Origin of the sequence: Paenibacillus sp. P2(2022), assembly GCF_029522175.1 — a bacterium.
Lineage (GTDB): Bacteria > Bacillota > Bacilli > Paenibacillales > Paenibacillaceae > Paenibacillus > Paenibacillus polymyxa.
The window spans coordinates 1,211,100-1,268,770 of record NZ_JAKWFI010000001.1 but is presented as its reverse complement, the minus strand read 5'-3'; the positions used below and the strand labels follow the sequence as shown (position 1 = coordinate 1,268,770).

General features: G+C 40.7%; 61 protein-coding genes, 4 pseudogenes and 1 riboswitch (1 of these 66 only partly in view). Of the genes and pseudogenes, 19 read left to right on the top strand and 46 right to left on the bottom strand.

The genetic code is table 11. From position 1 onward, the window contains the following. The 14 genes from MMB75_RS05780 to metH all read right to left on the bottom strand — a co-directional run. Positions 1 to 458: the beginning of an ATPase, T2SS/T4P/T4SS family gene (locus tag MMB75_RS05780; protein ID WP_045244491.1), read on the bottom strand. 1,378 nt of this gene lie to the left of the window's left edge; 458 of the gene's 1,836 nt are visible here — the first part of the coding sequence; it begins with the start codon at positions 456 to 458; the stop codon falls past the left edge of the window. Then, on the bottom strand, positions 458 to 1,315 hold the full coding sequence (locus MMB75_RS05775) for a hypothetical protein (RefSeq protein WP_031461588.1): 858 nt from the start codon (positions 1,313 to 1,315) through the stop codon (positions 458 to 460). Before MMB75_RS05775 ends, MMB75_RS05780 begins: the two co-directional genes overlap by 1 nt. Then, a complete protein-coding gene (locus MMB75_RS05770; protein WP_025365033.1) occupies positions 1,312 to 2,025 on the bottom strand; it encodes a hypothetical protein in 714 nt (237 codons plus the stop codon). Before MMB75_RS05770 ends, MMB75_RS05775 begins: the two co-directional genes overlap by 4 nt. Positions 2,026 to 2,047: 22 nt before the next feature. Further along, positions 2,048 to 3,025: an SAF domain-containing protein gene (locus MMB75_RS05765; RefSeq protein WP_045244490.1), complete on the bottom strand. Its 978-nt coding sequence runs from the start codon at positions 3,023 to 3,025 to the stop codon at positions 2,048 to 2,050. Between the two features lie 40 nt (positions 3,026 to 3,065). Next, positions 3,066 to 4,559, bottom strand: a complete 1,494-nt coding sequence (locus MMB75_RS05760; protein ID WP_045244489.1) for a serine/threonine protein kinase — start codon at positions 4,557 to 4,559, stop codon at positions 3,066 to 3,068. Between the two features lie 178 nt (positions 4,560 to 4,737). Continuing rightward, positions 4,738 to 5,796 (bottom strand): 23S rRNA (cytidine(2498)-2'-O)-methyltransferase RlmM, encoded by a 1,059-nt coding sequence (locus MMB75_RS05755; protein ID WP_016821938.1) that lies wholly within the window; start codon positions 5,794 to 5,796, stop codon positions 4,738 to 4,740. Between the two features lie 22 nt (positions 5,797 to 5,818). Continuing rightward, a complete protein-coding gene (locus tag MMB75_RS05750; protein ID WP_017427705.1) occupies positions 5,819 to 6,592 on the bottom strand; it encodes an ABC transporter ATP-binding protein in 774 nt (257 codons plus the stop codon). Continuing rightward, entirely contained in the window at positions 6,589 to 6,903 is a 315-nt protein-coding gene (locus MMB75_RS05745) for a thioredoxin family protein (protein WP_016821940.1), read from the bottom strand. Before MMB75_RS05745 ends, MMB75_RS05750 begins: the two co-directional genes overlap by 4 nt. Beyond that, entirely contained in the window at positions 6,900 to 7,238 is a 339-nt protein-coding gene (locus tag MMB75_RS05740) for a cyclic-phosphate processing receiver domain-containing protein (protein ID WP_016821941.1), read from the bottom strand. The genes MMB75_RS05745 and MMB75_RS05740 overlap by 4 nt, the downstream gene beginning before the upstream one ends. 75 nt (positions 7,239 to 7,313) lie before the next feature. Beyond that, on the bottom strand, positions 7,314 to 8,162 hold the full coding sequence (locus MMB75_RS05735) for a deoxyribonuclease IV (protein WP_185156693.1): 849 nt from the start codon (positions 8,160 to 8,162) through the stop codon (positions 7,314 to 7,316). Then, positions 8,152 to 8,970, bottom strand: a complete 819-nt coding sequence (locus MMB75_RS05730; RefSeq protein WP_026065468.1) for an Fpg/Nei family DNA glycosylase — start codon at positions 8,968 to 8,970, stop codon at positions 8,152 to 8,154. Before MMB75_RS05730 ends, MMB75_RS05735 begins: the two co-directional genes overlap by 11 nt. A 64-nt stretch (positions 8,971 to 9,034) precedes the next feature. Continuing rightward, positions 9,035 to 9,775, bottom strand: a complete 741-nt coding sequence (locus tag MMB75_RS05725) for an HAD-IIA family hydrolase (protein WP_045244487.1) — start codon at positions 9,773 to 9,775, stop codon at positions 9,035 to 9,037. Positions 9,776 to 10,345: 570 nt separating this feature from the next. After that, a complete protein-coding gene (rnz, locus tag MMB75_RS05720) occupies positions 10,346 to 11,278 on the bottom strand; it encodes a ribonuclease Z (protein WP_016821944.1) in 933 nt (310 codons plus the stop codon). A 79-nt stretch (positions 11,279 to 11,357) separates the two neighbouring features. Beyond that, positions 11,358 to 14,798 (bottom strand): methionine synthase, encoded by a 3,441-nt coding sequence (gene metH / locus MMB75_RS05715; protein ID WP_045244486.1) that lies wholly within the window; start codon positions 14,796 to 14,798, stop codon positions 11,358 to 11,360. 281 nt (positions 14,799 to 15,079) lie between these two features. Between metH and MMB75_RS05710 the strand changes: the two genes are divergently transcribed. Then, the gene (locus MMB75_RS05710) at positions 15,080 to 15,622 is read left to right on the top strand and encodes a cupin domain-containing protein (protein WP_045244485.1); all 543 of its coding nucleotides are present in this window, start codon (positions 15,080 to 15,082) and stop codon (positions 15,620 to 15,622) included. A gap of 97 nt (positions 15,623 to 15,719) precedes the next feature. Here the strand turns inward: MMB75_RS05710 and MMB75_RS05705 are convergent, their stop codons facing one another. The 4 genes from MMB75_RS05705 to MMB75_RS05690 form a co-directional block, all read right to left on the bottom strand. After that, entirely contained in the window at positions 15,720 to 16,514 is a 795-nt protein-coding gene (locus MMB75_RS05705; protein WP_180986866.1) for an HAD family hydrolase, read from the bottom strand. Between the two features lie 156 nt (positions 16,515 to 16,670). Then, positions 16,671 to 17,180 (bottom strand): hypothetical protein, encoded by a 510-nt coding sequence (locus MMB75_RS05700; RefSeq protein ID WP_045244484.1) that lies wholly within the window; start codon positions 17,178 to 17,180, stop codon positions 16,671 to 16,673. Between the two features lie 117 nt (positions 17,181 to 17,297). Continuing rightward, positions 17,298 to 17,504, bottom strand: a complete 207-nt coding sequence (locus tag MMB75_RS05695) for a DUF896 domain-containing protein (protein ID WP_016821948.1) — start codon at positions 17,502 to 17,504, stop codon at positions 17,298 to 17,300. 108 nt (positions 17,505 to 17,612) lie between these two features. Further along, a complete protein-coding gene (locus tag MMB75_RS05690; protein ID WP_045244483.1) occupies positions 17,613 to 17,981 on the bottom strand; it encodes a LysM peptidoglycan-binding domain-containing protein in 369 nt (122 codons plus the stop codon). A 189-nt stretch (positions 17,982 to 18,170) separates the two neighbouring features. On the opposite strand from MMB75_RS05690, the gene lexA reads away from it, so the two are divergent. The 3 genes from lexA (at position 18,171) to MMB75_RS05675 (ending at position 19,564) form a co-directional block, all read left to right on the top strand. Further along, positions 18,171 to 18,797 (top strand): transcriptional repressor LexA, encoded by a 627-nt coding sequence (gene lexA / locus MMB75_RS05685; protein ID WP_013310545.1) that lies wholly within the window; start codon positions 18,171 to 18,173, stop codon positions 18,795 to 18,797. 420 nt (positions 18,798 to 19,217) lie between these two features. Continuing rightward, entirely contained in the window at positions 19,218 to 19,382 is a 165-nt protein-coding gene (locus MMB75_RS05680) for a hypothetical protein (RefSeq protein ID WP_016821950.1), read from the top strand. Positions 19,383 to 19,423: 41 nt separating this feature from the next. Continuing rightward, positions 19,424 to 19,564, top strand: a complete 141-nt coding sequence (locus tag MMB75_RS05675) for a hypothetical protein (protein WP_162835279.1) — start codon at positions 19,424 to 19,426, stop codon at positions 19,562 to 19,564. A 186-nt stretch (positions 19,565 to 19,750) separates the two neighbouring features. Here MMB75_RS05675 and MMB75_RS05670 read toward each other — a convergent pair whose 3' ends face one another. The 3 genes from MMB75_RS05670 to MMB75_RS05660 all read right to left on the bottom strand — a co-directional run bounded on the left by MMB75_RS05670 (position 19,751) and on the right by MMB75_RS05660 (position 21,859). Beyond that, positions 19,751 to 20,251 (bottom strand): DUF2798 domain-containing protein, encoded by a 501-nt coding sequence (locus MMB75_RS05670; protein WP_016821952.1) that lies wholly within the window; start codon positions 20,249 to 20,251, stop codon positions 19,751 to 19,753. 437 nt (positions 20,252 to 20,688) lie between these two features. After that, positions 20,689 to 21,171 carry a hypothetical protein gene (locus tag MMB75_RS05665; protein WP_228552592.1) on the bottom strand — a complete coding sequence of 161 codons (483 nt, stop codon included), beginning with the start codon at positions 21,169 to 21,171 and terminating at the stop codon, positions 20,689 to 20,691. 214 nt (positions 21,172 to 21,385) lie between these two features. Next, positions 21,386 to 21,859, bottom strand: a complete 474-nt coding sequence (locus tag MMB75_RS05660; RefSeq protein ID WP_016821954.1) for a MarR family winged helix-turn-helix transcriptional regulator — start codon at positions 21,857 to 21,859, stop codon at positions 21,386 to 21,388. Between the two features lie 155 nt (positions 21,860 to 22,014). Between MMB75_RS05660 and MMB75_RS05655 the strand changes: the two genes are divergently transcribed. Further along, positions 22,015 to 22,893 (top strand): SDR family NAD(P)-dependent oxidoreductase, encoded by an 879-nt coding sequence (locus MMB75_RS05655; protein WP_045244482.1) that lies wholly within the window; start codon positions 22,015 to 22,017, stop codon positions 22,891 to 22,893. A 398-nt stretch (positions 22,894 to 23,291) separates the two neighbouring features. Here the strand turns inward: MMB75_RS05655 and MMB75_RS05650 are convergent, their stop codons facing one another. From MMB75_RS05650 to MMB75_RS05635, 4 genes are all read right to left on the bottom strand, one after another. Beyond that, positions 23,292 to 23,672 (bottom strand): hypothetical protein, encoded by a 381-nt coding sequence (locus MMB75_RS05650; protein ID WP_025365046.1) that lies wholly within the window; start codon positions 23,670 to 23,672, stop codon positions 23,292 to 23,294. 280 nt (positions 23,673 to 23,952) lie between these two features. Beyond that, the gene (locus MMB75_RS05645; protein ID WP_017427696.1) at positions 23,953 to 25,365 is read right to left on the bottom strand and encodes a helix-turn-helix transcriptional regulator; all 1,413 of its coding nucleotides are present in this window, start codon (positions 25,363 to 25,365) and stop codon (positions 23,953 to 23,955) included. Positions 25,366 to 25,682: 317 nt separating this feature from the next. Next, entirely contained in the window at positions 25,683 to 25,784 is a 102-nt protein-coding gene (locus MMB75_RS05640) for a hypothetical protein (RefSeq protein WP_016821957.1), read from the bottom strand. A 192-nt stretch (positions 25,785 to 25,976) separates the two neighbouring features. Next, entirely contained in the window at positions 25,977 to 26,858 is an 882-nt protein-coding gene (locus MMB75_RS05635) for a glycosyltransferase family 2 protein (protein WP_103042475.1), read from the bottom strand. A 412-nt stretch (positions 26,859 to 27,270) separates the two neighbouring features. Here MMB75_RS05635 and MMB75_RS05630 point away from each other — a divergent pair, with 412 nt between their 5' ends. Next, on the top strand, positions 27,271 to 28,740 hold the full coding sequence (locus MMB75_RS05630) for an FAD-binding protein (RefSeq protein WP_260846302.1): 1,470 nt from the start codon (positions 27,271 to 27,273) through the stop codon (positions 28,738 to 28,740). Between the two features lie 195 nt (positions 28,741 to 28,935). Here the strand turns inward: MMB75_RS05630 and MMB75_RS05625 are convergent, their stop codons facing one another. The 3 genes from MMB75_RS05625 to MMB75_RS05615 all read right to left on the bottom strand — a co-directional run bounded on the left by MMB75_RS05625 (position 28,936) and on the right by MMB75_RS05615 (position 29,753). Next, the gene (locus MMB75_RS05625) at positions 28,936 to 29,043 is read right to left on the bottom strand and encodes a hypothetical protein (protein ID WP_016821960.1); all 108 of its coding nucleotides are present in this window, start codon (positions 29,041 to 29,043) and stop codon (positions 28,936 to 28,938) included. 242 nt (positions 29,044 to 29,285) lie between these two features. Continuing rightward, positions 29,286 to 29,411, bottom strand: a complete 126-nt coding sequence (locus tag MMB75_RS05620; protein ID WP_257125939.1) for a hypothetical protein — start codon at positions 29,409 to 29,411, stop codon at positions 29,286 to 29,288. Positions 29,412 to 29,657: 246 nt separating this feature from the next. Beyond that, complete coding sequence (locus tag MMB75_RS05615; RefSeq protein WP_016821962.1) at positions 29,658 to 29,753, bottom strand: hypothetical protein; 96 nt, start codon at positions 29,751 to 29,753, stop codon at positions 29,658 to 29,660. Positions 29,754 to 29,975: 222 nt separating this feature from the next. Continuing rightward, positions 29,976 to 30,076, top strand: a riboswitch (guanidine-I (ykkC/yxkD leader). A gap of 88 nt (positions 30,077 to 30,164) precedes the next feature. Between MMB75_RS05615 and MMB75_RS05610 the strand changes: the two genes are divergently transcribed. From MMB75_RS05610 to MMB75_RS05600, 3 genes are all read left to right on the top strand, one after another. Next, on the top strand, positions 30,165 to 30,503 hold the full coding sequence (locus MMB75_RS05610; protein WP_103042477.1) for a DMT family transporter: 339 nt from the start codon (positions 30,165 to 30,167) through the stop codon (positions 30,501 to 30,503). Then, on the top strand, positions 30,500 to 30,814 hold the full coding sequence (locus MMB75_RS05605) for a DMT family transporter (RefSeq protein ID WP_103042478.1): 315 nt from the start codon (positions 30,500 to 30,502) through the stop codon (positions 30,812 to 30,814). The genes MMB75_RS05610 and MMB75_RS05605 overlap by 4 nt, the downstream gene beginning before the upstream one ends. Before the next feature lie 1,094 nt (positions 30,815 to 31,908). After that, positions 31,909 to 32,229 (top strand): hypothetical protein, encoded by a 321-nt coding sequence (locus MMB75_RS05600; protein ID WP_016821966.1) that lies wholly within the window; start codon positions 31,909 to 31,911, stop codon positions 32,227 to 32,229. 176 nt (positions 32,230 to 32,405) lie between these two features. On the opposite strand, the pseudogene MMB75_RS05595 reads toward MMB75_RS05600, so the two are convergent. Both MMB75_RS05595 and MMB75_RS05590 read right to left on the bottom strand, forming a co-directional pair. After that, positions 32,406 to 32,594, bottom strand: a pseudogene (locus MMB75_RS05595) (helix-turn-helix domain-containing protein); the annotation flags it as partial. 342 nt (positions 32,595 to 32,936) lie between these two features. After that, positions 32,937 to 33,482: a GNAT family N-acetyltransferase gene (locus MMB75_RS05590; RefSeq protein WP_017427691.1), complete on the bottom strand. Its 546-nt coding sequence runs from the start codon at positions 33,480 to 33,482 to the stop codon at positions 32,937 to 32,939. 449 nt (positions 33,483 to 33,931) lie between these two features. On the opposite strand from MMB75_RS05590, the gene MMB75_RS05585 reads away from it, so the two are divergent. Next, entirely contained in the window at positions 33,932 to 34,144 is a 213-nt protein-coding gene (locus MMB75_RS05585) for a hypothetical protein (protein ID WP_017427690.1), read from the top strand. 49 nt (positions 34,145 to 34,193) lie between these two features. Here MMB75_RS05585 and MMB75_RS05580 read toward each other — a convergent pair whose 3' ends face one another. The 3 genes from MMB75_RS05580 to MMB75_RS05570 all read right to left on the bottom strand — a co-directional run bounded on the left by MMB75_RS05580 (position 34,194) and on the right by MMB75_RS05570 (position 37,801). Next, complete coding sequence (locus MMB75_RS05580; RefSeq protein WP_045244480.1) at positions 34,194 to 34,997, bottom strand: discoidin domain-containing protein; 804 nt, start codon at positions 34,995 to 34,997, stop codon at positions 34,194 to 34,196. 791 nt (positions 34,998 to 35,788) lie between these two features. Then, on the bottom strand, positions 35,789 to 36,961 hold the full coding sequence (locus MMB75_RS05575) for an MFS transporter (RefSeq protein ID WP_045244479.1): 1,173 nt from the start codon (positions 36,959 to 36,961) through the stop codon (positions 35,789 to 35,791). Between the two features lie 21 nt (positions 36,962 to 36,982). Beyond that, the gene (locus MMB75_RS05570) at positions 36,983 to 37,801 is read right to left on the bottom strand and encodes a MerR family transcriptional regulator (protein WP_017427687.1); all 819 of its coding nucleotides are present in this window, start codon (positions 37,799 to 37,801) and stop codon (positions 36,983 to 36,985) included. Between the two features lie 256 nt (positions 37,802 to 38,057). Between MMB75_RS05570 and MMB75_RS05565 the strand changes: the two are divergent. Beyond that, positions 38,058 to 38,363, top strand: a pseudogene (locus tag MMB75_RS05565) (SPRY domain-containing protein); the annotation flags it as partial. A gap of 119 nt (positions 38,364 to 38,482) precedes the next feature. On the opposite strand, the gene MMB75_RS05560 reads toward MMB75_RS05565, so the two are convergent. Both MMB75_RS05560 and MMB75_RS05550 read right to left on the bottom strand, forming a co-directional pair. After that, positions 38,483 to 38,905, bottom strand: coding sequence for a hypothetical protein (locus MMB75_RS05560; RefSeq protein WP_044788171.1), 423 nt, complete (start codon positions 38,903 to 38,905; stop codon positions 38,483 to 38,485). A gap of 444 nt (positions 38,906 to 39,349) precedes the next feature. Continuing rightward, complete coding sequence (locus MMB75_RS05550; protein WP_019687440.1) at positions 39,350 to 40,765, bottom strand: helix-turn-helix transcriptional regulator; 1,416 nt, start codon at positions 40,763 to 40,765, stop codon at positions 39,350 to 39,352. A gap of 242 nt (positions 40,766 to 41,007) precedes the next feature. On the opposite strand from MMB75_RS05550, the gene MMB75_RS05545 reads away from it, so the two are divergent. Beyond that, a complete protein-coding gene (locus MMB75_RS05545) occupies positions 41,008 to 41,460 on the top strand; it encodes a hypothetical protein (RefSeq protein ID WP_017427683.1) in 453 nt (150 codons plus the stop codon). Positions 41,461 to 41,578: 118 nt separating this feature from the next. On the opposite strand, the pseudogene MMB75_RS05540 reads toward MMB75_RS05545, so the two are convergent. The 6 genes and pseudogenes from MMB75_RS05540 to MMB75_RS05515 form a co-directional block, all read right to left on the bottom strand. Then, a pseudogene (locus tag MMB75_RS05540) lies at positions 41,579 to 42,049 on the bottom strand (NucA/NucB deoxyribonuclease domain-containing protein). Positions 42,050 to 42,152: 103 nt separating this feature from the next. After that, the gene (locus MMB75_RS05535) at positions 42,153 to 42,461 is read right to left on the bottom strand and encodes a DUF2500 family protein (protein WP_045244478.1); all 309 of its coding nucleotides are present in this window, start codon (positions 42,459 to 42,461) and stop codon (positions 42,153 to 42,155) included. 243 nt (positions 42,462 to 42,704) lie between these two features. Next, a complete protein-coding gene (locus MMB75_RS05530; protein WP_145958753.1) occupies positions 42,705 to 43,244 on the bottom strand; it encodes a hypothetical protein in 540 nt (179 codons plus the stop codon). A 420-nt stretch (positions 43,245 to 43,664) separates the two neighbouring features. After that, positions 43,665 to 44,363, bottom strand: a complete 699-nt coding sequence (locus tag MMB75_RS05525; protein WP_045244477.1) for a hypothetical protein — start codon at positions 44,361 to 44,363, stop codon at positions 43,665 to 43,667. Beyond that, entirely contained in the window at positions 44,360 to 44,878 is a 519-nt protein-coding gene (locus tag MMB75_RS05520) for a hypothetical protein (RefSeq protein ID WP_019687446.1), read from the bottom strand. The genes MMB75_RS05525 and MMB75_RS05520 overlap by 4 nt, the downstream gene beginning before the upstream one ends. A 600-nt stretch (positions 44,879 to 45,478) precedes the next feature. After that, on the bottom strand, positions 45,479 to 45,751 hold the full coding sequence (locus tag MMB75_RS05515; RefSeq protein ID WP_045244603.1) for a phage holin family protein: 273 nt from the start codon (positions 45,749 to 45,751) through the stop codon (positions 45,479 to 45,481). 534 nt (positions 45,752 to 46,285) lie between these two features. Between MMB75_RS05515 and abc-f the strand changes: the two genes are divergently transcribed. Continuing rightward, a complete protein-coding gene (abc-f, locus tag MMB75_RS05510) occupies positions 46,286 to 47,773 on the top strand; it encodes a ribosomal protection-like ABC-F family protein (RefSeq protein ID WP_019687448.1) in 1,488 nt (495 codons plus the stop codon). A gap of 300 nt (positions 47,774 to 48,073) precedes the next feature. On the opposite strand, the gene MMB75_RS05505 is transcribed toward abc-f, so the two are convergent. Beyond that, the gene (locus MMB75_RS05505; RefSeq protein WP_045244476.1) at positions 48,074 to 48,754 is read right to left on the bottom strand and encodes an SDR family NAD(P)-dependent oxidoreductase; all 681 of its coding nucleotides are present in this window, start codon (positions 48,752 to 48,754) and stop codon (positions 48,074 to 48,076) included. A gap of 144 nt (positions 48,755 to 48,898) precedes the next feature. Between MMB75_RS05505 and MMB75_RS05500 the strand changes: the two genes are divergently transcribed. Then, positions 48,899 to 49,471 carry a TetR/AcrR family transcriptional regulator gene (locus tag MMB75_RS05500; protein WP_230681880.1) on the top strand — a complete coding sequence of 191 codons (573 nt, stop codon included), beginning with the start codon at positions 48,899 to 48,901 and terminating at the stop codon, positions 49,469 to 49,471. Positions 49,472 to 49,817: 346 nt separating this feature from the next. Here MMB75_RS05500 and MMB75_RS05495 read toward each other — a convergent pair whose 3' ends face one another. The 4 genes and pseudogenes from MMB75_RS05495 to MMB75_RS26125 form a co-directional block, all read right to left on the bottom strand. Further along, the gene (locus MMB75_RS05495) at positions 49,818 to 51,485 is read right to left on the bottom strand and encodes an AraC family transcriptional regulator (RefSeq protein WP_045244474.1); all 1,668 of its coding nucleotides are present in this window, start codon (positions 51,483 to 51,485) and stop codon (positions 49,818 to 49,820) included. 160 nt (positions 51,486 to 51,645) lie between these two features. Then, positions 51,646 to 52,608, bottom strand: a complete 963-nt coding sequence (locus MMB75_RS05490; protein ID WP_080942676.1) for an ABC transporter substrate-binding protein — start codon at positions 52,606 to 52,608, stop codon at positions 51,646 to 51,648. A 339-nt stretch (positions 52,609 to 52,947) separates the two neighbouring features. Then, complete coding sequence (locus tag MMB75_RS05485; protein WP_045244473.1) at positions 52,948 to 53,865, bottom strand: prenyltransferase/squalene oxidase repeat-containing protein; 918 nt, start codon at positions 53,863 to 53,865, stop codon at positions 52,948 to 52,950. 214 nt (positions 53,866 to 54,079) lie between these two features. Next, positions 54,080 to 54,425, bottom strand: a pseudogene (locus tag MMB75_RS26125) (hypothetical protein); the annotation flags it as partial. A 144-nt stretch (positions 54,426 to 54,569) separates the two neighbouring features. Here MMB75_RS26125 and MMB75_RS05480 point away from each other — a divergent pair. The 5 genes from MMB75_RS05480 (at position 54,570) to MMB75_RS05460 (ending at position 57,506) form a co-directional block, all read left to right on the top strand. Next, complete coding sequence (locus MMB75_RS05480; RefSeq protein WP_016821986.1) at positions 54,570 to 54,896, top strand: hypothetical protein; 327 nt, start codon at positions 54,570 to 54,572, stop codon at positions 54,894 to 54,896. 673 nt (positions 54,897 to 55,569) lie between these two features. Continuing rightward, complete coding sequence (locus MMB75_RS05475) at positions 55,570 to 55,692, top strand: hypothetical protein (protein ID WP_016821988.1); 123 nt, start codon at positions 55,570 to 55,572, stop codon at positions 55,690 to 55,692. Positions 55,693 to 55,798: 106 nt separating this feature from the next. Next, positions 55,799 to 56,233 (top strand): hypothetical protein, encoded by a 435-nt coding sequence (locus tag MMB75_RS05470; RefSeq protein ID WP_016821989.1) that lies wholly within the window; start codon positions 55,799 to 55,801, stop codon positions 56,231 to 56,233. A gap of 117 nt (positions 56,234 to 56,350) precedes the next feature. Next, entirely contained in the window at positions 56,351 to 56,572 is a 222-nt protein-coding gene (locus tag MMB75_RS05465) for a DUF6199 family natural product biosynthesis protein (RefSeq protein WP_016821990.1), read from the top strand. A gap of 721 nt (positions 56,573 to 57,293) precedes the next feature. Further along, complete coding sequence (locus tag MMB75_RS05460; protein ID WP_016821992.1) at positions 57,294 to 57,506, top strand: helix-turn-helix domain-containing protein; 213 nt, start codon at positions 57,294 to 57,296, stop codon at positions 57,504 to 57,506. The last annotated feature ends 165 nt before the right edge of the window (positions 57,507 to 57,671 follow it).

The following is a 57,671-nucleotide window of genomic DNA, read 5'->3' as shown; positions in this document are numbered from 1 at the left end:
TTCTGCTGATATTGGTAAAAAATAATTTCGAATTGATCTTGTGTGCTAAACAACTCAGGTCTGGAGAATGGCATAACAGTATCGGCGATTTTCTCGTTCAATCCGTAACCGTTAATCAGAAGCTCACTCATCAGATTTTTAACAAAACGTTTATCTCCACTGCTGCCATTGGCACAGTCCTTTAACGCCCTTCGTAGTTCTGCCCTTTGATGGATACGCCGCCTATATTCCTCTTCATGTAATCCGGCATCCGCCATCTGGCTATGACTTAGTTCATGAAGCGCATTTTTGATATACTCTATCAATGTTTCGAATGTGGCATCTTCGCTCTTTGGTTCTACCCGAAGAGCTGAATGTTGCGAGTGAAGATTTCCTCGATATTTAAAAATAATCAGTACGATGCACAGTAGCACAATGCAGGTAATAATTAATCCGTTGATCATATGAGCGGACAGCATTAAGCGCCCCTCTCCAAAGCCTTGAGCCGAAGATCGGACTCTGCCGCCTCCAGAATAGCTTTGCTAATCTGCCGTATGCTCTGCGCCCATCCTACAGACATAAAAGGCTTACGTTGCTGCTCTTTTCCACTTCGCACCTCGCGTTGCACATGACCAATCACATCCCTGCGGTTCCATGCATCCATAAAGTCGGTGCTGTAAGGGACTGTAAGCAAAGTACCCTTGTAGCCATATCTCCTGCGGATATTCGCTTCATTCGCTTGTGAATGCACATCATATTTTCCAAGGACAACTATTATGGGTAATGACGAATATGTGGATAATGGAGACACAGATTCAAAATAAGCGTCCAACTCACGCATATTCTGAGTGAGCGAAAGAACGGCTAGTTTGGCACGTGCACATGCTTCATGCTGTACAGCCCCCCAGCCTACTCCACTCCCTGCATCAATCAGCGTTAAATCATAATATTGATTTGCTGTATCAATTACCACTTTTACAAGATCAGGGGAAAGTAGCGGCGGTGCAGCTCCAAAACCAGAGGTTCCCTCAAGTACATCCAGAGTGTGTTCTAGTACAGGTGTCGTATAGTTACGAATATTTTCTCTAGACAGCGTCCCTCTCAGAACTAAACGTGAAACAGCATCCCAGCCCCCTTCCTGAATCTGTAGACTTGGATCGTCCATGCCATACTCCTGTATAGGAAATCCTGATTCAATACCGGTATGCCTACGGCCCAAATGAGTCAACAAAAGTCTTCCTCTATATAAATTACCTATGGTAATTGCTATTGCTGCCGCTAATGAGCTACTTCCACTCGCTCCCTTAGTGGGGCTCCAAAACAAAATGGTGCTCATGCTCTCCTCCTTTCCGCACGCTTTAGCGCACGACGACTTTCTTTTATCTCCCAACTCATCCATTCTCCAATACAACGGCACAATTCTCTCTTATATATTCTGGATAGAGGTTTTAACAGAAGCTGTTTTTTATGCTCATTTTCCAGCTTTAGAGCAAGCTGTCCTTCATCCCATGGCAGTACATACGGCTCTGGTTGCCATAAGGCAGGAAAGCGATTCATGTATTCCCACAAATACGCCTCCTCCACACCGCAATCCACTGCCTGTATAAATAGCTTGTGAAATACAAGATCTTTGGGAAATCCAGGTTGGCCAAACAAATGCTCAAGCCAATTCTGTCCGCTGTGCATTAGCATGTGGCTATAATCACTGACCCAAACTCGGAGTTCCGAAGTTTTCCAAACAGAAATTGGACAAAAATCAGGTAGCTCTACATCCAAAATAACAATGTCATAAGTCTGTTCTGCCTTTTGATCAGCCAGCATACCGATATGCAGATCTTCCCATGCTGTAAATCCAATCGCCACATCGAATCCACAAAACTGTGTAATGGGTAGTGGTTTATCGAGCATTCCTATGCTATACCGATATTGTTCCCGCAGTGTAGCGTCCACAAGCAGTACCTGTTGGCCTGAAGCTGCCAATACGCTGCTGATGTATAATAAAGTATCGCTTTTGTCACAAAGACCGGCAAATATCCATGTTTTCATACTTCCGTTCCTTTTCTCTCATTTATTTGGCATACGGATCAGAGCTACCACCCTGCGTTAGAATCTTCGTTTGTTCTTCGTGGTCCTGTTCCTCACTCCCTGTATCATCAATTCCACTTACTGCATCTTCAATAGTTGTGCCTGCATGCTGAGCTGCAACCTCCTCACTTAGACCTTTTTCCACAGGTGTTGAAATCACACTGTTTGATGAATTAATTGCATTTTCTAGAGAATTTCGTAGCTGCTTTGACAGTTTTTGTTCAGCAACACGGACTAAATTCGGATCACTATTCATTAACGCTAACACCTGTGCATTAGGCGGATAGGTCGGTATAGCCTTGGGCTGAAATTGGGGATCTACATATGTCAGAGCATAGATGGATGCTTTATGCAGATAGGCATCTACAATAGCACTCGAAAGGGATAGTATTTCCTGCTCATTCATAGTAACCCATACGGTTGGGCCTTCTAGCCGAGAAATCTTCTTTTTGGATAATAGAATGTAATCCTGACCTGTTGGAAATTGAATGCGAATATCTACCTCGTCCCCTGGCTTCAGACTGCTGGGCAGTACCACCACTTTTAACTCACGGTTGCGTAGATCCTTAGGTGTGGGTTCATCAGCAGTAATCATAGCTGATGTAAGCACAGCTCCTTTTTTTAATTCTATCTTAGCTGTAGTGCGAGAAACTTCACTTTTATTTGTCAACAAATTAGACGGGGCTTGAGAACCAGGAACCTTAATTCCCTTCAAATCATTAGATGTAATCTGCTCGCCCGGTGAAATGTCACGAACAACCGCCCAGCCTGTTTTCGCAGTCCGTTGCTCTTGTTCATACAGTTTCCATTTCTGCTCTGCCTCCACCTTTGCCTGCTTCCTGATCTCACTCATTTGATGGATATTCACCATAAGGTAGCCCACAAAGATCATGCCTACAATACCCGCGCCAACACAACCTGCGTATATTTTTTGTTTGCTGCTTTTTCTTAGCTTGGACACACAGCTTCTCCCCTACCTCTTTAGATCTATACCTGCCTATTTAGTGCTGCTGTTTAAGGAATCTGAAACGTCTTTTCCGAGTGTCTGTAATGACTCCACGAAAAAGCTCGTCCAATACCTGATCCATTTCATCATCCCGTTCGAAAGGATCTGAATGGAACGGCAGCGCAAATACTTTATCGTGATCTAGCTCCTTTCGTAACCTGCGGACAGCTCCCGAGGGTGCCAATGGCAAGCAGTAATTCCATTTGTGTTGCGGATGACGCTGAAAAGATCGGGCTAGACCCGTTATATCCTGAACTCTCCATTCGGCCCCTGAGCCGACAACTAGCGGATAATCGGCTCTCAAAAATTCTTCCAGTCGTTCATTGTCCTGCCCATTCCCCAAGTCCAGTACGATAAATCTGTAGGATCCTCCCAGCAAGGAAATGACATCTGCACGAGATGTTTGCCGCCAATAATGAACTCCATCGACTTCAAAACGCCGACTTGAACTTGCTTGTCCAACAGGTATGCCTTCCACGACTTCTTGCAGTCGGGCAAATGCCTTAGCTGTACTATGCAGCTCAACCAAGGCTACGGAGTGGGTCTTTCGAGCCAAGTAGTGGCTCACTGCAATTGCTGTGTGCGTAGCACCGGAGCCGGAAGACACACCCAACACTGCCACTACCCTTGTTCCAGCATAATCCGATGAAGCATTACTAACAGATTTCCCTGGTTGAGCAGACTGAAAATTAGCACTGCGCCTCAGTTCTCCAATGACCTCCTCAGCAGACTGAAATCGTTCCTCAGGATGATGCCGCAGCAGCTTTCGAATTATCGGAATCAAATGTCGAGGCAATTCCCCGCGAATATACCCTTCAACTCCTGCTGTCCACTCGCTATATTTACCACCTGTACATAGATACAATAGTAACGCCCCTAGACTGTACAGGTCCGAGCGAGCATCCGTCTGTCCTGTTCCATATTGCTCTGGGGCAGCAAAGCCCACTGTGCCCAGCTTTATCGTATCCTGATCCAGCTCGGACTTATAGCTCCTCGCTATCCCAAAATCGATTAGCTTAAATTCCATTTCCGGTGTCAGCATAATATTCGCCGGCTTGAGGTCCCGATAAATGACTGGCAATTGGCGGGTATGCAAATAATCAAGTACATCCAGTACCTGCAGAGCGAATGGAATGATTTGCTCCTGTGGAATACAGCCTTGGTATCCCCTCATGTATGCTTCCAGTGTAATTCCTTCGATGTAGTCCATAACCAGATATACCGCACCAGATGGAGGATATTCAAAAAAATCAACAATCCTCGGTAAACGTGGATGGCTTAGCGAAATCAACATTTCGGCTTCCGTACGTACAATCTTCATTATTTTTGGGTCGGCAATCGACTCCTTCACTGCCCAATGCTTGCCCGGCAGCTTTAAATCTTCGGCCATGAACACGCGGCTCATGCCTCCCGAACCTAACGTACGAATAATTCGGTAACGTTCACCGACAATTGACCCGAACTCTAATTGTGATGGTTGATTCATCATTCTCTTACCTCCCTTCTACAAGCAGACAACGCAAAAAGGGGAAAGCCACCGCAAAATGAAGTCTTCATAATGACATGAAAACAATTTTCGCGGGATGCTTTCCCTTGATTTAATATAAATATTTTTTAAAGGAACAATTTGGATTTATTATATAGCACACTGCATCTATTGTAAAGAATTATTTTCCATACTTGATCATATACAGGGTAATCTCATCTCGGTTATGGAAAAGCTGTTTGGCTCGCTGAATCTGCATGCCGGACTCCTCAAAGGAAGCAATCACATCATGAATAAGCGCCAAGGGCTTTTTATGCATTAGCTTGACTGTTACGATAGCCGTACCACCACTCCGCAAACTATACAGTAAATCAGTAACGAGCCTTGCCATCTGTTTTGGACTCCAACTCATATCACAAACCAGCAGATCGAACGAATTCTCTTTAAATTTGACTTCACTTGCATTTTTACGCAAAAATGTCAGATTTGCGTACTTCATCAGCGAGGGCTCCATCTTGGCCGGATCAACCGCTGTAACTTTCAGTCCACGCTCCAGCAAGAAGGAAGTCCATCCACCCGGTGCTGCCCCAATATCCAGTCCCTGATGGAAAGCGCTAAAATCAATGCCGAACGTTGCTTCTGCTTCCAGTAGCTTGAATTTGGCACGCGAGATCTGTCCGTCTTCCTTCTGAAAACGAACTGCACCTCCGCTCCAATCTGATAGGTTGTCCTGAGGATGTGATACGCCTGCGTACCACGTATCTGTATCTGCAAAAACGGACACAATAACATCGGCGCCATGTACTACCAATTCCATAGGTAGATCACTTAATTGTTCACTCAAAGCCAGCTTGAGCGCACCTGCGCTTTCAGCCCAACTGCTATTAGATCCTTTGCGTACTTGCAAAGAAACACGTTGATCTATCAATTCCCTGCGGTTACGGATAAATGCAACCAGACGCTCTTGCACTTGAACCAGATCCGTACCTTCCTCCTGAAAATGAACAGGAAACAAGTGACGCAGAAACATCGGTGGCTGACCTGTAATCGTCTTCACTGCCTCAATTTCTTGCGCAGGTAATGTTGCTAGAAAAATTTCACCAGGTAGAAGCATCGTGCTTTTCACAGAGCCAAATAATCTTCTAAGCTCCTCCTGAGCATAGGGTGCAAAACCATGGTTGGCCGTACAAACAAATCTCGATGTCGACAAAGTGGACTCACTCTGTTCATCTGTATTCACGTATAGTTCCTCCAAAATAACGTTACCCTCCAGCGCACACCCGAATCCAAGGACGTTCTCCATCCCATTCCAGCTCAACTGGAACTTCATAAGTGTGCATAATCAATTCTTTCGTTAAAACTTCTTTTTTCAATCCAGCAGCTGCGACCTTGCCATCCCGAATCAACGCAACATGCGTAAAGAGAGGGACAATCTCCTCAATGTGATGAGTTACATAGACCACTGATAAGTCTCGCTTGCGAAGCCGATCAATCTCGACCAACATCTTTTCCCGTTCAAATAAATCCAATCCGGCACAAGGCTCGTCCATTATCAGTAGGCGAGGTTCAGCCATCAGCGAGCGGGCCAGCATTACCTTTTTACGTTCTCCTTGAGATAAGGTACCTAACGGGTGATGAATCAGATCGCCTAAATTCATACCCTCCAAAAGAGATACGGCTTTTTCTTTTGCCTCCGTCGGAATCTCCTGATAAAAACGCAAAAAAGCATACGCACCTGTAGCTACCACTTCCCAAACGGGATCTTTTAGCGCCAGCTTTTCCAGTAATGTCTGGCTAATGTATCCGATCTGCTTGCGAACTTCCCGCACATCACATTGACCATACGTTTGCCCAAGCACCTCAATCGTACCACGACTTGGAAACATATACCCTGTCATCATTTCCAACAATGTTGTTTTGCCGGAACCATTTCGACCCAGAATAGCCCAATGTTCACCTTCTCGTATTTCTAGGCTTACATCGTCCAAGATACGTCTTTCTTCCCGCTGTAATGTAATGTTCTTCATGGATATCATTCCATCACGCTCCTTATCCTGCTCAGCAAGTGTTCTACAGATTCCATTTTGTAGATGATTTCAGGATTTTTGTTTTCACCATTATATATAAGAAGCGCGGGGACACTGGAAATCCGATACTCCTGAACCAGTTCAGGAATATAGTTAATGTTGCTCTGCACCACTGCTCCTTCGGGGAGCAAATGCTCTGCTACCTCTAACATTCTACGGGCAGCCGCGCATGTTCCGCACATGGGAGTGTATACAAACAAAGCCAGCTTGCATCCCTCCCATATGGCACGGCGTGCTTCTTTTTGTCCGATCTCTTTCATCGCTTAGACTCGTTTATGATCTCTTGCATACGCACCTCAGGAATCGGCCCGTTATGCACAGTGACTCCCTCCGGCTTATTCGCATAAAGCAGTTCATACATGGCTCGGCGCCCCTGCGGACTGGAGGAATGCAAGTAAATTTCACGCGGATATAACTGTTTACTTGCAATAGCAGCAGCTACATCCTTTCCCGTCGGTTGACCCGGACCCAAATCATAATCTAACGATAGTATCGAAATTGGGTATTCATGAAGCAGAAGCAGACACTCATCCGCGTCCCTTGCCAGCTTAAAACCTGGAGGACAAGGTCGATAATCGTCCATAAACAAATACACCAACTTCTCCTCCTTCTTCCCAAAAAAGTAAGCTTACATAAGCCTCTAAGATAACTATTATTTATTTAAAATAATTTACTCCCAGCTTTGAATCATTCGAATGTCCTCCTGATGTGTCCCATCAGGTCCCGCCTCACTCTCCAAAACGACGGGAATACCTCTTACAGCTTCTTGTTCTGTTATCCAGCGTATGCCTTCAATACCAATGTAACCTTGCCCTACGCGCGCATGTCTGTCTTTTTTAGAGCCGTACGGGTGTTTGGAATCATTCAAATGAACTCCGTACAGCGCTGACCAATAACCGAGACGGTCCCCTTTTTCAAACAAAGCCTCGTCCACTCCACCGTTCCACAATCCTGCTGCATACGCATGACAAGTATCCAGGCAAAATCCGATGCTGCCAGGATCTCGACACAATTGGCGAATTTGGACCATTTCCTCGAGCGTGGTTCCCATGGGACCGTGATCCCCAGCCTGATTCTCAATTAATATTTTAGCATTTCCCTGCCAGCCTTCCAGCACATCATTCAGACAGTTAATAATATTATGATAGCCCTCCAGCGGGTCAGACGAATGCATATGCCCAAAATGAACAACTATCCCCTTCGATCCACAGGCTTCAGCAATATCCAAATCGTTGCGTAATGAAGCAACCATCAACTCATAAAGTTCCTGACCACGTTCGCGACCATGAGCTGGATTAACGGGATATGGCGAATGAGCAATAGATTGAAGCTGGTGCTCTGAGCAGTAATCTTTACAAGCAGCAGCATCTATGGAGTTCCATTCCTTCAGCTTGAGACTACGAGGATTTTTCGGAAAATATTGAAATGAACGTCCTCCCTGCTCTCGTGCACGTATAGCAGCTTTGGAAAAGCCACCCCGCGTACTCACGTGAGAGCCGATAAGCAATTTAGGCATCATGCTGCTGCACCGGGCAATAAAATGCTTTTTTCCCCGCCAGCTCGACTCTTACAATTTTCCCACCGCTTGGAGATTCTTCTCCTTCACGGTCATATACTCGACACTGATGATCAAAGCCACCTGTGAGCGTGTCTCCCTCCATTAGAGGCATTTCCATATAACCGCCCTCCGCAGTAGCTTCACGAAGTACGGATTGAGTAGCATGATATAGCTTTTCCACTTTTTCTGGAGACTGTACAATGTTTTGCACCTTGGAACCCGGTGTAAATCCGGCGATATATGCAATTTCGTCTGAATAGCAATTGCCAATCCCCGAAAAAACCTGCTGGTTTACCAGTGTTGTTTTCAAAATTCCCCGTCGTCCTTTTAGACGTGCTGTAAAATTTTCCAATGTCATACGACGGTCTAACGGATCAGGTCCCAGGTCTGACAAAGCTTCATCTGTTTCTTTAGCCGTCAGCAAGTGCAGATAACCTAAGCGCAGTCCGATAAAATAAAGCTTCGCTCCGCTAAAATCCAATTCGATCTGAACCGTACGGTCTGGACGTTGCTCCTCCGTTCCCAGATACAACAATCCTCCCAACATGAGATGAAGCACAAGCCGTTTACCCGTATTTAAATGAAAAATCAAATGCTTGCCCCGACGCTCTAAATATACAACGGTCGCACCCAACAATTGCTTCTTAAAGGTTTCCACTTCAGTATTAATGGACTTTTCACGGCTAACCGCCACTCCAGTAATTGGAATGTCCAAAATTTGTTTTGATAATAAGATTCTGTAGTTTTCCATTTCAGGAAGTTCCGGCATATCAACATCTTTCCTTTCGTAGCTCATAGCTTTGAATTCTCATATATTTCTAAGTCATATCCTTTTATGATTTCAGCTCTTTTTGCATCCATTCCTGCAGTTCGTCTAAACTTTCAAACATCAGGTCAGGTTTTACTCCAACGGCACGAATATGTTCATCCATATTAGCGCGAGTCGTCACACCCGTCAGAATCAGAGCTGTTTTACAACCTGCTGCTGCACCTGCCGCAATATCTGTAAGCATATTATCGCCCACAACCAGAGCTTCATCCGCTCTAATGCTCAAGCGATTTAGTGCATAATTCATTAGCACGCTTGAAGGCTTGCCGATGACGACCGGTTTGACCTGTGAAGCAGCTTCAATGGCAGCTCCAATGGTACCTGCACCTGGTGTAAGCCCGTCATGCGAAGGCAATTGTAGATCCGGATTTGTCAAAATAAATGTAGCTCCCTCACGAATCCAACGCATGGCAGCTGCCAGCGTTTCATATGTAAATTGACGATCTATCCCCTGTACCACATAATCAGGATGATTCTGAACAAGCTGCAAGCCAGCCCCTGTGAGTGCCTCGCGTAATCCCGTTTCACCAATACAATATACATGAGCTCCAGGGCTTTGCTGTGCAACATATTGTGCAGCTGCTAACGCTGAAGTATATACTTCATGACTAGCTGCTTCAATTCCCATACCAATCAAATGCTCGGCCACCGATTCGGGTGTGCGTGAAGCATTGTTGGTGACATATGCATAAGGTATATGCTCTGAACGCAATCGCGAAATGAACAGATCCGCACCCTTGATCATCCGATTTCCATGATAAAGTGTTCCATCCAGATCAATAAGTAACGATTTTATCGCAATCCCCTCCCCCGCTTCATTTCATACATCATAACATTGAAAATAATAATTCACCCCATGAATGGTATTCTCCTTTTTATTTAACCACCTGAATGACTTAGGGCATTAAATAATCGGTCATTTCCATTCCTCTCATCTATCTTAAGTCAAAAATGCTTATGAAGTCCATGTATTGCTGGTAAACCATCCAAAATAGCGTCATCCCTCGCTAAAAGCCGTCGCTTCCACATAGCATAAGATCATTTCTTCGTCGAATCTCATCGAAGATGCTACGTCCTCAAAGGAAATTCCCTGTATTTCCTGGGCGTACTCAAGCAACTAAATCCTTTAAATTCGATATATAGAAGCTCCAATATGACATGCCTCCATATGTGGTAGAACATTTTCGTTCATCCCATACTAATGCCCGTCTCACCTCTTGTCGCATCCTGCGCTTTCCCGGAAAATAATTTCTAGGAAAAAGAAAAGCACCGGAGCAAGCCCCGGCACCTATGCACATATCTTCTCTCCAATCATTTATTGACCGATATCAGGTACCGGTAACAACACATGCTGCTCCGCAAGCAATGAATTGGGGAATAGGCTTCGCGCTTCCTCCAGCAAAGGCTGAAGCTGCTCTTGATCTTTATACCTAGAACTAAAATGCGTCATAATTAACTGTCCCGCGCCTGCGGCTTTGGCAGCTTCCGCTGCCTGAAGTGCCGTACTATGATGATACTCGTACGCCGTATCCGCCAGATCATGCAGAAATGTGGCTTCATGAACGACGACAGTTGCATCTCGTGCCAGCACTACTGTATTCGGGCAAGGTCTCGTGTCACCTAAAATAGTGACGATCCGCCCTTTTTTAGGTGAACCCAATACATCCTGAGGATGCAGAATAACTCCACCCTCTACTTCCACACTTTCTCCACGCTTTAATTTACCGTACACTGGGCCAGGCTTGATCCCGTATCGCTCCAACAGTTCTTGGTTAAGCTTACCGGGCTTATCCATCTCTACAATTCGGTAGCCATAACTGTCGATCCGATGATCCAACAAAGCTGACTCCACCCGAAATTGACCGTCATCGAACAGAACCCCGCCCGTATGCTCCACAATATGTAGTGGGTAATTGATACGAGATTGGCTGATCCCTAAAGATAGCTCAATATATTGCTGAAGACCAGGCGGTCCATATACCGTCAGAGGTGCCGTACCTCCCTGATATGCCCTGCTCGACAAAAGACCCGGCAGACCAAAAAGATGATCCCCATGCAAATGAGTGATAAATATTTTTTCAAGTCTGCTCAGCTTGAGCGGCGAACGCAACACTTCCTGTTGAGTGCCTTCACCGCAGTCAAACAACCACATGCTTCTTCGTTCCTCCAGTAAACGAAGAGCAATGGACGTTACATTTCGCTGAATTGTAGGTACCCCTGCATTTGTACCGAGAAAATATAATTCCATGACATTTACCTTCTTCCTGCTGACCAGCAAAAAACCTCCGAAGCTCGGAGGGTTTTTGCTATCCCATCTGATAAAGGTGTTAAACCTTTTCGACGTTAAAATACTGCGCCTGAGGGTGGCTGAACACCATGGCTGATACTGAAGCCTCCGGTTCCATCATAAACCCTTCCGTTAGCTCAACGCCAATGTCCTCAGGTTTTAACAATTGGAACAACGGTCCCTGATCCTCCAGATCCGGACATGCCGGATAGCCAAAGGATACCCGTATACCTTGATATCTGGCGCCGTGCCGCTGTTTCATCGTCATATCGGCAGGGTCCGGGAAACCCCAGCTATCCCTGATAATATGGTGAAGCCGTTCTGCTAACCCTTCTGCCACTTCGAGCGCTACCGCTTGAAGTGCATGTGAGCGCAGATAATCTCCGTTGTCTTTCCATTGGGTAGATAGCTTCTGAATGCCATGACCAGCGGTAACAACCATAAAACCTACATAGTCCATAACCTCTGATTCCACTGATTTCAAAAAATCAGCCAGACATAGATAAGGCTCTACCTGCTGACGTGGAAACGTAAATGTGTGCAGTACCTTGCTTACATCCGATGGATCATAGATTAGAATTTGGTTCCCTTGGGACTGAGCTGGGAAGAACCGATACATAGCACTCGCCTGAATAATTCCGTCTGTAACAGCTTCAAACATGATGCTGTCTACGGTTTCCTTCAACTGAATCGCTTTCGGATCCCCCGAAGCTAGCAGTTGCTCAACATTGCCTTTTAAGCCAAGATGATGCCCCATTAGCATCTGCATATTCACATAAGGCAGAATATAATTCAGTGGGTAGTTACGCAGTACATGGCGATCCGTATCCGGCGGGATATAGACGGGCAAATCCTGAGCAATGTTAGAACGTACAGCCCGAGTTAGCTTAGGGAGCGGCTTGACCTCCACGACCGTTGCCGCTTCCGCCTCCTGCTCAGCCTTCATGTCCTCGGCCATTTTTTTACGGGACTCAGGGTCCATAAGCTTATTGGCAATATCCAGTCCATCCATAGCATCTTTCGCATAGGCTACCAGCCCATCATACTCAGGACGAATACGATTTTTAGTAAACTTACGCGTTAAGGCAGCTCCACCAACCATTATTGGAATATCAATGTTCGCATTTTTCAAATCCTGCGCGGTTAGCACCATTTGTTGTGCCGATTTAACAAGCAGACCGGACAGGCCGATCATGTCAGCCTTTTCTTCACGATAAGCTTCAATGATGCGTTCTGGTGGTACTTTTATACCCAGATTTACAATATGGTAACCATTGTTGGATAGAATAATCTCCACCAAATTCTTACCTATATCATGCACATCACCTTTAACCGTAGCCAACAAAATCTTACCTTTTACTGAGGACTCATTCTTCTCCATGAACGGCTCTAAATAAGCCACGGATGCTTTCATTACTTCAGCGCTTTGTAGAACCTCCGCAACAATCAGTTCGTTGTTGTTAAACAAACGTCCTACTTCTTCCATCCCTTTCATTAGCGGTCCGTTAATAATCTCCAGAGAAGAATATTTAGCGAGCGCTTGCTCCAGATCCTGGATCAGTCCCTCCTTACTTCCCTCCACTACATAGGAAGCCAGCCGTTCTTCGAGCGAAAGGTTTGATATCTTCTCTTTTTTCTCCACTTTCTTGTTACGGAAAGCTGCTACAAATGCAGATAACGTATCGTCATTTGTTTTATAGATCAGGTCTTCCGCCAATTTCCGTTCATGCTCGGGGATCGATGCATAGCGTTCAAGCTTCTCCGTATTTACAATTGCATAATCCAGTCCCGCTTTGGTGCATTCGTACAAATAGACAGAATTGAGCACTTCACGACCCGCTTCCGGTAAACCAAAGGATACGTTACTGATGCCCAATATGGTATGAACCCCGGGAAGTGCTTCTTTAATGATACGTATGCCCTCAATCGTTTCCTTAGCCGAACCGATATATTGCTCATCCCCTGTTCCTACTGGGAATACGAGCGTATCAAAAATTATATCCTCCGCTGCCAAACCGTAACGGTTCACCAACAGATCATAAGAACGCTTAGCTACCTCGAGCTTATCCTCACGCCCAATTGCCTGTCCACGTTCATCAATCGTTCCGACAACAACAGCAGCGCCGTATTTATGAATAATAGGAGCCATTTTCTCAAATTTCTCTTCACCATCCTCCAAATTAATGGAGTTAATAATTGCCTTACCTTGCGAATATTGAAGTGCTTTATCGATAACTTTAATATCCGTGGTATCAATCACCAATGGTACTTTCACCTTGTTTACAACCAGTTTCAAGAACGCTTCCATATCTATCATTTCATCACGGTCCGGATCTTGCACACAAATATCAATGACATGTGCTCCGCTTTTTACCTGAGCGCGGGCAATTTCAGACGCCTCTTCATATTTGCCTTCCACGATCAAACGCTTGAATTTCCGGGAACCCAGAACATTCGTTCGCTCACCAACCATATACGGACGATTATCCTGTTCAATATACACAGGCTCAATGCCTGATACGGCAGGAGGATGATGACCTACGAGCTGACGAGGCTCAAACTGCGCCATACTTTCACTCATTACTCTTATATGCTCTGGAGTAGTACCGCAACAGCCTCCCGCAATATTCAACCAGCCTTTTTCAGCGAAAGCAGCCATTTTACGAGCTAATGAATCCGGCGATTCATGGTATTGACCATTTTCATCGGGCAAGCCCGCATTTGGATAACAGCTAATAGCTGCAGAGGACATTTCAGACAAAGAACGAATATGATCACGCATAAACTCTGGACCTGTAGCACAATTCAGTCCAATCGAGATTGGATGTAAATGTTCGAGTGATATGCAGAAGGATTCGATGTTTTGTCCGGCCAACGTTGTTCCCATCGGCTCAATCGTGCCAGAAATCATTAATGGAAGCTCAATTTCTGTCTGCTCAAAAGCCTGACGAATTCCAATGCTACCTGCCTTAACGTTAAGCGTATCCTGTGAGGTCTCCAACAGAAGAACATCTACCCCACCTTCAATAAGCGCCAAAGCCTGCTCCTGATAGCTTTCAATCAGCTCTACAAATGTAACACCGCCTGTGACAGACAAGGTTTTTGTAGTTGGACCCATAGCTCCTACAACAAAACGAGGCTTGTCCGCAGTGCTGTACTTATCCACCGCGTTACGCGCCAGTTTGGCCGCCACCAGATTAATTTCACGGGCACGTTCTGGTATATCGTAATCCGCCAAAACGACGGATGTCGCTCCAAATGTATTCGTTTCAATCAGGTCTGCTCCGGCCTCCAAGTATGCTTCATGAATCCCTTGAATGACATCCGGTCTTGTTAAGACCAACATCTCGTTGCAGCCTTCTAACTCTTCCCCACCAAAATCAGCGGCAGAAAGGTCTTCCTGCTGAATCATAGTGCCCATAGCCCCATCAAGAAGGAGTATTCTTCGTTGTAACGCATCCTGCAAGCTAACTTTATCCAAAATTTCTTCACCCCCGCAAAACGTTAAATCCTAGTTTAGCAGAAACCGTATCATTTAGATAGATTGAAGTAAAAACATACGTTTTATGCAGGCTATTCTTCTTTACAAACGACTTAGCTGATCTATTTTTGTAGTATGCATCGTTATAGACGAACGTCTTTAAACTGTATCGTATTACTATAGTCGTTCCCACATAAATGCTTCAGCCTGTATTGTACAACTGGTTAAGACATGGTATTCTTTATACAACATTAATCCAAGTGGAAAAGAGGGATTTGTGCATGGCAGAAATTTTTATACGCAATACGAATGAGCGAATTAGCGGTGAAGAGCGAGTACGTGAATTTTTGGAGAGCTACCAGGTATTGTATGAACACTGGGATGCTTCCAAGCTGCCAGGGGAGCTGCAAGAAAACTTTACTTTGACAGATGATCAAAAAGCCGCTGTTCTTAAAACATTTGAACCTGAAATCAAAGATTTAGCCGCACGTCGCGGATATAAAATCTGGGACGTCATCACTTTATCTGAAGCAACGCCGAATTTGGAGGAGCTGCTGGTCAAATTCGAGCAAATTCACACCCATACCGAGGATGAAATCCGCGCCATTGTTGCTGGTAAAGGGATTTTTATCATTAAAGGCTCTGAAGAGATCGGCTATTTTAATGTAGAGCTTTCACCAGGCGACGTTATTTCTGTTCCTGAAAATACACCGCACTTCTTCACTTTAATGGAAGATCAAAAGATCGTCGCAGTCCGCTTGTTCATCGAAGAAAATGGATGGATTGCTGAACCGTTCGAAGATCCAACATTCACTACAGCATAATTACGATGTATTGTGTCAATAAGAAAACTCCCTCTGCTCTGTAGCATATCGAGCGAAGGGAGTTTTCTTTATACTTGTTTAGAAGACTGTAGATTATTTACTTTAAAGATTGAATAATTCCATGCAACTCAGACAAATGCTTGATTTGGAACTTCGGCTTGATCTCTGTAGTATTGGTTTTATCGTTCCGATTCAACCACACCGAATGTACACCAGCTGACAAAGCCCCTTGAATATCAGTCGTCAGCTTATCTCCTACCATTAAAGCTTGTCCAGGTTCAATTCCTAGAAGTCCCAAAGCATGCTGGAATATAGAAGGATCAGGCTTGCCCCGACCAAAAGAACCTGAAATGACAACATGATCAAAAAAAGGAGCCAATTGAGGAACTCCATCCAGCTTCTCCTGTTGTAGATCAGGGGAACCATTTGTCAGCAATAGCAGCTTGTATTGTCCCTTCAATTGATCCAGAATTTCAAACGTTTCTTCATATACATGTGGACGTGCACGTCTTTCCGAAGCAAATTGGGCAGCCAACTTTTCCGCCAACTCCTCATTATCTATCCCCAGTTGCTGAAGCCCTCTGCGCCATGATTCCTTACGATAAACAGGAGCCAACTGTTCCAATTGGCGGAATTCAGGTTGCTCACCTGCTGTAAAATTCGCCCACAGTCCTTCAAACGGATTAATGCCAATCATTTGAGTAAAACTAAAGGTTTCATAGGATTCATACAAAGCGCGCGCTTCCTTGCGTACGGCTTCTTCCAGCGTTTTCGGATCAGCGCCTGTTTCTCGGGAGCCTGTTTGACATGCTGCATCAAATGCCTCTTCTACACTACGTTCATCCCACAGAAGGGTATCATCAAGATCAAACATTATCGCCTGAATCGTCATACGAATTATCCACTCTCTTTCCACTGTATATGTAAGCTTGTCTGTTTGGTCACGAATCAGATCATTATGTGTGCCCATATTAAGCAAGTGGCCGCACCATGTTATATGAAAAATAACATCATACGGCCTTACTTACAGAGCTACAGGCTAAATCGGTTATTTCTTATCTACCTGTATCTGATTGGATAGTGCAAATTTTTCAAGGCGCTCTGCGATGGCATTTGTATCATAGCGTCCCAGTGATTTTGTGAAAATAAAATTACCGCCCTTCCCTTTTCTTTCAACGGTAACGTAACCCTTTTCAATTTTGATGGCTTTCATGTCCCCTGCCGTCATCGGCCGTTCTCTGCCACCTTTTAACATATAAAGGGTATCTTTTCCCACTTTTAAATAAGGACGGCGAATGAAGAAGATAACAGCCAGCATCAAGTACAAGCCAAATACCAGCCAATCCATTCCCCGCATGCCGGTCTTAGTCAAAAAGTAACTCATAAGCATGTACAATACAGCAAGACCAGCCAGCATGATTGGCACAGTAATATTACGGCCACGGAAAATGTCCATTGCTGAACCTGCGCCGTTAATGGTTTGAATGCCTTGTTTCTTGCGCGTTTTATTTAAATGCGCTGTGTTTTTACGTACTTTTCTTTCAAATGATCGGGCCATCTCTCAATTCCCTTCCCAATAAATATTACATTAAAACAATTGCCTTAAAGCTGATCTATATAGATACCAAGAAAGATACCTAATAACAAAAGGCAAATGATGCAGGCTTTAGCAACATTAATGCTTCAGCCCGCCATTTCCCTTCGACGTATCATCGTCCACAAATTCAATGGTTTCAAGTTGCTGCCGAAAATTACGGCGAATGTTGCCCAAATAAATTTCCCGAAGGTTGGCGCGCTCCGTGGTTTCCTCTTCCGTCAATCCTTCGGCTTTTGCTTTGCGCGCTAATTCATTAATGCGCTGTACCAAACTGTCTATATCCAAATTGTGTCCCCTCCATAAAAGCAAAGATATAATACACTTTGACATGTAGAAAAGAGCTTGTCAAGGCTCCCTCATTGCGCTCCTTGACAAGCTCTATAGTCTTATAGATCAGAAGGGTGGGAGCTTAAGTACCTGACCTGCCTGCACCCCCCGATCCTCCAAATCGTTAATACGTACAATTCCTTCAATATATACCCGTGTATCCATTCGTTTCGGTTTATGATTCACGGCAATCTTCCATAACGTATCTCCAGGTTGTACAGTCAGCTTAATCATTTCTTCATTGGAAACTGGAGGTGCTGCAAAAACCGTAAGTACACCTGCCCCTGCAACCCAAACGATAATTACTAGAATAAGAAGCTTGAGTAAAAGAGTATTGGTAAGAGCCTGTAACAAACGTACCTTACCCTCTTTTCGGGTCTCCTGTAAATTCTCTAAATTCATCGGAAAAATACTTTGATAAGTGCTATATTTCATAATTGGCCGCGTCCTCCAAACGTTTGTTCTTATGTTTTTCACAATATAACACGAACGTTTGTTTTGTTCAATAGAAAAGAGAACAAAAGTTCGTGAATATTTTTAGGGATTATTTAGAACTTATGTTTGTACGAACGGAGGTTCTATGCTATAATTTTCCCAAACGTTACTAAATGGGGTTGATACGGTATGTCTAAGATTTCGAGCCGCCAGCAGGCCATTCTTGAATTTATCCGCAATGAAGTGCGTCTAAAGGGATACCCCCCTTCTGTGCGCGAAATAGGCGAGGCAGTCGGATTGGCCTCCAGTTCTACGGTTCACGGTCATTTGGATCGTTTGGAGAAAAAAGGACTCATTCGCCGCGATCCTACGAAACCACGGGCTATTGAATTACTCGGTCAAGACGAATCGGATAACAGCAACTTGATTAATTACTCCATTAGTCGTGTTCCCGTCGTCGGCAAAGTAACCGCTGGTCTTCCTATTACGGCGACAGAAAATATTGAAGATTACTTTCCTCTTCCCCAACACTTTGTTGGTGAGGATAAAATATTCATGTTATCTGTTGTAGGCGAAAGCATGATTGAAGCTGGTATTGCTAACGGAGACTATGTAATCGTACGTCAGCAGCAGACTGCTGATAACGGAGACATTGTAGTAGCTATGACAGATGAAGACGAGGCTACAGTTAAAACCTTTTACAAAGAAAAAGATCATATCCGGCTTCAACCTGAAAATCCAGCCTTTGAGCCACTTCGACTGACACACGTCAGCATATTGGGCAAGGTTGTTGGACTCTTCCGGGACTTCCACTGATTTATCGTGCTTTCTTCCCCGTTATACTACCACGAATATAAAACCGGCCGCCTAGGCGAGCCGGTTTTATATTTTTGTTATATTTACTATGTATGTGTCTCCAACTATTCTTTCCTTTTCAGCAACCTATATTGTCTCTACTATTATATCCGCCCCATATCCGAGATAGTTCCACTCTGATCTTAAACTGTTTACTTTTATTAGCTAAACAAATGGAAATTTGACACATATGAACCTACGGTGGCCTTCCTCTATAACGTAAAGTTGGGAAGGCGAACGCAGGCTAGCATGAGCTTTTTTTGTTAAACATTTAGGAACATAGGTACTAGCTTCTTTTTGTCTTTAGTAGATTTATGCTGATACATTACTAGCACAATTGACATATGTATATAGCAGACCTAAAGCAAAGGAGTTATGCAGATGATCAGAAATAGAGTTAAAACGTATAAGCATCGCATCGGGAAAAACAGATATCTGGTCGTTAAAGTCTTTCAAGCCGCAGCTGCTAAAACAGGAAGCGGAAATGCACTCGCAACTAACGCATTAAATATCAAAATTTCCAAGCGTAAGCATAAACATCATTAAGATTTAACCGTACCTTCATTTCTTTGAAGGGAGGTGATATTATGAGCAGAAGACACAGCAACCGTGAATTGAGAAGAAGAAGATTAAACATCCGTTCCAACCAAAGAGCCAATGCGCGTGCAAGAGGTAACGCACTGGCTGTTAATCTGTTTAGCGTGAATGATGGACAACGCAGACGTTAATAATTATTTTCAAGCAAAAAGCAGGAAGAATTCTTCCTGCTTTTTTTGTGTTAAATAATACACCAAACTACCAATCCCGCCAGTTATAGCTTCCTCAAACTTGTATCCGATTTTCATAACTTAAACATTTCTAGCTGTAAAACCATTCATTAGCTTAACATTGCTGCAATGGATTTGCTCTATTATTTAATTTAATACTTTTTTATAAGGTCCCACTTGCCCGCTTTTCTTTATAAATTTTATAAACAAGGCTCGAACAACAGGACCCATAACCAATAATTGTAATGGATAGGCCACAACAAAGTTCTTTATAAAAATTTCTAAATAGGCTTCAAATAATGAATGATCGCCAATACCCTGACTTAGAATTGAAGTTAATAAACCGTAGAAAGACATAGAACAGGCCATTCCGAACACCATACATGTTGAAATCGTGATAATTAAAAATATTTTTTTGGATTTATCAAAAGGTAGACTTAAAGCAACTTTTTTTGCTACAGGACCCACGATATATAAATCTAAAATGAGCGCTATAATAAATCCAATTAGAAATTCAACAGCAATGGTAATCAAGCTAATTTTTCCAATCAATCCGTTAATCAAAAGATTATAGAAGGTCATAATAACGACCATTCCAAAACACATAATAACCCCAAAGTAAAAGCTTTCCTTTTTAGTTGTTGGCATTTAATTCAACCTTTCATTTTTGGATGTGATTATTTTAGCTGCAACCAAATTTTCATGTAAGTGAACTTTTTATGAACATATCGTAACAAACAAAGACAAGTAAGGAATATTCTTTGAACTATGTACAAAATCATTACACATTTATAACATTAAGTACAAATAATAAAAAATATCTCTATTACTTTGTATGGCTCAAATGGAGATTATGCTACCGCTACACTCAATGAAAGTTTTGAAGGCCCTACCCGTTGGCTTAGGGATGGCGGTTCTCCAGATTTCGAAACACTTTTCCCTTCTTAAGAGCACCACTTTCAACAATTTTCTAAAAGACTCTGTCAATAGTTGATGATGTCTTATTTTATATTGAAAAATCCCCACTACCTTAGCTGGTCGGCGGGGATTTCGCTTATTTATAGTATTTACTTATACTACACATTCTAATATTTGATTATAGCTGATCCTGCTTTAACCCACTCTTTGGATTCTAGTTGAATCCATCCATATACAGGTGAGTCAGAGTTGATTTTTTGTTTTATCAGTGAAAGGTTTTCATAGTTGCTGGAACTGTAAAGCGACCCTGTCTTTGGCGCAACTTTTACTGTCAGAATATTTTTTATATTTGGTTCTTCATCAGTACTAGTCCAGACTAATCGATTGTAATAATTAGTGTTAAACGGGTTTTCTAAACCACTAATCGAAAATTTCACTCTTTTCCCGACAATAGATACATCTGTATATGCTGTGTCATCTTTAAAAATTACTAATTGAGATGAAACTAATTCCTGATTTAAAGAGTTTGTATAGGTGTCATGGGTGACGCTTGCTACATCTGCCGAGGCTGATAGCGGGGACAAAACTGAAAATAAGAGAGCAATTGTGGAGAAACATAAAGTAGTTTTCCTTCCTAATTTCATACTCATTATTTTCATCCTTTCCTTCCTATTTATCATCATCCATAAACATACTGCTTATTGATTGTCAAAGTAAGGGGAGCTTTGTCTGACATAAAAAATACACATTCGGGTAGATTTCATTATCCACTTCTACTCTATATCCAAGCTGCTTATGAAAAAATAAAAGCCGATATCTTAAAGTGACGATATTGTTTGCAAGTGTTTACATGCGGGTCACTTCTTAAGGTTGTGTTCCGTGGCGATGGAGTCCATTAAATTGCCTAAGCATTTGGTTAAAATTATGAAGCTCAGCATCTTCCCAGTCCGAAATTCGTTCATAGAAAACGGACTCTTTCTCCTTAAGCGCATCAATTAATTTTTGCTGTCCATGCTCAGTAAGAGATAATACAATTCCTCGTCCATCACTTCGGGAGGCCTCTCTGTTCAAATACCCCAAAGACTCAAGCTGTTTGACAAGACGACTCACTGAACTTCGATCCATCGCAGTTGATTCCGCTAAAGTGGCGGCATTTGTTGGGCCATAAGAATACAGCCAACGAACAATATGGAAGGCGGCAGGTTGTAAGGAGGAGTCAAATTTCGCAGCAGCTCTGACATTCAGGGCGTGTGAAGCGCTGATAAGTGCGTTAAGCTGCTCGCCCAACTCAATCTCCAATTTCTCCCTTGGTTCATTTTTAACTTCATTATATTTCATCTTCAATCACCTTTCTCTCGTTAAAAAAACCACAAGTCGAATTTGATTGACATATATCAACCAAATTATTATAGTGGACATATGTCAACCAAATGTACTAACTCACCGAATTGGCTACTCCAATAAAATTGTAACACATGAAGGAGAAATGACGAATGTCTAAAAATACTACCGTTGTCATAACAGGTGCCACCAGTGGTCTTGGACAACTAGTCGCAGTTGAATTGGGAAAACGCGGCTGCTTTGACCTTGTTTTGACTGCCAGGAGTAGGGAACGTGCTGAAGCTACAAGAAAACAGATTGAGCTGGTTAGCCCATCAGCGAAGGTTGACTTTTTTTATGGAGATTTATCGGTACTGAAGGATGTTAAACGAATCGGGGATGAGATAGCCGCCGCATACTCTAATATTGATGTGCTGTTAAACAATGCGGGTATCCATGCTTTTGAGCAACGCGTCACTCCCGAGGGGTTTCCTGAAATGGTTGCCATAAATTATTTATCGCCGTGGCTGTTAACATATACACTAAAACCGTGCCTGCAGAACGTAGGCAAGGCCAGAGTTGTCAATGTTGCCTCCGAAGCTTCACGCCGCCATGGAGTTTTGAAGCTCCCCGAGGATTTAACGGATACAACTGCCTTTACCGCTTGTGGCTCATCGCCCATCTATGGAAAGACCAAATTATTGAATATTATGTTCACTGCTGAACTGGCAAGACGATGGTCGGATACGGGAATCAGCGTAAATGCACTAAATCCAGGATTCAATGTTACCGGATTGGGACGAGAACTTTGGTTTGCCCCTCTATTAGAACGATTGTTGAAAATCCTTCATCTTGGAGATCCGCGAAGAGGAGCAGATATCATCACCCGATTAATTGTAGATCCGGAATATCATAAAAAAACAGGTGGATACTTTAACGTCGGAACTGGGAAATCTATTCAACCAGTCTCACCTGGAGGAGATCCCAAGATGCAGCAAAAACTGTGGAAGGTCACAGAGGATTTGCTGGAACAGAAGGGATTCCTTCCATAAGAAATGATTGATGAAGGGATAAGACGGCAATGAATGAAGCAATAATCATCAATAATGCCAACCCCGCACTACATACAAGCATATCTTCAATCATTTGCTAAATCAATGAACGGAATGAGTCACCAAAAAGCAGCAGCGAACCCATTCAGCTTTGTGATTTCGTTCTTTATAACGTTGATAGCCCACGCGTTATCAGTCACACTGATAAGTTCGTAAATTGGTACACATGAAAATAAGCCTCAGCTTAATCTGAGGCTCAGTGTTCCATACAGTACCTATTTACACTCCAGGCGGCGTAACACGATCTTTTGGGTCACGGCCCCAGCTTCACTATGATTACGGTATGCCTTGTGTCACTCTTGTCGCTTCATACAATATATTAATTTCTCTATAGTAATCTATTGTTTGTCGTCTATTCTCCCGTATGCTTCTGCAGTTTCATCACCAGTAATAACTACGTAAAAATAACCTCCACTAGGTACGTCGACATAATCAGTAAATGTTCTCCCGCTCATAAAAGTATCAAAACTATATGTACCGATTGGGCCATACCTAGATGTGCCGTCAACAGAATACATAAACATTATTGTAGCTTTACCTAGACCAGTATAACCACCACGCAATCTAACTTTTCCACCATTTGTATGAATACTGTCACTTTGGGCGTAGGTTTCGTTTTTCCACTTAGTTGTGGTTACGTAGCTGGAAGCTGAAACGCTTGTAGCAAACATTAGAAAAGCAGCAATCATGACTAGCAACATCGGTTTGAACTTCTTCATTGAGTATCCCCTCTCAGAATATTGGTATGATTAATCATTAAAAAACCTCATTTCATAGGAAGATATAATTTGTCATAACTTTGTGCCATCAAAATATTTATATGTATGCTTCAAAACTGATCACTTCAGCGACTCATTCGGCGCATAGTGTAACAATTCCTTTAACTAAAAAACTCTGCTAACCATAAGGCTAGCAGAGTTTTGTGCTTAAGCACCTCCAATTTGTACAAGGATCTGAATATGTTGCGTCAGGACGGGACCAGTTATAAAAAATAAAAAGCTACTCGCAACGATTAACAGTGCCATTTTTTTCAACATTGTCTAACCACACCTTTTCTAATAGTTTAAAATACTCTTCTCTGGTCTCTGGAGACGCATATGCTTGGAAATGTGCAAAGAGACCTGTACAGTTTATGAAATATGTTTCATTGTTTAGTATATGTGCTTTTACCATTGCACATAATAATTGTTTAAAACCATCACTGTACTTCTTCCTATTTAAATTATAATAGGCCATTTCATAACAAAACAATGCAATATAGTCAGGTACCACTTGTTGGGTGTACATATCAGTAGATGTCGGGAGTTGAGTAGAGGCATCAATGTCTATTTTAAATTTTGTAAGTACACCATCTATATCCAAATTGTATCGGTTAGCTACTATAATAATGTTCAACAACTTTGAGAGCTTCTCACTTTCATTGGCGGTTGTTCCTATATATTCAACAAAGTCTAGAAGCACACTAGTGTTTCCGGACATAAGTTTATTAACATAAGTATTACCTTCTGCCCAATGCTGAAACAAGCTAATCCAGTATTGGGTATCTTCGTCAGTCTCTTTGACCCAATCCAAACCTGTGTAGGCGTATGTATATTGTAAAGCTTGTTGATAGTCGCCTCGGGCTTCACAGACACTTGCACACAATAAATCGGCATAGGTAATGTACACAAACATGGGGCGAGTTAGCTTCTTAGTAGACTCAGTGCGTTCTCGGCTGCTCTGGTGATGTTTCAAAGTGTATTGGATTTCCGCTTTAGCTCTCATTTTTCTCGCTATTTCATCAACCTTATCCCATTTACGCAAAGACCTATACACATTAGCTAAGTCCTTCAATGCATCAAGTTGTTCTATTTCGTCTAGGCGCTCGACATAAGGCTCAAAAAGTATGGCTGCCCTAAGATTGCGGCTTTGATCGTCATCAATCTGAATCGTGAAAATCCGATATTGACAGATGGCCAAACGTTCAGAATGTTGATATTTCTCCACTTCTGCTACACTCTCATAGAGCAATAGTGCAGCATCATGTCGTTCCTGCGCTAATAATTCTTCTGCAATGTCAAATAGTTTGGGTGAGTAGAGTAGATTGTCCATGATAGCTCCCACCACTCGACGGATCGCATCCAGCTTGTCCAACTCTGCACAGCGATACAAAAATGGTTCGATTCTCCTCATATTGGGGGGAATGTCGATGATATAGTTTTCTACATATAAGTCGTAAAAATAGCCTTCTGGTAAACCCATAGCCTCTGTAATTCTATCAATTTGGTTAACAGACATAGAACTATTGCCTGTTACAATGCCACTAACTATTCCCCTATTAATGCCTGCAATATGCCCGAATTGCGTTAGGTTCAGACCCTCTTGTTTTAGGTATCTTTCTAGTTCCGCCCGAATCGTAGGTGTATGCTTCATGCCATATCCACCCTTCATATAAAAATTCCAAAATTTTTATATTGTTGTAGTCTATTTTTCTCTAAAATTGACCATATGTCAATATATTATGCGAATAATGTAAGATTTCAATGTATAATCCATGCTGATCATTGACAGCAGAACCCAATAAGCACAACAACCTATTATGGCAGGGTCTCCTAAGTACGCTGTAAAAACTTAGTTAACCAAAAGGAAGAGATTACTATGGCTACTGCCAAATAACCTATGCGCCATTGGGTTCAACTTTTACCATCTAAAAAAAGTGAAGTGTGTTGCCTAACAGTTTTTTCATAAAATTAAATCCAAAATGCTTTAGTAATTATAACCAAGAGGATAAAAAGCACCAAAATTGCCGCTGTAGAAGTCCACATATTGTAGCCGCCTTCACATGCACCCATGGTTTTAACCTCCTTCGATTGTTGTACTTCTAATATATGTATAGCTGCGTTTTGTGACAGGGCATACAGACAAACAAAACAAAGGCTCAACCAGCTAAACCGGCAGAGCCTAATCACCTTTTTGCAAAAACTTCAAAAGCTTGTGCTATTAGAGTATCTTCTTTCCAACCGGATCACTTGCTTAACTCTCTGTTAATAAGGAATATGGGATATGCACCGTGAAAACGCCATGTTTAATAGTTCCTGGTTATAAACTAAATACTTACTGTTTTGGTCCAGCACCCAGTTGGCAAAACCTAAAGCTCTGGTGTAACTATCATAATCGTAGGGATTAATTTTAAACTCAAGAATATCCAGCATAATCTGGTTCTCTTCATCTGATAATTCCAAGCCTAACTTACTAAACTGTCTTTGACGAATTCTCCGAGCAGTAGCATCTTGTATAGCTCTATGCTGATTGGACACTTGTCCATTATGTTGACGATAATACAATACGTTTATGGGGATGTTCGCCATTTGTACTTGGAAAGCTAGTCGGTTCCACAACTCGTAATCTTCGGCATGGGGATAATTACTATCATATTGAATGCCAAGCCGACGGATCATGCTATTGCGCATGATTATAGCAGGATGGCAGATACAACAATGAAATAACAACCATGTTTTTATTTCGTCATGACTGGCCGGATTTACCTTTATTGATCCCCCACTAGATGAAGTAAAAGCAGCACCGCATACATCAATCAATGGATTTTGATCCATAAATGCGGTTTGTACAGCTAGTCGATCTGGCGTAGAAATATCATCGCTATCCATACGAACGATATATTCACCATTGGCCTTTTTTAATCCTTCGTTTAAAGAAGCGATCAACCCTCGATTGGTATTATGGAAGATTTTTATCACTCTAGGGTCTGATATTTGTGAAATAAGAAAGGTAGATCCATCTGTCGAACCATCATCAATAACAATTAATTCAAAATCCGTATAAGTTTGAGCTAAAATACTGTGTATTGCCTCCAAGACAAAAGCTGCATTATTGTAAACTGGCAGTATGACCGAAGCTCGTGGCACAATATTCCCTCCATTTCATATTTTTCAAATGGAATCAGTATTAAAATCACAAAGCAGCTTCCCTATTTTTTTGATAATGGTTCCTTCTATATTCTCATGTTCTAAGATATGTTCTGAAATATATTTCGAAGCGGCTTCCCGGTAATATAATATGCCCTTTTGAAAATTTAGAAGCTTCCAGTCCTAGAAGCTAGTGCCATCAAAGATTGATTGGTTTGAATATCCCTGCTTCAAAGTCGGGCTAATTACTTCTTAGACGAAGTTGACAATATAAGTAATAAATTTGTACAATTAGGAAAAATATTTCACTTAGATTCCATTCTTCATCGGTAACAAACATATATATCTAAGTGGAAAACGGACTGTGAGATTCAGCCTAAGATAATATCTGCATCTTAAAAAGGGAGATAGAATGATGGAACGAAATGTAACATCCGTAGAACACTACACTCCAATTTTGATTGTTGGTACGGGTATCTCGGGGCTTGCTGTTGCTTATTATTTGTCAAAAAACAATATCAAGTACACGATTACAACAAAAAAGAATGCGCCCAAACAGAGCAACTCCTTTCTTGCAGCCGCAAATACACGTGTTCCATCAGAGAATGATATTAATAATATTATTAATCTTACGATTGATAAATGTGGAGCAGATCGATCGGTTATTGAAACGCTATATAGAAACTCCAACATAGTTATAAATTTTTTCGAGGAATTAGGAATCTCTTATGAGAAAACATCCTTTGGTATCATGCCTGAATGTTTGATTAAATCACAGGGAGGAAAGAAATTAATTAATTGTTTGTTACAACATATTGAACAACCGCTGTGTAATAAAATTTTGATTCATTTGGAAAAGTATAATGATGGAATTATCGCATTATTTTACGACATCCAATTAGATCAATTTATCAGGATATATACTAATTATTTGGTATTAGCTACGGGAGGATATGCGGGGCAATTTAACTACAATGATAATTCACCAGGTTCGACTGGAGAAACGCTTATCTTAGCTAAAAAAATAGGTGCAAGATTAAAGGGAATGTCTACAGTAATGTCTCATCCTTGGTCAATATACAATGGAAGACAAATTTTATTGGGCGGAGTTGTATCTTTAAGTCAAGGGAAAATAGTAGATGAGGAAGGAATTCAACTATTAAAAGATGAGTATATTTGTGATGCCATTGCTCGAGATGATTACCATGAAATGATTGACGAGATTTTACATTTTGAACTCGATTGCATCAAGCAAAAAAAGGATATGTACTTGGATATGAGCCATGCTGATGAAAATATATTGAATGAAAGATTTAAAAAATATGGATTTAGCACTAATGTGGTTAAAAATAAAAGAATCAAAATTACACCAACAATGCACTATTCTTCAGGAGGAATCGAAATCAATGCTAATGCTGAAGTTATAAACTTGAATCGTGTTTTTGCTACTGGAGAAGCTCAATTTAATGGTGTTCTTGGTATGGGAAGAATCCCTGGGCAAGCATTTGCAGCGGGTATCGTTTTCGGTAAATTAATTGCTGACAAAATAGCTAATGAAGGTGTCTTCAATACTCAATACCCGATTACATTTAAAGATCCACCTGAAACTATGCAGCTGTACTCAAAAGAAAATAATGACTTTCCAATTGAAGAGTTTCAGAAAAAGTTGTCCACTCTAATGGTGGATCTGATCGCTCCCGATTCATCTGTGGTTTCTCGATCACTCCATAAAAGAGAAATACAAGAAAGTCAAAACATAATATTAAGTAGAGCAAGAGGATCAGGAAAACGATATGAGGATATTTTAACATTATTTTTTGGATATTTTGTTGCGTTAGAAATTATAGAAGATCTTGAAGAAAAGGCATTCGGTATAGGCTAATAAACCCTTCAATGAGACATTCTCCCTTCCGACAAAACCCAATAAGCGCAAAACTATTATGGCAGAAATTCAGCGAGCACCCACCAAAAGAACAGCGAATGCTGTGGCTATTGCCAAATAGTTTATGCGCTTATTGGGATCAACCTTTTACAATCCATGAGTGAAGTGAAATTACCCAGCAGTTCTTTTCACAAATTAAACCCAAAGTGATTTAGTGATGATAACTAAGAGAATAAAGAGCACTAGAATTGCCGCTGTAGAAGTCCATACACCGCCGCCGCCATTACCTTCATATGCACCCATGCCTTTTAACCTCCTTTATCTGTCGTCACTTTAATATATGTAAAAATACATTCTGTGGTAGGGCATACTGGTAAATAAAAAACACCACACTAGCAGGACCTGCTAGGAGCTAGGGAAGGAAAGCATTGCTAGTTCACAGAAACATTTTTCCCCTATTTTGAATATATCCACTCTTATTCCCGTTTTCATTAATATTGGACGCAACCTCTCCGTTAGAGCAGGCACCAATGAGAATAGGTGCTTTATCCGGCTCGGTCGCTGCCTACTGTAGTTCCAATCCCCATAACGATCGTACCAATTAAAATCTTATGGACAACTTTAATTTTAAGACTCAGCATTCTGTGACTAAATTTCCACATACCCAACATCAATTAACCCCTCATTTTAAAATATTAGATTGCACTATACTTTGGTAATTGTAACTAGAATATAAAGTGGATATCATAGCGCATCTGAGTTGTTAAAGCTAGTCGAGAAGATGTTCAAATAAAACAAGCTCTACTGACCTTAATCGGTCGGCAGAGCTTGTTATCTAATCTGATTTCGGGCAGATTACTATAGAAATAAGGGCATTGAACTTGAATGATGGGGTCTATATAATTTTCTTCGCAATATTAAACCCAGCACGATTTAAGGATGATAACCAAAAGGATATAGAGCACCAAAATTGCCGCTGTAGAAGTCCACACACCACCTGCACATCCACTCATAGCTTAGCCCTCCTTTAATTGTTTTCACCTTAATATATGTATAGCTACGACTCTGTGACCGGGCATTCAGTTAAACAGAAAATATACCCAACCAGGAGAATCCAGTGAAAATGAAGTTGTAGACTAGGCATCGGCGTCAAAGTAACTGGCAAGTTAGTGGGTGAATTGTAAATTGACTCACGTTACATCGCGTGGTAGTATAATTTTAGCCAATAACTGAATAAAAACGTTTTCTAGGGTTCCGCAATCACAAGATTGGTCTGGTCCGAGAGAAAACGCACAGCCATATGGCTGTGACACGGAGGGATAAAAGCCTGGGAGATAAACGCATTGTGCGGTTTATTTCCCAGGCTTTTATCTTTTTTCTTTTATGGCCCAATTTTTAATAAAAAGTTTAAGGAGGAGTGTGTTATGAACAAAACATGGATTTCAGTCATTGTGGCGGCTATATTCGAGGTTGCTTGGGTTAGTGGGTTAAAGCATGCGGATAGTTTTTGGGAATGGAGTGGTACAGTAGTCGCTATTTACATCAGCTTTTATTTGATGATCAAGGCGGCTCGTTCATTAGCGGTTGGAACTGTATACGCTGTATTTGTCGGACTAGGGACGGCAGGAACTGTAGTAGCTGAAATCCTATTGTTTGGCGCAGACATAAGTGTTTCGAAAGTAGCTTTGATCGGGCTGCTACTTATTGGAGTGATTGGTCTGAAAATGCTTAGTAAGAAGAAAGAGGAGGTAAATGGACTATGAATTGGGTGTATTTGATCTTAGCGGGGATTTTTGAAATGATCGGGGTTTTGCTTATAAACAAGCTCAATCAGACCCGCAATTGGAAATCGCTGACTCTTTTGATTACTGGTTTTGGCCTAAGTTTTATATTTTTGTCGTTGGCAATGCAAACACTCCCGATGGGAACAGCTTACGCTGTATGGACTGGAATTGGCGCTTCTGGAGGTGCTATCCTCGGCATGATCTTTTATAACGAGCCTCGCGGATTAATGCGTATTTTGTGTATAGGGTTGGTCCTTAGCTCTGCTGTAGGGCTGAAACTAGCCAGTTAAAAATATATATTGGTGTAGCTCTAAAGGTCGTTTCCTGAGCAAACTAACGATGAATGTTAACTTTAAAAAAGCTACGGCAGTCTGGGACTTTATTTCCTTGTCCATGGCTGCCGTTGAAATAAAATTCTACCATATTTGCTTATGCTCCCCTCTACTTTTCCATTAATTTATTGAATATCTCTCTATCTTTGGAAGTAAATTCGGAAATCCATTGCTTTTGCTCATACGTGTTGGTACTTGAATCCAATTTAATGAAGCTATTTTCACCAACCACATATACAATATTTTTTCTATTTTATAAGACCGAACGTTATCAACAGTATTTTCCAGTGGGTCCCATAATCCATTACCTTCGAGTCTTATTGACATGACATGTATGTAGCCTCCTGATGTGTTATGCGGAAATTATATTTTGAGTACAAAAAATAAACTCTGGATCATTGGAGGTTTAATTCCGTATAATGCCTATTTTCAGACGAGGAAATGTAATGATCTTTTGGTCACCATCCCAGCCCTCCATGATTACAATATAGAGCGTATCCGTCTTCGTTGGTTGTAGCGTTCGATATCAGGTAACAAAACATTCAACTTCTTCTGTTACCCGCGTTTCCGTATACTATACAGATCAGAACAATGAACGACGAAAGCGGACACAACTATTATGCAGCAATAGCGGAATAGAGAGTTGCCAAAGTTACACTAAACTTTTGCAGAAGTTTACGATGGCGCACGATAAGCCATGGAAAGAATATGGGGGCGATATTCCTGAGCCAGTAGAATAAGACAAGAACAGCAGTAAATTTAATGTGTGTATTCCTAAAAGCCTACGTCGTCATTGCCAAAAGAAATTACCGAAAATTCTCTCTTGAACCAGGATTACCAGTTCGATCCCCCCATTAACCCAGCCTAAACAGACGCATCGCAGTTCGCTCCAACCTCAAACGGCAGGTCATTCACCGCATTGGTGCCCAGATGCCAAAGGCTGAGAGTAGCTGCGAGTTCCCAAAAAAACAGTTATCAATAAAGCGTACAATCGCAACACGTTAGATCCATTTAAACTAATCAGGAAATTATCCAAGTAGGAGGAAATAACCATGGCATTTGAAGGTTATGGAGAAGACAAGCGAGAACATTGGTTTGACTGGCCGTTCCCCTTATCGGTATCAATACTGTATGTGGATGCAGATGTAGATGAAACAGAAACGAAATGGTATCTGATTGACGAACAAGAAAAACACTTGATCCGAATTAGGGATGAAAAGCAAATTGAACTGCTTCATCATTGCATGTATGGAGTCTTGTTAAATGACGAGAAGATCAACTGGATTATTAATAAAAATGGCGGTAGATTTACCTATCACGATAGTGTGCAAGATTTTATCAAATTCCAGAAAGACTACCTTGATACACTATAAGAGGCGTGAACAGTTAAAGCTCTACCGACCCATTAAGGTTAGCAGAGCTTTCTTTTACTTTAGAATCCACCTATTTGTACAAAGGTCTGAATAAGCTGATCATGATTGTGAGCGGGTACGGTTATAAAAAACAAAAAGCTACTCGCAACGATTAACAATGCCATTCTTTTCAGGCAGCCCGCTGTTAAACCCATAGCCTCAGTCATTAGGTCAAGCTGATTAACAGATATAGACTTATTACCTGTCACAATGGCACTTACTATTCCCCTATTAATGCCTGCGATATGCCCAAATTGCGCTATGCTCAAACCTTCTTGTTGCAGGTATCTGTCTAATTCCGCCCGAATCGTAGGTGTATGCTTCATGCCATAGCCACCCTTCGCTTGAATATTCCATATTTTTTAAAAACATACTTCATTTTTCACCATAATTAACCATATGTCAATATATTATTCGACTAATATAAACTTTCAATTTTTCGCATGAAATGAAATAAAAAACTCATCGCATGTCTCAAATACTAGCATTCCACCAACTATAGATGAGAATAATTAGCATATTAACAGATGGAATTAAATCAAAAGCCACAATAATATCTCACTAAACGTAAAAGTACCCCACTGGCTTTGGCTAGTAGGGTTTCACCGATACTTTCGGATTGCACAACGGGATTCTGTAAATACAATACATTAAATTATCATGATGCATTAGAATTTTGAATAGAAAAATACCGCATTTTCATCTTTGTATTTTGAGTTTGAATAAAGCATAGTGTCCACTGCTCCAATATCAAACCCATTTTTCAAATAAAATCGGCAAGCGAGTAAATTAATATCCTGCGTCTCAAGCGTAAATCCCTGCATTCCTTTTTGTAATGCCCACTCTCTTGCCTTGTTTAACAAGGCAGTTCCAATTCCTTTTCCTCTGCTACTTTCTAATACAATAAGCCTGTCAATAGAAGCAAATTTAGTTTCCTCTACTGTCCCCAGTCTTATATGTCCCAAGCATTTCCTTCCGGAATAGTATAAGAAAGCAATACTGTCATTGCTATTAATATATTCATCAAGATCTTCGTGTTCCGGGTATTTTGACTCATAAGGTTGCTCATAAAGTTCTTCATGATAACTCCATATGCCATTTTCTAGTTTGGGGATAAGTCTCCCTATGACCATAAAAGGTTGATCTTTGCATTCGTAATCATCCTTGTTATCGAATGTCATTTCAACAATTTCAATTCCTCTAATTTGCTCCAAAATATCTCTCCTTAATGCTGGACTTTAATACTTGATTGGATTCAATTATAGCATGTCTGTCTCGAATATAATTTCAGTTTACTTCATTCCATTCGCCTATTCATATTCCCTCCTGCTAGACATATATGTATACTTCCCCAAACGCAAAAAACACTCACTCGCTTGAGCCATAGGGTGTCATCGATGCTGTCGGGGTTGCTCTGTATCCGTCGCGTCAAGTATAATCCGATTGGACTATTTTGTGAATATTAATAGAAGATCTTCTCCTGGTCATATGTACTTTTGATAAATTCACTGATTGCCTGCTAATTGAGTTTGAAGTTTTCTACAAGGAAACAGAATTACTACCTGGTCACAAAGTCCAGACATTTGAATTCCGTGATCATGGTTTACTATTTGAATAGGCTAAAACGAAAACCATCCAGCTTAACAAAAAAGGAGCGATGATTATGAATTTAGAAAGATTCCTAGAAATACATCGCAGGAACATACAAGACAAATTACAAGAGGAACGGCCACGAACTGATGAACAAAAGCAAATAGTGGTAGCATTGTATATCGCCGAAGCGCTGAATCACCTTCGTAATAACCTGACAATGGAAGAAGTCTTGGGACTAACGGAGATATATAGAGATTACCGCCAAACCAGTGCAATGAAGTGATAACATTAAAAAGCTCTGCTAACCTTAATGGGTCGGCAGAGCTTTTAATTTATTTAGAGTATTCACTTACTTCAAACATTAGGATACGATCATACAACATGTAGTCCTTACGGCTACTGAATGGACCTTTATTGTTATCATGTTTATTGATTGCATAGGATGCTGATCCAGAACCAGCTTGTTTGCCTTCGTACCATGCAATAAAGTCATTGACCTCTTGCATACTCAAATCGAATTCTTTCTCCAAGCCAGTTGTCATGGTGACAACAAGGATTGCACGGTCCCCGTTTGGAGTCGGTTCCTCTGTTCCTGGGTTAGGAGTGGAACTTGATACTTTAGACATCATCTCTAATTCGCCAAGAGTTATATACTGACTTCCATTGTTCGCTGTAATATTAATTCTATAGTCCTTGTATGAATTAGAGTTAGAAAAAGTGAATTTTTTTGGAGTGCTATCTACCCATTCAGTGATATTTGATTGAGTGTCTAGCACGTTCCAAGTAATCCCATCATTTGAGCCTTCAAAAGTCCAATCTTTAGGAGCTCGGTCGGTTGCCGTTGTCTGTGGATATATAACGTATTGTTCAATAACTTCAGGTTTAAGAAAGTCATATCTTAACCATGCAGTAGTTTCATTAGATCCCCAAGCACTAGAGATAGTAGCAAAATCTCCGTCAAAAGATCTATATGCGTATGAAAATTCATTGCTCGCACTAGCTACTCCAGATGGCAAAGTGTTAGATGTCATTTTGGGAATTAAATTTTCTGAATACTCTACTTCAGCTGCAAAGACATTTGACAAGGGAAGCGATAAAAGAACTAAAAATAGAATTGTTATACATGCTTTCTTCATTAAATAATCCTCCAATATGTTTAATAGAACTAAGAATAATTTAATTGAGGAAATGTGTCTAAACATAAACTTGCTTATCTATAAATATGTTCTATATTTTTGCATATTTTTTTTTTATTGGGTATTAAAAAAACTCATGCCAGTGCTATACTGGTTGAGTCCTTGTTTTTATTTCACGATAAACCTTACTTTAGTTCCATCAGCACCTGCGTCACCTTCTGCACACATGCCATTGGCGATACTTTCCTACTGTTTAGATACATTGGCTTCGCTAAGGAACGAACTTACTCTAAGCACTTTGGAAGAGAATATTTTATTAGTATCTAGGCTAAATAGTAAAAAAAAGAATACTGGATGCCCGTATTCAAGAAGTACTCGATATCCTTGTAGAACAGTACACTGAGGATTACCAAATCAAGGATTTGGCTCGTGGAGTCCGCCTTTCCCTTTCAAGAATTCCCCATCTATTTAAGCAACAATCTGGAAAACTTCTGCAATATACTTTTCGCCCCATCACTGAAATTCCACTTGATGTGGGTTTCCAGTCCTCTAATTTTTTTTCAAAACAGTTTGCATCTTTTTATGATCTATCTCTTTCAAATTACCGCAAATTGCATCGGGATAACTACTAATCTTCGTGCAATTCTTTCACACAGTAAATAAAGATACACCCCTTAGAGTGGAGATTAGAAGCATCATTGCTCACTCTAAGAGATGTGGAATACATGATGGGCTCACTTGAAGAAGGCGGAATATAAATTTAGTTTCACCCTAGTCAGTCCATTTCATATTTATTTAGTAACAATAGGAGTTCCAGTCCTACTGCTCATTTTTTTAAATAGTAAGATGGCAAGAAGTAAAGCAATGCTTACAGCGGCAAAACCCAGCCAATTCAAAAACAGGACAGATATACGACTAATGACAATCCCGCCTAATCCAGATCCCAGTGCAAAACCAAATTGGATGAACGAAGTATTTACGCTAAGGGTAATGTCCGGATTTCGAGGCGCTAGAGTAACTAGATATAGTTGCTGGGCGGGGGAAATACTCCACGTTGCTAACATAAAAATCATTAAAACCAAGATTAATACCAAGATATTGACACCCGCTAGAGCGAATAAAAGAAGAGTCGCCCCTTGTAACAGGAGTCCGAAACAAATTGTAAATTTCGATCCTTTTGCATCTGCCAATTGTCCGCCCACTCTTGATCCAACAAAGCTGCAAATTCCCGCCAGGAATAGAACACCGCTAATTTCGGTTATGGAAAGAGAGGATGTGGCTTGCAAGAAAGGCGTAATATAGGTGAACAGTGTAGAATAGCCGCCGATATAAAGTAAAGTAATAACCAAAGCAGTCAGAATTGTTGAATTCCTTAAAATGGAGAGCTGCATTCTGAGGGTAACCTTTTCTTTTTCTTTGATTGCCGGCACCTTTTTATAGATGATAAGTAAAGGAAGAACACTTAACAAACCGATTAAAATAAATAGAACTCTCCATCCAAACATCTCACTAAAAAATGTGCCAATGGGAACCCCGAGCACTAGCGAACTGCTAAGCCCCATCAAAATGATACCGATGGCATTCCCCCTTTTTTCTTTTTCAACGAGTCGTGTCGCTACTGCCATGGCTACCACCGTAGTAATTCCTCCGCTAGCTCCTTGAATCATTCGTACCCATAGTACTGTTTCGTAAGCAAGATCTACAAACATAAGTCCGTTGCTGGCAATAAACACACTAAGGGTGGCCATCAGTAGCTTCTTGCGATCTGCATTTATCGTTAATGCAATCAAAATCGGAGCGATAGCTGCTGCGAGAGCAAACACAGTCACCAGTAACCCAGCTTCGGAAGTAGATACTCCTAAGTCCATAGCAATCATTTCAATGACTCCTGTGATAATGTATTCAATGGTTCCGATCAGAAAAACAGCCAGTGCCAGGACATAGATGATCAGTTTATTTTTCAATTCACTCCACTCCTTCTCCAGTTATTTATTTATAATTGGAATTTGTATTTCCATGAATTGTGCATCTTGTTCTGGAGATAATGGTAAATATATTTCCCTACCAGATTCGTTTTCCTTGATCTGATAGTTATTTTTCTCAATCCACGTAGCTAAATGGACACAGGCTGTACAAGCAAAGTTAGAATTTGAACGAAAAGCCATTGTGGCCATCATCGGCTCAGGAGGAAGAGTCCGTAGCCGAAATGGGTCTGGAGATAATAGCAACTCACAGGTTAAAAAGTAACCGACTTCAAACTCGAACTCATCCTCTTTTCCGTCTATTTCTTTCCACAAAACAACCTGCGGACCTTGAGTCAACTGGCGAATTTCCTTTGTTAATAACTGATTAAATTTACGAAACAGGTCTGGAATGTCCTCTTCTCTCCCGCATGCTTTCTGAAAAAGAAACTGCCTGGCACCTTCTGCTTTGACTCTGATTTCTTGCCCTGTTTCGACTTGCCCCTCTTTTTCTATAAGCTGCATACGTTCCTCAATCCTGACAAGTTTGGCTTGTTCCGTATCGATGATTTGCTGGATTTCGCTTCTTTTCAGCTTAAACATCCCTTGAATATTCTCCAATGTAATATCTTCGTGGAGCAACTGTGTAATTTGTGGCAAAGTGAAACCCAATTCCTTATAGAATAGGATTCGGTTGAGCTCAAGAAGCTGATCTGCGGAATAGAAACGGTAGCCAGTATCGCGATCCACCTTTCTCGGCTTCAGTATGCCAATCTGGTCATAATAGCGAAGAGTTTTTAAAGAGACCTTGCTTAGCCTGGAAAACTCACTGATTTTAAACAAAATATCATCTCCAATCTATAACATAATGGGAGTATACAGTTTCCCGTGCAGGGGAAAGTCAAGGGTGTGAATGTTTCTCCTTTTCATATCTAAGATCGATTGCCTTCCTTGTCTCAACCTATGTTGGTGTAAAAGGTCGGAACCACCGTGGACCTGCACCACCTGAAAACCTTTTATACACTTGCTTCCACTCTTTTAAAAATACAATTAATCCTCTTGCGATTTCTTTTATCATACGATACCTTCATAGTATTTAAACACAACACCTGATCCATCAACAAAGCCCGATCCGTCTACAACACCTGGATCATCGGATACAGATAGATCATCGCAACCAACTGGTGATCGCGCTATTTTGACTGTAACAATGGATAATGGATTTGATAAAGAATTCGATTTGAGTAAAAAAGAATTGAACGCCTTCATCGCTTGGTATGACGCTAAAGATGCAGGTAGAGGCCCTTCATTCTTTGCCATTGATAAGCACAATAATAACAAAGGACTCCATACTGGTTACATACCAGCGGAATCCTTTCTCACATTTGCTCTAAATTCAAATTGATTAACGAAAAAAGCTCTCCCACCAATTAAGGGGATTAATTCACTTGCTGGCTTGAACAAACACATATTTAACTTTCCGCATCAAATGGCCAGAAGGACAAGTTGTATTCCTAGAGTAATTTAGAGGTTTCCAGGCTGTGAATCAGCTACTCCCCATGTTTCTCCGTCAACTTTATAATCGCTGCCTCTCCACTGAAGTATGTAGTCTCCAGAACGCAATCCGTCGCTAAAACCTTGGTCTGTAGATTTCCAAGTCACTGTGTCGTGAGGAACGATTATTAAACTTTCAATATATAGTTTGTTTGAACCGCTGTGAGTTAAACTTACTCTTACTGGATGATCAGAGTGATTCTTCATACAAAGTTTAACATGCCCCCATCCTTTAGGGACACTAAAGGCTTCTTTTACAGTTGCGCTTCCACCCGATCTTTGAGAAATTATATTGTTTCCACTAGTTTTACTGGGTGAAGCTGGAACTGCACCTACCGTAGTTGCTATAGATAAAGATAAAATCAAGAACTGAAATATTCTTTTTTTCATCATTTTCCCCTCCTATTTTTGATATGCTCTACCTTAAAGTGACACCATCTACAATCTGGTAGGTCCTTTCACTTCTACTCTAAATTCAAACTATTACGAAAGAAACACAATCCATTAATCTTAACCGACTCCAGTGTAAACTTCTCCACCGTAGTCCACAATATTTATCAAACCCTCTCCCAACGGCTGTACTACATATACTCTTACTATCCTAATGCAGCTGTAAATAGTTCTATACCCGGCTTTAACATTTTATATGTATGGTTCATACTGATCACCTCAGATAGTTATTCTGCCGTATGTGTGGTAATTCCTGCACTAAAGAAAGCTCTACCAACCATAAGGTTAGCAGAGCTTTAGCTTTAAAATCCTCCAATGGTAACGTTAGGCTGAATACTATGGTGATGGTTAAAGGCTTGATCCGGCACAGTAACAATCAACAAAAAGCTAGCCGCAATGATTAGAAGTACCACTTTTTTGAACATTGTTTTCCCACACCCTTTCAATAAGATTGAAATACTCAGCTTTAGTTTCAGGAACCGCATGGGCTTGAAAACGAACAAACAACCCCATGCAGTTTATAAAGTAAGTTTCATTATTTATTATATGTGACTTTACCATTGCATTCATCAAATATTTAAAGCCATCAATGTACTTCCCTCGATGTAAAAAATAAAAACCTAACTCATAACCAAACCACGCGATATAATCCGGTATCACTTGTCTGGTGTACATATCATCTGATGATAGTTGTTGTGAAAAAGTCCCGATAAGGGTTTCAAATCGTTTTAGTATATCGTCTACATCTATGCTATATTGGTTTGCGGCAATTATAACATTAAGCAGTTTTGATATCTTTTCATTTTCGTTAGTCTCTGATGTCGCTACAATATATTCAACATAATCATGCAGTACATTTATATCTCCAGATAAAAGCTTATATACGTAAGTATTACCTTCTGCCCACTGACTGAACAAGTTCATCCAGTGCTTAGTATCCTCGTCGTCCTCTTTAACCCAGTCTAAATCAGCATAGGCATATGTATATTGTAAAGCTTGCTGATAATCGCCCCGGGCTTCACAAACACTGGCACACAATAGATCAGCATAAGCAATGTATCCAAATAACGGTCCTCTTGTTTTCTTTTCTAGCGTTCCATCTTTGTGTTGCTCGTTATGGACAAACGAGTATTGGATTACAGCTTTAGCTCTCATTTGCCTTGCCATTTCGTCTACCTTGTCCCATTTACGCAAAGACCTGTACACGTTAGCTAAATCCTTCAGCGCGTCAAGCTGTTCTATTTCATCTAAGCGTTCGACAAAAGCCTCAAAAACGGCTGCTACCCTAACATTTTGGCTTTGATCGTCCCCAATCTGAATCGTGAATATACGATATTGGCAGACTGCCAAACGTTCAGAATGTTGATATCTCTCCGCTTCAGCTACCCCTTCATAGAGCAGCAATGCAGCCTTATGTCGTCCCTGTACCAATAATTCCTCTGCAATTTCAAATAGCTTGGGTGAATAAAGTAGATTGTCCATGATGGCTCCCACCACTCGACGGATCGCATCCAACTTGTCCAACTCCGCACAACGAAACAAAAACGGTTCGATTCGCCTCATATTGGGTGGATGGTCGATGATGTAGTTTTCTATAAATAGATCATAAAAGTGACCTTCTGGTAAACCCATAGCCTCAGTGATTAAGTCAAGCTGGTTAACAGACATAGACTTATTCCCTGAAACAATGGCGCTTACCGCTCCCCTATTCATGCCTGCTATATGTCCAAACTCCGTCATGCTCAAACCTTCTTGTTGTAGGTATCTGTCTAATTCTGCTCTAATCGTAGGTGTATGCTTCATGTCATATCCACCCTTCATACAGAAATTCCAAAACTTATATATTATTGCATTCTATTGTTGTTCATAATTTAACAGTTGTCAATAAGTTTTGAAATATTTGTCATGCAATACTTAAAAGAATTATATATTTTCGAATATTAATTTTTTTACCATTTTGTTAATGAAAATGTACATTTTATTCCTTTTTATGTGCTATGATTGGTCAGTAGTACAAATTATACCATTCGGGAGGACGGTTTTTGATGAAGCTTAAAAACACAGCAATCATTCTTACAGGTCTATTGGCTCTTACGGCAGTAGCTCCGCTGGCTGCTTCCGCCACACCAGTTATGGGGGTTGAATTATCAAAGAGGCATGGAGGTATAGTTATCCAGTCAACTGGTCAAGAAGTACATGAGGTTCTTGGCGGGACAAGTCCGACGATGGAGTTTACTGTCAAAAAAGGTTATGGACATGTAAAGATTAAAGTGAAGAATACAGGAAGCAACACAATTTCGTGGAGCTTGCAGGGTAACGGGAGGGAATACCTTAATAAAACTGTTGGCAGAGGTGATACATTAACGTGGACTAGTCTTAATTCATACCCTAACGGGATGCCATCAGGGGAATACGTAATTCAATTCCGAGCTGGCGGTAACAGAGTTGAAGGCGAAGCTTGGGGTACTACCGGTCAGTATCCATCAGACATTAACTAACCAACCTCAAGCAGGTGAGTATCTTGGAGTTATATCCGAGACACTTTTTGAATTCAATTTTGCTATACTTAGTGTCTACTAAGCCCAGCTAACCTTAATAGGTCGGCCGGGCTTTTTACTATTTAACGATAAATTCAACTTTTGTTCCGTTAGCATAGTCGTCCAGCTTGTGACCGACCCACGATTCTGCTCCACGATTATCCTTTGGACTTATGTACTTAATGTCTGCACCCTCTCCACCTTCGGCGCATAAGGCCATAGGCCACTCGTCTCTATCCTTGCCCTTTTTAGTCGGCACGCCTTTAAGGGACAGCTCGCGGTTATGATCGGCTCCTGCTCGTTCGATGGTGCATACCGATGATTTTCCGGCTGCTATGGTCTCTTTTATGTGCTATGCTGTCTCAGGATAGCGCTCTGACGGAAACTCCAGTTTGACCGTGTCAGCCGATACCTGGGTTACTGGAACGGCTACAGGGTCGCTCTTAGTAGTCTTTACAACGTCTTGTTGTACGCTGCATCCAGCTAATAGGATTGTTATTAACACGGTAAAAATCCATTTAACATATGTATTCCTCCCCCTATAAAGCAGAAAAACACCCCACCGGCTTGAGCCAGCGGAGTGCTACCGATGCTTTCGGATTTATATAGAAAGTATATACCGCTTGGTTGATTCTGTAAATATCCTGATGACCTTACGTTACTACGCGTTCTACCCAGTCCCAAGTACCTTGACTTGTTACTTTTATTTTATCTCCTACAACAAAAAGACCGTATTTATCTTCCCTAACTATAATTTCTTTTCGCTCATTGTTTTCAAACTCGCAGGTTATGTAGAATGTTTTTGAGGACGATCCTTCGGTCCAATTAACTCGTTTATCAACCACTTCTCCTATCCGTTCTATTTTCGGTTGTTTACGATTTTTTCTGGCTGTAATATCTGCACCTATGATCGCTGAAAGAATAAGTCCCACGACCAAAGCTGAAAGAATCCAAAAGCCCATCTATAATCCTCCTAAATATTCATTCGTTGGTAATTATAATATCGGCTTTTCAACTGATTATTTTGATATCCAATGAAAATTAATAGAAAAACACCCCACCAGCGTATGCCAGCAGGGTATCACCGATATTTTCGCATCTAAGATGGACAATATGTTGTTAGAAGCAAGTCATGATCAAAATACAAGTTATAAAAAGGATAATAACCATTCCTATTCGAGTTTACAAATCTCAAAACATTTTATTTATATCTGAAGTTCAGATTTAACACGTGTAATAATTTCATCACCTATATAATTTCTGAATTCTTCCTTAGCTTGCTCGTTCCATTTATTATTTGTGATAGCTTGCTGATAAGCTTGGAAAAGAGCTGGTAGGACTTCGGTATACATCAGAATTGATAAAAGGACTTTTCTTTTCTCATCTTGATAGGCATTAGCAAACATTCCCTCATATTCGTAATCATGGATCGAGAGACTTCCATTTGCCCATAAATGCACAGGTATTCTTTCATTTTCGTATTGAATACTTAGGCTTAGTGATTTAAATGGGTCATCCATAAACAAGAATGCCAAAGTTCCAAGAATAGCCGATATATGTTCTCCTTCGCCCATTAATTTATGAACAGTATCTTGTGTAGTTCCATGAAAACCTGTCCAAGAACGAATTCGTATTGAAGGGTTAAATGAAACAAGTTTGTTATTTCTCGTAAATACATTAAGCAACCAATAAAAAAAGTCTTTACTTAACTTATAATCAGAAGGCTCTTTTTGATGTGCCTCCATATCTCAGTTGGTAGCAAATCACTACAATATGTATTCAAATTTGCACTAAATGGCATCAATGGAGCTATATACACAGCTTGTTGATACTCAAAAAAAATGGAACTGTATTTGACAACATTTATGCGATCTTCTTTTGGAACCAATTCCTCACCTTCAAACCAACTCTCCTTTCTTTTATATCTCTCATTGTGTCCTTCAGCAAGTAAAAAGCGAACAGGAACTCGTGTCCCAGAAACTAATTCATTAATTCCAAGGTCAAATCCTGACACCTGATTCAGCGTTTTGTCAATGGTTCGTGTGCCGGCCACAGCTCATCATTTACTACCTCGTCTAATATAGACGATTCCTCAAGTAAACGTGCTGCTTCTTCTAAACTCCTTACCCCATCAAAACGTAGTATTTGCACTGCAAACATAACGTTCACTCCCTTAGTAAAATGACATCAATTTTTTGCTCTTTTTTGTCTATCCACATGTAGGTCAATAGAATCATAACATAATTCAATACAAAATTACTATGAAATCTCAATTCAGGGACTATAGACCCATTTCTTCTTAATGTATTGTTTATAGTGAAATAGAAAGGTATATCGAATTTCGCCTGATAATCATAATTTCCAAGCGAAATAGGAGCAGACCATTTATTTACCGATGTAGCTCCACCTATACTATTTGAGATTTCTTCATCTATCTCAAATGTAAACCAATTATTCCAGTGTACTTCAATATAATGTTCTGATCCTAACCTTGATAAAAATTTCAAGAAATTATTCTTATAATCGACTGATACTTTTATCTTCATTTTCTTCAAACCAGTTGAGGAGTCATATTTCACAGTAAGATCACCTTCAGGGTCTTTAGGATCTTCAATGGAAAACTTTATTGAAACAGGCTTTTTAAATTTTGAAAACACTTTACCCAATATATTGTACAATAATACTAAAATCGCTAAATCAATTGCAGCTGTTGTCGTTTCAACATTAGTGGCATTGAGTGTCCATCCTGTTATTTCTAGTATTTTTTTGAAGGGTCTTATATTAAAAATCAACAGAAGGAGGAGAGAAACGGGGGTTGCAGAAACAGTAAATAAATATTTGAATGCATTCCAAAAATATCTCAAAATCCCCCACCCTTTAGAGTAGTTAGAAAGGGATTAAGCTCGCCTACATCCTCTTCTTCCTCAATTGAAATTACGCCATTATTAAACAAAGAATAATAGTTACCATTCTTGCTCATAAATGAAAGTTTCTTCGGTATTGAATCTTGCTCTGAATTATAAAAACTAATTTCATCATGTATCTTTATAAAGTTTTCTTCTATAATGCCTTCAACTAATGTTTTATTAATTGAAAGTTGATCCTCCTGGTTTAGCGGAGGGTCAAATTCAATATTTTTAACTTTAAAATTTAGTTCAGAAAGATTTTTTATAACTTTTGAAAATCTGTTGGGGGGAAAAATTAATTGTCTTAATCCATTAGCATTAGCATCATTCAGTACACTCAAATACGAGTTAGATTTTTTATAATCATAGAAAATGATTACTAAATTTTCATTTTCATGCACTTTATTTTTTTCTTTAATTGGGCGAGGTGTTTGTCCAGTTAGTCCAGAGAAAATCTTACCTATTGAACTCATCTTTATCATCCCCTCCCTTATATTAGTTATACGATATTATACACATGTTTACAATAATATGGTATGTATTTTCGACTTTATTATGTATCAATCATACCAGAACACACGTTCTTTTTACGGTAAAAAATACCCCATCAGCACTGCTGGTAGGGTATTTTCTTCATTCTTTATTCCGTAGTTACAGTCGTCTGCGTAGGTTCTACTGGTGCCGGAATAGGCTCAGGTTCAACCTGCACCTGAGCAGAAGCAGTGAGTACGGCTTCTGCAGTAGCCTGTGCCAAGAATTCATTGAGCTTTGCAGCCAGACCCGATACAGCTTCCTTAGCTGCGGCCTGTGCTACCTCCTCGTTTGGCTGTGCTTCAGTAGCAAGTACTGCCTTCGTCTTTGCCTTATACTCATGATATGCCTTCTCAATTGCGATCCTAACTCTAGTTGAGATACTACAATACCTTGACTGAAAAGAGTAAGTGAAGCATACTGCAAAGCCTCCTGAAGCTTACGTTCTCCCCCTTTAAATGATGTTTGAGCAACGTATCGTTGTCCCTGACTTGCTTTAATGAAGGCAAATGCAATACCTTACTTTTCAAAACTTCTACGGCCTATCGGGCCACGAGAGGGATAGGTGCGCCGAGTCTGCCACCATTGCAAAAATAAATACTTTTCGAGCGATGCCGACGAAGACCAATCTTACTTTTTAAATTTGGTTCGGTTCCCTTCTCACCACCTTCTGCACCAGCAGCAAATAATCCAATCACATAATCAATAATAACCAGAGTAAACACCGCCCCCAATACTCCCGACCACCCACCGTAAAAATACGTCACAACGCTAACTAAAGTGGCACTGAATTTAAAAATCTTCCACTTATCCAACCTTCTTCCACCATCTCAGCTCAGGAAAATTATCCTGACCCCTCTTCGTTTGGTTTCTTTCCCTTCAATTACTGTTCATTTATCTCTGCTAATGCATTTCCTACCGTGATATCCAAACCTATAGGTATTTCTTTCTGGCGTGCTGGTTGCAAAGCAATGACAGCAGAAGATTGTTGAATAACAGTAATCAATCTAAATAGCATGTCGATCTACGCAAGGCTTCAGCCTAAACGGAACTAACACAGGTTGTAGTTAAATTACTATTGTGATAAACTGGATGTAATTTGATGATGGGAGTTGAACGGATACATGTAGAACTTTCTTGCTTCGAGATCACGAAGAGAACGGACGCAGCGATTGGCTGTGGTCGTTTTATTTCATCTCTGCAAGAAAGGTCTGCATTTCGTTTGCGCTCCCTCTCCGGACAGTCATACGGCCCTTTAGAATAGGGTCTTATTTCCTCGTATGGATTAGAGCCGCAAGAAAGCACCTTTCTTGCGGCTCTTTTTATTTCCAAACGAAAGGATGATTGCCATGCCCGCCATTCAGGTAACCAATCTTACTTTTGCCTATCCAGGCAGCTATGACCCTATATTCGAAAATGTTCATTTTCAAATTGATACAGACTGGAAGCTGGGCTTTACGGGGCGAAACGGTCGAGGTAAAACGACGTTCTTAAACCTGCTGCAGGGGAAGTACGAATACAACGGTACGATCTCCACACCAGTTGCCTTTGATTATTTTCCATTTCCCGTCGAACACCCGGAGTATTTGACCTTAGATGTCGTCGAAGAGATCGTACCAAGCTTTGAGAACTGGAAGCTGATGCGTGAACTGAACCTGCTTAAGGTTTCAGAAGACGTGTTGTACCGACCATTCGAATCGCTGTCCCAAGGAGAACAGACGAAGGTATTACTAGCCGTGCTCTTCATCCAAGACAATCGATTTCTGCTCATCGACGAGCCGACCAATCATCTCGACTTGCACGCACGCAAGCTTGTTGCCGATTATCTGAATACGAAGCGCGGTTTCATTCTTGTTTCACACGACCGGGCTTTTCTCGACCGCTGTGTGGATCATATTCTAGCGATCAACAAAACGAATATCGAAATCCAAAAAGGCAACTTCTCCAGCTGGTGGACGAACAAAACTCGCCAAGATACATTCGAAATGGCACAAAACGAAAAGTTGTACAAAGACATACAGCGTTTATCAGCTTCCGCTAAACGTACTAGTAGCTGGTCTTTCGAGACCGAAAAATCGAAAAACGGCACACGAAATTCCGGTTCCAAACTTGACAAGGGGTACGTCGGGCATAAGGCAGCCAAAATGATGAAACGCTCAAAATCCATTGAACAGCGGCAACACACTGCTTTAGAGGAAAAATCAAAACTGCTCCGAAATATCGAACAGTCAGAAAGCCTTGCGATCTCTCAGCTCGTGTATCCCAAATCGGAACTGGCGATGCTGGATCACGTCACGATTTACTACGGGGAAAGAGCAGTTTGCAAGAACGTTAGTCTGACGATTGAACCAGGAGATCGGATTGCAATTTCAGGCCCAAATGGTTCAGGTAAGTCTAGCTTGCTTCACCTGCTCAACGCTGAGGAACTGCACTATACAGGTACGTTTCAACGGGATCCGCAGCTTCGTGTTTCCTATGTATCCCAGAATACTTCTCATTTGCGAGGTACGCTTTCCGATTATGCAGCAGAGCACAGAATTGACGAAAGCTTATTTAAAGCCGTGTTGCGTAAGCTAGATTTCGCCCGCATCCAATTCGAGAAGGATATATCTGCATTTAGCGGCGGGCAGAAAAAGAAGGTTCTGATCGCGAGAAGCCTATGTGAGGAGGCTCATCTGCATATTTGGGACGAACCGCTCAACTTTGTCGACGTGATTTCCCGGATGCAAATTGAGGAGCTGCTGCTTGAATACACGCCAACCATTGTATTCGTGGAGCATGATCGGGAATTTCATGACCGTGTCGCCACGAAAACGATTGAACTCGGTGGGGATTAGAATTTTACAAAGTGACTTGGAGTAAGACATAATTTTAATGGCAGAAAGCTTAGCACCATAACTTTTATAAAAAGAGAAAAGATTGAACTAAAGGCACGCAATAGTTAAATCAAACATCGGCAGTCTAGGATTTTATTTTTTCGTCCACGGCTGCCGATGTTTTTATTGAAGACAGTTTAATAGTTATCTTACTAAGACTGAGAGGCTTATATTATTCTACAGCGGACTCGCTTCTTCTGCTCTACTCTCCCTGTCAATCCTATAAGATTGTTAAGACATCCACTTATCTCTTTTATTATATTAGTTTGACAATTTGGTTGGGTTAATCTCTTGTGGGAAAGTATCTTCAAAACAATCCTTTTTCTCATATAAATTGTACCAAGCCTCAGCAATAAGATCTGGATCTCCAGCCGTACCTGCTTGTATGACAGTGCCAATTGAAAGATGACCGACATATATGCCTTTTTCTTTCAACTCAAAATGCAAATTTGTAGCATAATTACGAACACCACTCATTACCATACCAACATTTCCAACAGACGGGTAGGAAACCATTGCAGATATTCCGGTGGTCAATAGAATTGCACCCGAAGCATTATTTATCATATCTGGTATTACTTCATTCACAGAAAGAACGGCAGGGAGTAAGTAACCTTTTACCTGTTCTAACACATCTTCTGCTGTTGTTTCTAACACATGCTTGAAATGCGTAGGTCCTGCATAGGGGCTGAATTCCAAAACATCAATATGACCAAAGTCTTGTTTAACAGCATCTAATGCTTGTTTTAGTGCTGGCAAATCCCTGACATCCGCTACATAAGATTTCGCTTCAATATTTAGCTTCTTTAGTTCGTTCACGATTATGGCCAATTTCTTAGGGTTACGCGAAATGACAGCAACCCTAAATCCTTTCTCCCCAAATTTTTTTGCAAGGGACAACCCCAATCCAGGTCCTGCACCAATAATTGCAATAGTCTTCATTTTATACAAACTCCTTTTTTTGTGGTATACATATAACAACACGTGTTGTTTTAACATCTTAAATTCAATACACAAAACGAACAACCAACAATATAGTTACCAATGTTGCTATAGCAACAATATTAAAGAATTATTGGGTTAGGAGTGAATCAATTGGGGACAAAAGTAAGAAATTTACGAACAACTTACACTAAGGAATCTTTAGTTAACGCTTTTTTTAATTTAGCAAATAAGAAGGATTTTGAAAAAATAACAGTGGCAGATTTAACAGAGGGAGCGCAAGTAAATCGAGCTACTTTCTACGCACATTTTAACGATAAGTACGATTTATTGAATTACATTATGGGAAATTCCGCTTCAAATGCTATTGCAAAACGGACAACAGGATCAATAAAATTGGATCAAGAAAGTATAAGCCAACTTGTTTTAGCTGTTTGTGATTTTTACCAACAACCGAGATTACAATGTCGCCAAAGTAATATAAGTTTAGTAATACCCCAATTAAAAGAAAAAATATTGAGTGAATTGAAATTGTATTTGCTTAAGAGCATAGAAAACTTATATACAGATATGGAAAAAGATCTATTCGTATCTATTTATGCGAATGTAATTCATGAGGCTGGTTTTTTATGGGCTTCCGGAAAAGTAAAATTGGACAAAGAAGAAATTGCTAAGAAAATTTCGTTATTCGTATTAGGTGGGCAGAACTCTCTTTAAAGCTAGTTTTTGCTCATTTTCTTGATATTGTTCACCCTCCCTCCCAACAATAAGAAGCAATAAAAAACACAAGCACTGCGCTTGTGTTTTTTTGATGCAGCCCATATCAGATTACTCGAATTTTCGTAGCAATTTTCATCAATTCGTCAAAAGTGGTTTTTAAACTGCGCTCTTCATCCACTGTTGTTTTATGCGAGCTCCCTGCGCTAAAATTGAGTACATTCCTCGTTAATCGAGTTATGCTGGTTAAGCGCTGTCCGCGATCAGGCGAAAACGCCTTTGAATGGTGTGCGTAGCCTGTGATGAAAGTTGAGTTAATAGTGATTAGGGTTTAAGCCTGCTCTAATCACTTAATTTTCTTATTAAATATATACGGTAGCACCTCTAGCAACCGTCCTCGTGTAATGGGATCATCATAATTCCATGTAGTATCCACAAAATGAGTGTTACCGTTACTTAAATCGGCTAAAGCCGCGATATGTGAACAGTGAGCAACCGTTTGCAATTCCTGTCGAGAAGCCAAGACGAAATTGCGATCTCCAGCATAGTAATTCATTTGATGCTGCTGAATTTCTATCCATGCTTGCCCTTGCTCGATTAGGTGCATCACATTGGCAGAAGGACGAAAGGCAAGAGATTCGTACAAGGTGGCAGCCAATCCGCTTTGGCCCATAATATAAAGTTTTGCACCGACCTTGAGATAAACAGCAGCCGTCTCTCCAGCAACATAAGCATCTGCTAATTGCCTTCGTACCCATCTTACTTTGTTCTCATATCTAGTAATCCACTTCTCCGCAGCGTTACTACGTTCAACCAGTTTAGCAATATACCGTAACCGCTCAAATAGTCTAAACTTACTGTTAAGTATAACAGTAGGAGCGATCGCATCTAGTTTCTGCAAATCTTGTTCAGGATGAACATAGCTAAGCAATAATAACTCCGGCTGTAGTTGTGCAATTTTATCTGGATCTGCCCAATGCCCAATATTATGAATATTTCGCAACTTATTGTGATAAATCACGTTATCTTTCATGATCGAGAGGGCCGCTCCTACAGGGGGGATAGCTAAAACGAGTAATTCTCCAAGCGTAAATTTGCCATCAGTCACGATACGTGTTGTATCTTTAGGAACTTGAATTTTTCTGCCAAATGAATCGATAATGGTTCTCTGCCCAGTACGAAAATGAATATTAGAATACTCACGCGGAGTGTGTCCAGTTAATTTATGAAAGCGCCGGCTGAAATAATATTCATCCTTAAACCCAATTTGTCGAGATATTTTGCCCAATGTCTCGGTGGAATTACACAGAAGTTCTTTTGCACGGTTTATACGTAATTGGACCAAATAATCATTTGGCTTTTTGCCAGTCATTATTTTAAACTTTTGACTATATTGCCATCTGACCATTCTAGCCATGTTAGCAAGTTTTTCAACGGTTAAGTCCTCATCATAATGCTGTTCCATATACTGTACGGTTTGTTGAACCAAGTTTATCTTATCATTGTTCTGCAACTGGGAAACTTGCTCATCGAACTGAACCATCAACCCCAGAATGAGCTGAAGTCTACCTTGCATCATAGCCATTTCTGATGTGGATGGAGAGGAACAGCATTGGTTACTTATCCGTGCTTCTTTTCCTAATACTCGATTGACTTGAGAAATCAACAGATTATAGGGGGAACCACAAAGCAAAGGTGGATGAGCAACCGGATTCAAAGTCATTCCTTCTACTTTAAAGGTTTCAAAGGTAAAGCGTACAAGCTGTGCCTCTTTGTTGCTTGATTCCATAGTATAGCGCTGTACAGGCAAAATCAGAATGCAGCTTCCTTGTCGCAGATCGATTGCAATGTTGTCTACATACAGCCGTATGCCGTGACTGAGTGCTATCAATAATGTGCATAAATTTGTTTCATTGTCATTCATTCCCTCATTGTGGCCGCTCGCTGGAATTATCTGGTCAAATTGAAACCTATCATAGTGTTGCAGCCTAATATACAGGGGTGCTAGATTCATAAGCAACTCTCCAACAATTGAAAATGAGAATCATTATCGTTATTGTAACATATAAAGACCTGCTTTCAACTATAAACTATAGTTCAGCTTTTAACAGTTGGAGTATGTACTATTTTAGAAAACTAGCGATATAAAGAACTGAATGTGCCAAAATAATTTCTTACTGTTGGTCCATCCATTGTGGCATCTGTTTAAACAATTGCTCCAAAGCTAACAAATTATCTGTATTCCATTCACTAGGAATAACATGAACATTTCCCTTTTGAACTGCAGGCAAAGTTGCCCATATCGGTCTTTGGAGCAGTCGGTCAGCTTCTGTTTTACTTTCACCATCATCTTGTACGACTACAAACAAATGATCACCAGCAAATTCTGAAAGCACTTCTTCTGAAATATTAACGAAAGACACGCCTTCTTTATCAAGAATATTCTTCTGTACAGCTGGTGGGACGGCAAAACCGTTCTCCCCATAAATAATAGCACCCAGGCTACGATCGCCCATAACATAAAGTGTTTTACCCAACTGGTAGAAAATTGTCGCTGTCTCCCCGTCTGCTAATTGAAACTTATCAAACATTTCTTTCGACTGTTCTTTGTACTTAGCAATCAATTGAGCTGCCTCTTCCTGTTTGCCAAAGATATTTCCCATCTCCTTTACACGTTCTGTATAAGGAAGAGCAGGGTTAAAGGGGATAGTAGTAGCAATTTTCGACAATGCCTCATTATGATCTGCTTCTGCTTTGTAATAACCATTAATAATCAGATCGGGTTTTAAACTCAGAATCGTCTCTAAGTCACCCGGATTTCCAACATCAACGATTCCTTCAAGTCTACCTTCATAGTAACTAGGAATATCTTGGGGAAGGTTATTACCAACAACCGGAATGCCCATCGCTAAGAAATCACCAATTGTCTGGCCAATATAAACCACTCGTTTGGGATCTCCAGGTATTTCAACCTGTTTACCTGTTATCGTTGTATATTGAACAGTTTTCTCACTTTCCTCTTTCTGTTCATCAGACACGCTGCTATTAGCATTAGAAGTACTGCATGCCGATATTATCAACAACAGGAGGAAACTCCCTACCCAGAGTATAATTTGCTTTCCACGTTGTTTCTTCACACTTGTTGCCCCTTTCCTTCTCTCTAATAATTGAAAATGATTATCATTTAAGGCATTATTATAGGTTGTGTGAAAAGGGGAATCAATGAAAAAAACGCAACGGTTTATTTGGAAAAATGTCAATGATCGTCCCACACAAAACATCTGTTCTTGTATTTCATTTATAACTAAACAGATACGAATGAGATATATTTTAACAAATCCTCATGGTTTAGTTTATTGAGCTACCTCAACAAAGCCTCTTCTTTTGCTTCCCGTTTTACGGTAACTTTCCCCTCTAAGCCTTCCTCATCATGGTCCGTTCCTCTTCCAACATGAGATCCTTTCTAAAGGAAGTCTTTATGCATAGGTATACTCCGGTCCCAATCGTTCGATAACTCGATCCAACTGTCTGGTTAAATAAGGCGAAACGTCACCAATGCCAGCTACTGCTTCTAACAAGGGAAAGGGTTGTCCACCCCACGGGCCTTGTGGATCAAAGACTTGTCTACCGATTTGCAAGCCTCCTGTTTCCTTGAAGATGTTCAATCGTTCCAATCCTTCAATAAGCAGCCCGACCGGCAGCGTTTTGTTCCTACGTTGGGACCATTCTGCCAAGAAGGACATACCGCGTAATATATCATATTCAAAAAACCTCGGAAAGCAAGGCTTCAGCCATTCCATATCGATGACGCTTCTATTTTGTTTAGAACATACAAGACGATGCTCAATTAAATAACGTGCTCCTTCATCTAAGAAAACGGCTTCCTGTTCAGTAAATTCACGATCTGTATGCCATAAGATAGCTTCAAGCGGAGGAAGTGTTGAAACAATAGAGCTCTTTTTAGAATGAGTATAAGCTTCAGGGTCGCAGTTCAGCCCGCCATCAGGTAACTGATGCTTTAAGAGCCATTCGCGAATCCAAGGCAGTTCCTTGTCCAAATCACAGCCATACGCCATTAGAATCATATAGTATACGGCAAGTTCACAATGGCAGCAATCCAACTTCATCTTATCACTTTCACTTGTTGGATGGTCATCGGCGGATATGATGAAGGTCGGCCAGACCTGAGTTTCGAGTAAATATTTTGCTCCGACAATAGCAGACTCGGGAATTAGTTTCACCTCTCCCATTTCATAAAGAGCAGCCATATGCCACCAAGCTCCATCCCATTTTCGACGGCTGCACTCGCCGTGAGTCATCCCCAAATGCGAAGTAGATTCAAGGAACTGTATAGATTCTTCGATTGCTAAACGAATATTTTGATTTGTTTCCATCTGGGTATCTCCTTTTTGATTATCTCTACTTCACGCTTCAGTTAAGCAACGCCTCACTTCGTATAACCTTCCACTTTTAAAAAATTCGATATGTTATTAAACTATCCTGCCCGTTAGCTTAATGAAGCATCGTCAGACTATTACTTTGTTTTACAGTCTAGAACTTTAGACAATACAAATATGACCGCAAAGGCTTAAGCCCTTACGGTCTTATTTACTTCTGCATTCTTAGTCCAATTTCATTTTCCTCGTTTCGTCCCCGTCCATAGTCGGTCGTGACAAAATCTAAGGTGCAATTGATCTTCAAACTGTTTGCTATGTTCGCAATTGCTCTGCGCCGCTTATCCGCGAATGTAGTAGCTGAAATACCCGGTATGTCTTTAGCGCTGGTCTTTAACTAGAGCGGTGTTGGCTGTCACATCTGCTGTCAGTTCTTGACCAGAAACTCGTTTGACAACCGATCCTTCCGTCAAAAGTAAATCATACGCAGCCATTCGGTTTTCCAACTGTTGAAGTGAGTATTCGTAATTTTTTATTACACCAATTAAGTCAGTATACTGTCATTCATCATTTATCATTCCTTTATATGATGTGATTATTTGGTGAAATCGTTATTTTTGGTAGATAAATGTAAATCGAAACACTATAATTACCTTACACCATAGTTTGCATACGAAGATAAACAAACTAAGGAGGCTTTACTTTTGAAAAAATCTATTATCGCTTTGGCTGCTGGCACCGTTCTTCTTGGAGCATTGTCTGTACCGTCTTTAAGTTTTGCAGAACCAGTCCCAAATTCAGCAAATATTTCTTCTGAGTCACCATATACTCCGCCTCAAGGGAACAAAAAATGGGTAAGTGGCATCAGAGGTGCAACGGTTAAAGAGGATATGAAATCGACAGTTCCAACTCAAAAATTTTACATGACAGGAGGCTTTGGAGGGAACATTTCTTTATATAAATGGCAACAAAAAGGCAACAATAAAGTATGCCCATTATATCAAGGCTACATTTACAAAATGTTCCCTTAATAATAAAATTAAACCTAAAGTAAGCACTTTTTTTCATAGGTGCTTACTTTTTTTATCGTTGTTATCTGCCATATTTAATCCTCACCTATCTATACTGACTACACCAACATATAACAATACAGCGCATAGTATAGAGGTATAGGCTCTTATCATGGGGTGCCCTCCGCTATCTTTTGGAGTTGATTTACGTACACTTTATAAGTCTCGTCACTATAAGCAAGCACGGCAACTCTACCAACACGATGAATCTCAATATGATTAACTTTCATAAAAACGGAAACTCTGTTCTGTCATTGATGTTTCTCCTTAGAGATCAAAAACCAGAAGTTTAGGAAATTCTCTGCCATCGTTGATTAACTCACGGTATGTTTTATAGACATGGTCATCCAGCTACTCGCACTCATCGCATCCATCTTAACAGCACGGTACAGTTTCGTAATCAATCTCATTTTCCAAATGCTTGTAATAGGCTTGCTCCAGATTTTCAGTAGCATTGTAATTCCGTCCAATCCTGTAGCATATTGAATGGTCGTTGCTCCCCATCTTAATTTACATGTTTTTCCACACTAATCCGCCATCTTGGCTCCATCCACTCTTTGCAGCATAAAAGAACATTTTACGGGCGTATACAATTAAAAATTCCTTTCCGCACTACTGTAAGTAGGGTGCCCGAATGCGTACCCGCCTTTTTTTTCATCCGTGGAGTATTTTTAAAATCGAAATCAACATTTTCACAGAGGAAGAAACCTTTGTATCCGGCAGCATTACAACGATTGTTTCAATGAACATTGTATAAGGCTGTTTTCTCCTTCTTTACTCCCTATAGGCTAAAATATGTTTATCTCTCACTGCCCTCAACAATGAATATGTTCTGCATAAACTATCAAAAAGGAGATGAGAACATGACTAGATTCTTAGATGCTCGAACATCTCAAAACGCAAGTTACGGTAATACGATCTCAATTCCCTTGCCAGCCAATACTGCTGTTGCCATCGCGGAGCTTGGTTTAGAAGTAACGGGTGCAGGGGATAACATGCGTGTACAATTATCAGGGATAGCCGAGCTTGCATTTCCTACCACTCCACCATTTGACTCCGTTATTTCTTTTTCCATTGTTAGAGGCGATGTCGATTCGCTCGTTGCTTACGCCCTTTACTCCGTGAGTGTCTCCGAAGTAAACCCAAACGCTGTACAAGTCGTCACCATCAATGCATCCGATTACAATATCCCTCTACCACCATCCAATGAATTGGTATATACCTTATATATATTTTGCACAGCAGATGCTACCCGAATAGGAATGGAAAGCTTTAATGCTGTTGCTTATTCAGATTAAAATACTACCGTAACATGGAGGGCAAAGCCCTCTTATTTTTGTTTCATCTGCTCTTGGGGACAATGCTTTCTATCTGTCGTTCATTTTTGGTATAATTTACTTAAAGGGGGTGATCAAATGGGGATCATGCTTATTCTTATTGCTATTATTTTTTTCTCGCTTGGTATTTTAAGTAAACGGAATCCCACTTGGGGATGGCGTGCAAACGAAGCCTGGAAGATCAAAGGTGACTCAGAACCAAGCGATGCTTACATTGATGACATGAAATTTAGGGGCTCTGTATCTATTCTCTTTGGGTTCTTTTTCTTAGCATGTGGACTTTTGGTTATCTTACTGTAATCGCACTTCCTTAAACTTCAAAGCTCGACCAGCCAATGTAGTAGCAGTTCCATAACTGGCTTCATAGATTTCATACTTTTCTTTTTTTGTTTCTAAACACTTCTTCGCGCCCTGCTCGCGTTTGTATTCTTCCCAGTCTACTTTGTATTGTGGGGAGTACTACGTAGCCCAAGAAAATGATCCATTATCCTCATACAAAAAATCCCTCAACGCTTAGAGCGCCAAGGGATTCCTCATTTTAGTAAAGCGTCAGATATTGATCACGTTCCCATTGATGTACTTGGGTGCGATTTATGTACGAATTTATCACTTCATCTTTTCCTTTATTAGGATAACGATTTATAGAACATTTCATCAGAAACGTTGTTCGTATTCTATCATAACTTTTCATGAATTGGGGGACGTTTGGGGGACGCTTAGGGGGACGATTTTAACCAATGAAGGGCAGATGGGAGTGAACCATTCTACCCTGTTTACATACTACTTTACGAAAGTGAATTCATGAATCCACGAAGGAGCTTCTACTATTACAACGACCGGCAGGGCAATCCCAAATACTTGAAGCATGGATAAGGTATAAATTTCTGCATTCTCTTTTTTTATGTCCCATTTAATCTTTAATCTGTGTATTTGCATTGATGCACGTCCTTTGTCGTATTTACTGGAGTGCCTCTCAGTGATATAATTTGCAACGAATAGATACCTACTGGAGGATCTTTGATTGAAAATCTCCCGTGGGAGATGCCGATTAAAGGAACTACTCGAAGAACGTCGTATAAAACAAATCGATCTTGCTAGACGCACTGGCTATAGCAGACATTTGATCTCCAATTGGGCCAACAATCAGGATAAAATGTCTGCTGATGTTATGATTAACGTAGCCTATGCCCTCGATTGTAAAATGGAAGACTTATACGAACTGATCTTTGAGTGAGCCTGTTGGCTCTCCCTCGGATAAAAGTATGGTTAAACCATACTTTTTGCAGATAACTCTGCCCTCCTCCCTTTTTTCATTTTCCAAAACAATTATGTCTATAATCGGACATATCAATTTTTGACATAACTATACTACTATTTAATCCCAATATTAGGGTCTTGG

Excerpts from the sequence above, each read along its gene's own strand:
- MMB75_RS05775 (WP_031461588.1), bottom strand. The coding sequence starts at position 1,315 with ATGAGCACCATTTTGTTTTGGAGCCCCACTAAGGGAGCGAGTGGAAGT.
- MMB75_RS05770 (WP_025365033.1), bottom strand. The coding sequence starts at position 2,025 with ATGAAAACATGGATATTTGCCGGTCTTTGTGACAAAAGCGATACTTTA.
- MMB75_RS05760 (WP_045244489.1), bottom strand. The coding sequence starts at position 4,559 with ATGATGAATCAACCATCACAATTAGAGTTCGGGTCAATTGTCGGTGAA.
- MMB75_RS05750 (WP_017427705.1), bottom strand. The coding sequence starts at position 6,592 with ATGATATCCATGAAGAACATTACATTACAGCGGGAAGAAAGACGTATC.
- MMB75_RS05745 (WP_016821940.1), bottom strand. The coding sequence starts at position 6,903 with ATGAAAGAGATCGGACAAAAAGAAGCACGCCGTGCCATATGGGAGGGA.
- MMB75_RS05735 (WP_185156693.1), bottom strand. The coding sequence starts at position 8,162 with ATGATGCCTAAATTGCTTATCGGCTCTCACGTGAGTACGCGGGGTGGC.
- MMB75_RS05730 (WP_026065468.1), bottom strand. The coding sequence starts at position 8,970 with ATGCCGGAACTTCCTGAAATGGAAAACTACAGAATCTTATTATCAAAA.
- MMB75_RS05725 (WP_045244487.1), bottom strand. The coding sequence starts at position 9,775 with ATGATCAAGGGTGCGGATCTGTTCATTTCGCGATTGCGTTCAGAGCAT.
- rnz (WP_016821944.1), bottom strand. The coding sequence starts at position 11,278 with ATGGAATTATATTTTCTCGGTACAAATGCAGGGGTACCTACAATTCAG.
- MMB75_RS05710 (WP_045244485.1), top strand. The coding sequence starts at position 15,080 with ATGGCAGAAATTTTTATACGCAATACGAATGAGCGAATTAGCGGTGAA.
- MMB75_RS05705 (WP_180986866.1), bottom strand. The coding sequence starts at position 16,514 with ATGACGATTCAGGCGATAATGTTTGATCTTGATGATACCCTTCTGTGG.
- MMB75_RS05700 (WP_045244484.1), bottom strand. The coding sequence starts at position 17,180 with ATGGCCCGATCATTTGAAAGAAAAGTACGTAAAAACACAGCGCATTTA.
- MMB75_RS05690 (WP_045244483.1), bottom strand. The coding sequence starts at position 17,981 with ATGAAATATAGCACTTATCAAAGTATTTTTCCGATGAATTTAGAGAAT.
- lexA (WP_013310545.1), top strand. The coding sequence starts at position 18,171 with ATGTCTAAGATTTCGAGCCGCCAGCAGGCCATTCTTGAATTTATCCGC.
- MMB75_RS05680 (WP_016821950.1), top strand. The coding sequence starts at position 19,218 with ATGATCAGAAATAGAGTTAAAACGTATAAGCATCGCATCGGGAAAAAC.
- MMB75_RS05675 (WP_162835279.1), top strand. The coding sequence starts at position 19,424 with ATGAGCAGAAGACACAGCAACCGTGAATTGAGAAGAAGAAGATTAAAC.
- MMB75_RS05670 (WP_016821952.1), bottom strand. The coding sequence starts at position 20,251 with ATGCCAACAACTAAAAAGGAAAGCTTTTACTTTGGGGTTATTATGTGT.
- MMB75_RS05665 (WP_228552592.1), bottom strand. The coding sequence starts at position 21,171 with ATGAGTATGAAATTAGGAAGGAAAACTACTTTATGTTTCTCCACAATT.
- MMB75_RS05660 (WP_016821954.1), bottom strand. The coding sequence starts at position 21,859 with ATGAAATATAATGAAGTTAAAAATGAACCAAGGGAGAAATTGGAGATT.
- MMB75_RS05655 (WP_045244482.1), top strand. The coding sequence starts at position 22,015 with ATGTCTAAAAATACTACCGTTGTCATAACAGGTGCCACCAGTGGTCTT.
- MMB75_RS05650 (WP_025365046.1), bottom strand. The coding sequence starts at position 23,672 with ATGAAGAAGTTCAAACCGATGTTGCTAGTCATGATTGCTGCTTTTCTA.
- MMB75_RS05645 (WP_017427696.1), bottom strand. The coding sequence starts at position 25,365 with ATGAAGCATACACCTACGATTCGGGCGGAACTAGAAAGATACCTAAAA.
- MMB75_RS05640 (WP_016821957.1), bottom strand. The coding sequence starts at position 25,784 with ATGGGTGCATGTGAAGGCGGCTACAATATGTGGACTTCTACAGCGGCA.
- MMB75_RS05630 (WP_260846302.1), top strand. The coding sequence starts at position 27,271 with ATGATGGAACGAAATGTAACATCCGTAGAACACTACACTCCAATTTTG.
- MMB75_RS05625 (WP_016821960.1), bottom strand. The coding sequence starts at position 29,043 with ATGGGTGCATATGAAGGTAATGGCGGCGGCGGTGTATGGACTTCTACA.
- MMB75_RS05620 (WP_257125939.1), bottom strand. The coding sequence starts at position 29,411 with ATGTTGGGTATGTGGAAATTTAGTCACAGAATGCTGAGTCTTAAAATT.
- MMB75_RS05615 (WP_016821962.1), bottom strand. The coding sequence starts at position 29,753 with ATGAGTGGATGTGCAGGTGGTGTGTGGACTTCTACAGCGGCAATTTTG.
- MMB75_RS05610 (WP_103042477.1), top strand. The coding sequence starts at position 30,165 with ATGAACAAAACATGGATTTCAGTCATTGTGGCGGCTATATTCGAGGTT.
- MMB75_RS05605 (WP_103042478.1), top strand. The coding sequence starts at position 30,500 with ATGAATTGGGTGTATTTGATCTTAGCGGGGATTTTTGAAATGATCGGG.
- MMB75_RS05600 (WP_016821966.1), top strand. The coding sequence starts at position 31,909 with ATGGCATTTGAAGGTTATGGAGAAGACAAGCGAGAACATTGGTTTGAC.
- MMB75_RS05585 (WP_017427690.1), top strand. The coding sequence starts at position 33,932 with ATGAATTTAGAAAGATTCCTAGAAATACATCGCAGGAACATACAAGAC.
- MMB75_RS05580 (WP_045244480.1), bottom strand. The coding sequence starts at position 34,997 with ATGAAGAAAGCATGTATAACAATTCTATTTTTAGTTCTTTTATCGCTT.
- MMB75_RS05560 (WP_044788171.1), bottom strand. The coding sequence starts at position 38,905 with ATGATGAAAAAAAGAATATTTCAGTTCTTGATTTTATCTTTATCTATA.
- MMB75_RS05550 (WP_019687440.1), bottom strand. The coding sequence starts at position 40,765 with ATGAAGCATACACCTACGATTAGAGCAGAATTAGACAGATACCTACAA.
- MMB75_RS05545 (WP_017427683.1), top strand. The coding sequence starts at position 41,008 with ATGAAGCTTAAAAACACAGCAATCATTCTTACAGGTCTATTGGCTCTT.
- MMB75_RS05535 (WP_045244478.1), bottom strand. The coding sequence starts at position 42,461 with ATGGGCTTTTGGATTCTTTCAGCTTTGGTCGTGGGACTTATTCTTTCA.
- MMB75_RS05530 (WP_145958753.1), bottom strand. The coding sequence starts at position 43,244 with ATGGAGGCACATCAAAAAGAGCCTTCTGATTATAAGTTAAGTAAAGAC.
- MMB75_RS05520 (WP_019687446.1), bottom strand. The coding sequence starts at position 44,878 with ATGAGTTCAATAGGTAAGATTTTCTCTGGACTAACTGGACAAACACCT.
- abc-f (WP_019687448.1), top strand. The coding sequence starts at position 46,286 with ATGCCCGCCATTCAGGTAACCAATCTTACTTTTGCCTATCCAGGCAGC.
- MMB75_RS05505 (WP_045244476.1), bottom strand. The coding sequence starts at position 48,754 with ATGAAGACTATTGCAATTATTGGTGCAGGACCTGGATTGGGGTTGTCC.
- MMB75_RS05495 (WP_045244474.1), bottom strand. The coding sequence starts at position 51,485 with ATGAATCTAGCACCCCTGTATATTAGGCTGCAACACTATGATAGGTTT.
- MMB75_RS05485 (WP_045244473.1), bottom strand. The coding sequence starts at position 53,865 with ATGGAAACAAATCAAAATATTCGTTTAGCAATCGAAGAATCTATACAG.
- MMB75_RS05475 (WP_016821988.1), top strand. The coding sequence starts at position 55,570 with ATGCGTACCCGCCTTTTTTTTCATCCGTGGAGTATTTTTAAAATCGAA.
- MMB75_RS05470 (WP_016821989.1), top strand. The coding sequence starts at position 55,799 with ATGACTAGATTCTTAGATGCTCGAACATCTCAAAACGCAAGTTACGGT.
- MMB75_RS05465 (WP_016821990.1), top strand. The coding sequence starts at position 56,351 with ATGGGGATCATGCTTATTCTTATTGCTATTATTTTTTTCTCGCTTGGT.